Genomic DNA, 57,671 nt, shown 5'->3' with positions numbered 1-57,671 from the left:
GAGACAAACGTTAGCCTCAGTCAAGACATAGGTTCAGATGACCACTCTCGTACGGTTGTTGATGTAAGCGGCGCGTTGAATGAAGAAGAAACGCTACGTGCGCGTACTGTGATATCAAAAGAAAGCTACAGCTCTTGGCGTGAATATGGTGATGGTTCAACCCCCCAAACTGAACGCTTGGTTGCGGGAATAATGGTGGATTACGACCTTAATGATGACGTCACCGTATCTGTTCATTACGATAAAACCAACGACAAGGGTAGTGTTGACTCTGGGGCGTTATACACGCTCGAAGGGCAACGAGTTGGCGATAAGAATCATATTTGGGACGCCCAGTGGTCTGAAATCGAAAATGATGTCGAAAACATAGGGTTTGATATCGATGCGGTTCTTACCGATGTATGGTCAATGCGAGCCGGTTACAACTACCAAGATTTCTCTCGTGTTGATATAGAAAGCTACCCAAGTTTTGCTGCGACAACGCCGGATGGTAATGGACTCGTCAAGCATGGTGGTAATCATCGTAACGATGAGTGGCGCTTTAAAACCGCTTACGTAGACTTTATTGCTGAGACTGAATTAGCCGGTATGGACCATCAGTTGTTGATGGGTGGTAATTGGCTTGGTTATCGTTACCTTCGTGCGCAGGAATCTTTCGTTGCTCAAAATGTCGCACCGGGAGATACAGTAGGGACGCCACAATACAGTGGTGATAGCTTTACGAGTTCTAGCCGATATGACACTTGGGGCTTCTATCTACAAGACATGATCACGATTAATGAACAGTGGCAAGCAATTGCGGGTTTACGTTTTGATCGTAAAGTGGAAGAAGGCGTTGCGGAAGAGAGCGTGTCACCAAAACTCGGCGTTATTTACCATCCAGCCTCAAACGGTAGCATCTATGTCTCTTACTCAGAGAGTTTCGAACCACAAGGCAAAGTACTGTCAGATTCTGATACAACGTTTGTGAATGACGGTGAGATTCTTGACGCGGCTAAGGGGATTTCATATGAAGTGGGTACAAAGTGGGAATTGCTAGATCAGCAACTATTTATTTCAGGTGCGATATTCAATATTACTCAGGAAGACATAAAGCTTGATGTCGATCTTGGCGTAGATCCGAATGATTCGAATAAGTCACTAACAGACAGAACTCAATCAGGTAAAAAAGTACATAACGGTGCTGAAATAAGCCTGCAAGGGTACGTCACGGATCAATTTTCAATATCAGCATCAGCTATGTATTTAGACGCTGAAATTAAAAATCATGAGACACTTTCAGGTAATCGTCCAGCAGATGTGCCAGAGTTTGCTGCAAGCATTTGGTCGACTTATGCCGCAACCCATGAATTGGACCTAAATGTTGGCTTGATTTACGAAGGCTCTCGCTACGGCGACGCTGAGAATACATTCAAGAAAGACGGTTATACTCGTGTCGACACCGGGGTTGCATATACTCATAAATACGATGATAACGTAGATTTTGTCGCTCGTTTTACGATAGAAAATCTATTTGATACTGACTATTTAGCGGGCGGAGGAACGACATCTTCTAAGCATTCTTACGCAGAGGATGTGGTTATTGGAGAAGGTCGTAACTACATGGCGACATTGCAGGTAAAATACTAAGTATTGGCTCGCATTATGAAAGGGGAAGGTAAACCTTCCCCTTTACCCGTTGGCAAATTAAGGAAAAATCGTTATTATGCGAATCTAATTGCTAATGATAATACTTATCAACAAGACTTTCTTGGGACTTATTTGAACGTCATTGCGCTTTGTTTAAGGCATTTGCCTCAATTGCTTGATGTCACTGATTACGATTATGAACCTATTAAAAACCAGTTTAGCCATTTTCATTACGGCAGTGATTGCCCCAGCTTCAGCTTCGAGCTTGGATAGCGCACAGTCGATTCAAAATAAAACTAATGCGGCTTCAGTTGCAAGCCAAAAAAGAATCAACAACAGCGCTGATTCGACGTTGGTTTTGCAAGCAGAGATAGAGCAACTGCAAGAGGAAGTCAAAAACTTGCAGGTCTATCAAACGCACTTGACTGCGTTAGTTGCTAATCAAAGCGAAGAGATGACAAGTATAGACGGGCAGATTAAAGATATTAAGATCACCCGCCAAGGTGTCGTGCCTTTGATGTATCAAATGATCGAAGGTTTGAACACCATCGTTAATAATGATGCACCAATTAAGAAGCAACAGCGAGAAGAACGAATTGCTAAATTAGCATCGCTTATGACAAGAGCTGATGTTAGCGATGCAGAAAAATATCGCCGTATCTTAGAGGCGTATCAAATTGAAATGGATTATGGTACTAAATTAGGTTTATACCAAGGTCAGATCCAAGCTTCAGGAGAGCAACGAGAAGCTGATATTCTTCATTTAGGTCGTGTTTCTTTGGTCGCAAGAAGCCTCAACGGCAGTAAGTTTTGGGCGTGGGACAACAAGAAAGCTACCTGGGTAGACGTTGATAGCTCGATGCAAACAGAACTAGATAAAGCCTATGGAGTGGCGGCAAAGCAGACCGCACCAAGTTTAATAACCTTACCTGTGTCTCTGATCACGGAGGCGAAATAGTATGAAGCTTAAATTAATCGCATCTATTCTTGTTGTTAGTTCATTTTCTCTATCTTGTTTTGCCGCTACTGATTTTGTTGGTAAAGCGAAGCAAGAGAACCAGCAGCAAACAAAACACAACCAACTACGTGAGTCTGGATTTAAGGCGACAGAAAAAGAGTTTAACGTATTAAAGGCACAGTTGATCGCACAGCGTAATAAGCTGCAAGCTGATAATGACAAATTAGCTGCCACGTTTAGCCAAAATGAAGACACTTTAGCTCGCCTTGAAGAACAACTACGTTTAGAAACGGGCAGTCTAGGTGAAGTGTTTGGTGTTGTGCGTCAAAATGCCAAAGAGCTACAAAACGAATTACAATATTCGGTTACTGGCGCTGATGCACAATCATATAATTCTGAAATTAAACAGATCATCGCGGCAACGACATTACCTTCAATGCCTCAACTGACGGCTTTGTGGAAGGCGATGGATCAACAGATCCTCGCAAGCAGTAAAATAGCGCAAACCACGGTGAAATTTATCGATGGTGAAGGGAAGAAAGGTCAAGTGGATGCGCTTCGCCTTGGGTCAATTGGGCTTGTTGGCGAGCAAGGTTATCTCGCATGGGATGGTGTTCGTCAAGAAGCGACTGCTTATGTAAAGCAACCTGAGAATACACCGACGCTTATGTCACTTTCAGCTTTGGGTCAGGGTGAATCGAGCAACATCATTGTTGACCCGTCTCGTGGCGTCATGCTTGAACAACTCGCGCATACTCCGAGTTTAATGGATCGTCTGCAAGCTGGCGGTGTGGTAGGCAAAATCATCCTTGGTCTACTTGCCATAGGTGGTGTGATTGCTTTGGTTCAGGGGTTGAACCTTGCTTTAGCTCGTCAAAAAATTAAAGCGCAGCTGAAAAAACCAACCGAGCCGGGGAACAACCCATTAGGGCGTATTCTTGCAGTTTACAGCAAAGAACAAACTCGCAGCGTTGAAGCATTAGAACTGCGCTTACTTGAAGCGGTTGTTGATGAGCAAGTCAGCTTAGAGCGTGGCTTATCAATGCTGAAATTACTCGCCGCTCTAGCGCCAATGCTTGGCTTACTTGGCACTGTGACTGGGATGATCGAAACATTCCAAGTAATCACTCAGTTTGGTAATGGTGACCCGAAAGTGATGGCTGGTGGTATTTCAATGGCGCTCGTAACGACGGTTCTCGGTTTAGTTTCAGCGATGCCCTTGCTTCTGGCTCACAACATATTAAGTTCTCAAGCGGAAAATATTCGCAATATTCTTGAAAAACAAGGTATCGGTTTGGTTGCTGAGCAAGCAGAAAAAGCAAGCTTAGTTCAACACAAACATACCGAGCCAAAAGCTGTAGGGAATGCTGCGTAATGTCTTCGCTGTTTTCTTTATCATGGTTGCCAGTTAGCCTTCAATCAAGTGATTGGTTGCTGTCATTGCAAAGCTTTATGGAGCAGGGCGGTCAGGTACTTTGGTGGTTGGGCGCAGTGGTTCTCGTCTGCTGGGTGTTGATTATTGAACGAGTTATATTCTTACTTGTTCAATATCCGAAGATGCGTGTTCAGTGGATTAGCCAGTGGCATGCGCGAAAGGAACAACACTCATGGTATGCCTTATCAATACGTGAGAGTTGGATTGCGCAAGCACACATAGCACTATATCAAAATCTCAATTTTATTAAGGTGTTAGTGGCGATTTGTCCAATGTTAGGCTTGCTTGGCACAGTAACAGGTATGATCTCGGTCTTCGATGTGATGGCTAATCAAGGTAGCAGTAATCCTAAATTGATGGCTTCTGGTATATCACTTGCGACATTGCCAACAATGGCGGGTATGGTTGCGGCATTGGCTGGCATGTTTGTTCACGCACGATTAGCGAAAGCATGCCAACTTCGAGAAATTAAATTAGAAAAATCTTTAAGGAGTCAGCGATGAGACTCGGTAGACGCCAACATAAACAAGAAGAGGCGCAGATCGACCTTACTTCGATGCTTGATATTGTATTTATCATGTTGATCTTCTTTATTGTAACCAGTTCATTTGTTCGCGAATCGGGTGTTGAGGTGAACCGTCCACAAGCTTCAAATGTGGTGAGCCAAAAAGATGCGGGCATATTTGTTGCGATTACATCCGCCAATGATATCTACATTGATAAACGAGTGATCGATGTAGAGCGAGTTCAAGCAACGTTAGAGCATTTGTTGCTGGATAAACCAGATGCATCACTCGTGATCCAAGCTGATGAACATGCATACAGTGGTACGGTTGTGAAAGTAATGGATGCAGCTAAAGGGGCGGGTGTTAAAAATATCGCCTTGGCAGCGGAGAAGATGTAGTGATGCGATTTTTACTCTCTTTGCCGATTGCAGGAGCGATAGCATTGGCATTGTTTAGCTTTATGGCATGGATGGTGGATGGTGGCCATCGCCGTGTAGTGGAATCAAGTGAAGCCGTTAGTTTTAATATGGTGATGATTGAGAATGAGCAAGAAGTGCAACGCAGACAGCGTGCAGTTCCTCAGCAGCCTAAACCGCCGGAAGTCCCTGAGCAGATGCCGCTATCTCAAGCAAAAGCTAAAGCTTCAAGTGTTTCACCGCTCTCAATGCAACCTACACTTGGTTTAGACACCGCAATAGATGGATTAGCGATCAATGCGCCCACATTTGGTGATTTTGGTGTTAATCAACAGGCAATGCCATTGTATCGCGTTGAACCGCGCTACCCTGCAAAAGCACTAAGGCGTGGAGCAGAAGGTTTTGTTGTACTGAGGTTTTCCATAGACCCAACAGGAAGACCGACAGACATCGAAGTGCTTGATGCAAATCCAAGGCGTATGTTTGAGAAAGAAGCAATACGAGCACTACGAAAATGGAAATATCAGCCCAAAGTGGAAGATGGTAATGCGCAGTCACAATTGGGGCAAACCGTTCGATTGGAGTTTAAGTTAGCAAAATGATGATTCGACTATTAGTGATTAGTTTAGTTAGCTTCTGCTCTGTATCTTCTATTGCTGCAGAGTTGAGCCAATACACTGCGATCCGAGTGCAGAAAGCCAATCAAATGGCGCAAGACGATCAGTTCAAACAGGCGATTACAGCATTAAATGCCATTGATACGTCAAGAGCATATGATAAAGCGTTTGTGGCGCGTATGTTGGGTGTATTCTACTGGCAAGACGGCAAAGCAAAACAAGCAATTAAACAGCTTAAAACTGCGGTTGAGTCAAAACAATTAGTTGATGAGCAAGCTTGGACAACCGAAAAAATGTTGGCTGATCTGCTGCTAAGTGACCAGCAGTATTCTAAATCACTACCGCATTACTATCAATTAACCAAGCAAGTACCTAAAACTCAGAAAGAAGATGAAATTTGGTTGCGCATAGCGCAAGCACATTATCAAATTAGTCAATGGAAACAGGTGGTTTCGGCGATCGATAAGTACCGCCGTTTTCAACGCCAAGACGAGCTGCAACCATTATCTTTAAAGTTAGGCGCGCAATTGCAATTAAAACGTTGGAAAAGCGCGATACCAACATTAGAAAAGCTGATTGTATTACAGCCTAAAAAGGTTAATTGGTGGCGACAATTGGTTAGCTTGCAAATTCAAGTCGGAAACAACCGAGGTGCATTGAATGCGCTTGCGTTGGCAAAGCAACAACGCATAGAGTTGTCTCAGCAAGATAGAAAGTTATTAGCTCAACTTTACGCGCAAAGTGGTATACCAGAACGTGCAGCAATCGAAGTTCGCGAATTAGACAACGCGAATACAGATATCGATCTAATTGTTGCTCAGGCGAGTTATTGGCAACATGCAAGAGAATGGAATGAAGCGCTCAATCAGTGGCAACTTGCCGCTAGATATGAGGCTAAATATCATTGGAATGTAGCCCAAATAATGGTCCAAGAAGGTCAATATAAAAGCGCGATTGCAACCTTGAACAAAGTGAAAGGACGCAAAGAGCAAGTGGCACTGGCGAAAACACGTGCGTATTACAAGCTAAATAATCTGGAACAAGCGTTGGCTCAAGCGAAGAAAGCCAACAACATTACATCCAGCAAGCAAGCGAGAGGGTGGATAAAGTACCTGACGCAATTACGTAAAGTCAGCCAAGAACAGGCAAGTTAAATTCGCTAGAGTTAGCAATACCAAAGAGAAGGGGAGCATTAAGCTCCCCTTCTCTTTGGTTAAAAATGATGTTGCCAATTTGAACCTACAAGTGTCGGTTTTCTAAATATCGGAAAAAAGTGGATAGCCCAAAGCAGATCAAGAAATAAACCAAGCCAACCAAAAGCCATATTTCAAAGATATATCCCGAAGAGTTAGCGATTTCAGTGCCAACAAAGGTCATTTCTTGGATGGATATCAGCGATACGATAGAGGTGTCTTTTACGAGTGAAATCGTTTGACCAGCAAGAGCGGGCGTTATAGAACGAAGTACTTGTGGGGCGATGACATATCGATACTTCACCCAAGTAGACATACCTAATGAATCCGCCGCTTCCCATTGTCCTTTATCTATACCCTGCAATCCCGCACGTACAATCTCTGCGACATAAGCTGAAGAGAGTAGTCCAACACACAAAACACCGGAAAGCAGGTTTTCCCATAAGTTAGCCGGGCCAAAAAGGACTTCTTGGAACAAGCTTATTTCACTTGAGTATTGACGTAAAATCGTTTCTAAACCAAGCAACGGGATCAATTGGTTAGAAATGAAGAAGTAGAAAATAAACACAAAAACCAGAGGGGGAATGTTTCTTACCAATTGGATGAAGACATTCGCAGGCTTGTTGAACCAAGACGATGAAGAAAACTTTGTTAAACCAAGCAATGTCCCTAGGACCAATGCTAAGCTAATCCCCCAAAGACTTAGCCTTAGTGTAGAAAGCAAGCCTTGAAAAAAATAGGGTAAGCTCCCATCCGCTCTAGGTGTAAATAGTAGTGATAAAGCATCGCGCCAATGCCATGTGTAATTTACCCCCGCAGATGAGCGGGAGTAAAGCCACAGTGCAAACAGCGAGCAGAGTACCAATAGTAGAGCATCTAATTTGTTAAAACGTTTAATCGTTTCAATCAAAGTGGTGTGTTTAATTACACGCTGCGTAGAGGAAGACTCAGCCACTATTCAATCCTAAATTTATGTCATAAGGTACGCGATTTTTAAGCCGAGGCTACTGACCTTGAGCAATTTGACTTTGCCAATCCAAGGTAGCGAACCAGTACTCGTAGCGCTCTTGTAACCAACCATCTTTAGTTCGTTGCTCAATCCATTGGTTAAAAAAGGCTTTTTTGTCTTGCTCATTGAGCCGAACAGCAAACGCTTCGTTACCTTGAGACAGGCGTTGATCAAACGGTAAAAACAGCTTGTCTGAGTGTTTGATTGCCTCATGTTCCGGTTTTGGGCTTGAAGCGATTACTGCATGCGCATTGCCATTGAGTACTTCTTGGAATGCTTGTGATTCATCATCAAACTGAAGAATTTTTGCTTTAGGGAAAGTTTCACGCGCAATTTGTACTGTATATGCACCACGACGTGCAGCAATTTTTATACGACGAGAGTCAAAATCAGAAAATTCTGAGAAGCCTTTTGCTAGCTCTTTACTTGCCGCTACTTGGACTCCAGAATGTGAGTAGGGTGAAGAAAATAGCACGCTTTTTGAACGTTCAGGTGTGATGGACATACCACCGATAATGACGTCGAATTTTTTAGCGAGCAATGCGGGAATAATGCCGTCCCACGCTGTCGGGACAAATTCGACTTTCCAACCAGAATCAGCGGCTAAACGCTTGGCGACATCAATTTCAAAACCAATCAATTCGCCTTGTTTATTGCGCATTGCCCACGGAACAAAGGTCGACATACCAACGCGTAATGTACCGCGCTTATTTATTGTGTCTAAACTTGATGTGGTTGTTTCCGTATTGGCTACGGACGGTAAAGCAAGCATAAGTCCTAATGCAGCAGCGATGGTCGCTTTGAATAACTTCATGTTATCTCCTTATAATTTGCGCCAACTGGCACCGAGTCTATATTCTAGCCATGCTGATAGACCAGAGAGTGATAAGGTTAGTGCTAGATAAATTGCCGCAACTGAAAACCAGATCTCAAATGGCATTGCGGTTTCAGATACGATGTTACGTGCTTCAGTGGTTAAATCAAATATGGCCATCACACTAACAATAGATGAGTTCTTCACCAGTGAAACCACCTCATTGGTTAGTGGAGGTACGGTGCGCTGTAGTACTTGCGGTAAGATGACATCTTTGTAGCTATACCAAGGTGATAATCCTAATGTTTTGGCAGCTTCAAATTGGCCTGTTGCGATGCTTTGCAGACCTCCGCGCAGTATTTCAGCCGTGTAAGCTCCTTGAAACAATGCAAGAGCTAGTACTGCCGTGCTGAATCTATCCAGCCCAATGACGGGACCAAAGACAAAGTAGAGCAAGTAAATTTGCACCAGCAAAGGCGTGTTGCGGATAATTTCAACATAGCTTGTGGCTAAAAACCGCCCAACAGAAGAGTGACTCATTCTTAGTAGTGCAGTTGTTAACCCCAGCATGAGCGTTAGTATTAGGCTCAATGCTGAAATTTTAATGGTAACCCAAAGTCCTTCAAGCAGTTCAGCCGACCACCATTCGCCGTCTTCGTAAAATAATATATAGTCAGCTACGCGATGCCACTGCCATTGATAGTCCATTGCCTTGGCGCCAGAATCAAGTATCCATATTATCGCTATCAGCGTGATGGTGATTTGCAGTGCCGCCTGAATAACAGGCTTAATGATTCGATAAATCATTAATAACTCAATATCTGGTTTAAAAACGCTTGTGTACGTTGGTGTTTTGGCGATTCAAACAAAGCAGCAGGGCTTCCAATTTCAACTATTTTACCTTCATCCATAAACACCACACGATCAGCAACCTTTTTAGCAAAGCCCATTTCATGAGTAACACACACCATAGTCATACCTGATGTCGCCAGTTCAACCATCACATCCAACACTTCATTAATCATCTCGGGATCAAGTGCAGAAGTAGGTTCATCAAACAATAGAATATCGGGTTCCATGCACAGTGAACGAGCAATGGCTACGCGCTGTTGCTGACCACCAGAAAGTTGAACTGGGTATTTGTTAGCTTGTTCTGCAATATTGACGCGTTCGAGGTATTTTATTGCTCGCTGCTGGGCTGCTGATTTGGATAATTTTAATGTCCTAATCGGAGAAAGGGTCAAATTGTCTATCACAGTGAGGTGCGGAAAGAGGTGGAAGTGTTGGAACACCATGCCGACTTTGCCAGGAAGAATGATTTTGCTTCCAACCGAATGGTCAAACACCTTTAACGTGCCTTGCTGAAAGTTCTCTAAATGGTTTATGCACCGAATTAAAGTTGATTTACCGGAGCCAGATGGTCCACATATGACAACAATCTCACCAGTTTTGACCGATAGATTAATGTTTTTCAGTGCGTGGAACTCACCATACCATTTGTTGAGTTCACTAAATTCAATGATGGTTTTTTCTTCTTTCAAGGCAGCAAAATATTGTTATTGTTTTAAATACAATAACAATTAATTTCAATCATTGCACATGATTAGCCATATGTGATTAAACAAGTGAGGGGGTTGTAATATCTTTGCTTATTTTATCCACAGTATCTGAGGCATAGCACCAATATTAGTGGTGACTGAGCTATTTACTGGTGTTGTTCCATGGTGAACAACTAGTGTGGTTCCCGTTGTTCTTTGAAGTGATTTTCATTGTGTTACGACTCGATGGTGGCTGGTTGAATATTTTGACTTTGTTGCTTATACGATTAAGGGTAAGATTACTAGTAACTCATTAAACTTAAGGTGTTTTGTTCGCAATGGAATACGTTGCTATTTTAGTTGTCCTCTTTATTTCATTTTACCTTTTCGTTCATCAGCGCTACCTCAAGCAAGATGAGCTAAGAGAAAGTGATTACAAAAAGAAAGGTCCTTTGCTTAATAGCAAAGAGTCGGCATTTTACAATGCACTTAATAGCGCGGTAGGGCAGCAAGCGGTTGTTATGTCAAAGGTAACCATGACCAATGTATTGACGCCAAAAGCAACCGATAAAAAACGTTGGTTTATGGCTAATAATCGAATTGCGAAAAGCTATTTTGACTTTGTCGTTTGTGATCCTCGCAGTTTGGAAGTGAGAGTGATCATAGAGTTAGATGATGGCTCGCCATTAACCAAAGGTAAAGTCGAACGGCAGAAACTTCTAATGCATACTTGTAAGTCATCAGGCATCCCGTTAATTGGTGCAACCGTTAAACACAGTTATCAAGTGGGTAAGTTACGCCGATTGTTAGCTGCTCACATTGACCTTATCGAAGCTGAAAAAGATGTGCGCTTTTGTAAGCGTTGCGGTAGCCCGATGACTATCAAAACGGCAGCTCATGGGGATCACAAAGGGCGACGTTTTTTCACCTGCAGCCGACAGCCACATTGCACCTATACTGAAAACTATAATGTGGTTTTTGAAGACGAATAAAGGAGTTTAAATGGTGTCAATGATACCTTCATCATAATTTGACACCATTACTTGATTGCGACCGCTTTTCTTCGCTCGGTATAATTCAATATCTGCTTTACCAAGCACACTTTCTAGAGTGTTGAAGTGATGGCATTGGTATACCCCAATACTCGCCGTTAGGGTGATGATTTTGTCATTGGCTTGGAATTCATGGAGCTCTATAGCAAGCCTAATTCGTTCAGCCTTTAACATCGCTTGCTCTATGGGCGTGTTATGGAAAGCGATACAAAACTCCTCACCACCGATTCGATAGACTAAGTGCTCTTCACTTAATGCGTCTAACAAAGCCGCCGTTTGAGCGAGTACCTGATCGCCGACATCATGCCCATGAGCATCGTTTATTCTTTTGAAATAATCGAGATCCAAGATCAAGAGTGAGAGGGGTAATTTCTCACTCTCTTGCCGGTAACGCTCAAAGTTGTGAATTAACGCATGGCGATTATACACTCCTGTAAGCGCATCTCTTGATGCAAGTTTGCCTAATGAAGCTTCAGAACTTGTGCGCTTAATTTCTAAGATGTGTGCAGCAGCCCAGATCCCTAAATAACTTAAAACGAAATTCACCAACAAAGGAATCGGAAGGTCTATTTGGTGTTGTTTAACGATCAGTGCGACGATACAGGTTAAGGCGAATGGGGTGACTGCTTGGGCTAATTTCTTACCCAATATCAAATAGCACATAACAGGGAATAGATTTGCCCATACATGTACGCCATGGTGGATTGGGCTGTGAATAACGCCCCAACTAACTGTGATTATAAATGACCAGACGTAACTTTTACGTAGAAAGCTCGAACCCACATCTCGATATGTTTGTACGCACACGTAGGCAGAAAAAATGCTGAACAACAATTCTATAACTGGAAAATCAGGAGACTGACTTTCTCTTATAATGAGATAAGTGAAAATCAAAGCAGCCGCAGAGAGGAACATACTTAGCCAGATCAGAACGGATCGTCTCAAATGATGGGAAGGATTAAATATGTCGAAATCCATAAACAATGCCCTTAGGTGCCATCAGTGAGTTAAAGAAGAAGTTATCCATAGTATGCTTTTATGAAATAGCGTCAATAGCAACTGTTAACATACTTCACAAATTTGTTAATGAAATGAAGGGTGAGAGAGGTGGGTTATAAGCTTGATGTTAATTTTGGCTCTCTCTCAATAGTGATTGCTCCAGATTACTCGCAAAACCATGAAATTTTTGTAGTAGTGTATTTCGTCGGCAAACCCAGTATGAAGCATTATGTGAGTTAATTTAAGTTGCGGAGCTCCGCATCGTTTTAGATGTTTTGGCAAGCCATAAGCAAGTATGCAAGCCTGTGATCTTGAATACTTCGCGACTCATTAGCACATTGCTTAGAACCAGTGAGACTGATACAGCAATTGCAGCTCCAATTTGTTGATACAACGGCACTAAGAACAACATAAGACCAATATTTATTATTAGTGACAAAAAGAGTGTTCTCATTGTCTTTTGTTCATTGTTAGTCATGTTAAGAACTGGTGCTGCTGAGCCCAGTTGGAGGCTAACGAAGTGACCGATGCAAAGAATGACTAAAGGAATATATGCATGACTGTATTCATTACCAAATAGTAGGTGAATAAGGGACTCTCCACCGAAAACGAGAACAACAAAAATGGCTGACGAAGCCAATACTGTCAACCTTACCGAACGTGTAAGCAAAGCTTGGATACTATCCAAATCATCATTGCGATAGAAACGGGCAATTTTTGGCATGATCACCGCATCAATCGAAGTACGCATAATGGTAATGAGCATCACTGCTTGAGTGGCAACGCGAAAGTAAGCGACCGACTCTAGATCGGTAAACCACCCTAGTAATACAATTGCCAATTCTGCGTTCAAGGTGAATACGAAAGAGATCATCGCAAAGGGGAGTAACGATTTAATCCATGGTTTATTTGAGTAAGTTGGCTTAGCTGGCTGGGAGTTCTTGGAGACGACATATCGAACTAACAAGAAACTCAGTAAACAGGTGAAGATTAACGCAAGCACTGAAATAGACACTAAGGTCATTGACGTTAGCTGCGTATCTGTTGCCACAAAATACAATAGTAGCGACAGAGTTATAATGGGCGCCAATAGCTTTGATGGTAACTGCGCTAGGATCGGTTTGCCAAATCCATTTAATGCAGCATCTTGCTGGGTTGCAACTCCCCGCAGAGGAATGACCCACATGGCTACAAGAATGAGTGACGCGATATGAGGTTTAAAGTACTCTAAATTTACCAAAACCATCATAATGGCTAATATGATCAACGAAAGACCTAGTACGTAAAAGCGAGACCACAAAAGTATCCCTCTTAAATCTGTCCACTTTTTTTCCAAATGGAAGCTAGCTATCTCTCGGACCATTAGATGCGGTAGCCCTGCTAGAACGGGTAACCCGGCAATAGTAACAATGGAAAAAACGTAAGTGTATAGACCGTATTGTTCGGCGCCGAGAAAACGAGCAAATATCACACCGGCGATAACGGAAATACCTTTACTTAAAAGTTGTATTCCAGCCGTGCCAAAGAAGAGCCTAGCAAATGCGTTGGTACTCAAGACTTAACATCCTTGTTTAAAGGCCAAAACGTTCGCGCAATCGCGTAATGTATACTCAAGTGACTTCAAGATGCAGGATTCAGAGCCTTGTCACTGGTTCCAGTTCAAGGAAGACAACGACGTGTAATAGCCATCTATTTCCGAGTTGTTTGACGAAAAAATGTCTTGAGGTTACTTGGGTATATACTTGTCTGGCTTCAATTAATCGCGCAATAGTATATAGAAACAAGGTCTTAAATCTGAGAATATCAGTGAATCAAATTCGCGATATCTCTACTTTTGGGTTATTCGTCATACACCATGATATCGCAAAATTGCCCAATTTCTGTCAGCGGGACAGGTTTAGAATAAAAGTATCCTTGAATAGTGAAGCAACCTAATTGTTGCAGTAAAGCTTGCTGCTCCATCAGTTCTACGCCTTCTGCTACGATTTGTAGATCGTTAGAATGGGCGATCGCGATAATGGTTTTGACTATATTTAGATTTGACTGATTATTTAACATGTCTGTGATAAACGATCGATCAATTTTAATCTCGGTAATAGGCATCACGTTAAGGTAGCTAAGTGAAGAGAAGCCAGTACCAAAATCATCTAAAGAGAGCCCAAAACCGAGATTTCGCAACTTCTCTAAGGTAGGTTGTATCGCATGTAAATCTTCAATGAAAACGTTCTCAGTTAGTTCCAAAGTAATGAGATCATTCGATACGCCATGTTTGGCTGTACTTTGCTCGACCATATCAACAAAATGAGGATGAAGTAGCTGTTTCGGTGAGATGTTTATAGAGACCGAAATGGGGTGGTTAAGTGTCTTGTTCAAGGCTCTAGTATCTTTGCACGCTCGATCAAAAACAAATTGACCCAATTCTAAAATTGAATTGTTTTTTTCAGCGATATCGATGAATACGACCGGAGGTATAATACCTAACGTAGGGCTGTTCCAGCGGCATAACGCTTCAATTCCTCGGATTTTTCCAGTGACACAATCAATTTGAGGTTGATAATGAACATCAAGCTCACCGTCTTTTAACGCGAATTTAAATTCATCTTCAAGTAAGAACTTATGTGCTAGCTCATCACTGATTTTTCGGTCAAAAAAGGTAAATTTCCCCTTACCTTGTTTTTTTGAACGTGACAAAACAATATCAGCCTTTTGCATCAACTCTCGCGGGCTCTTACCATCATTTGGGTATAAAGAAACGCCAATTGAAGAACTTAACTCAATGTTATTGCCGCGCACTTGGAAAGGGCGTAATAAGCAGGATTGAATTTTTGTGACGATTTTTTTTGCTTCGGCTTGGTCATCCAGTTTAGGTAAACAAAACACAAACTCATCACCTCCAAACCGAGCAACAGTCCCTTTGCTGGCGACCAATCGAGAAAAGCGTTTAGATATTTGAATAAGGAGGTCATCACCAATTTCGTGCCCGTATTGATCATTAATTCGCTTAAACTTATCCAAATCGACGAATAGTATCGCAAGTAACGTTTGGTTTTGGCTACTTTCTGAGATGCCTTTGGTTATTCTTTCTTCAAGTAACAGTCGATTAGGTAACTGGGTGAGGGGATCATGTTGCGCCAAATAGCGTAATTGTTCTTTACGTTTTTCTAGCTTAGAAAAATCAGCTTTAATACGTTGTTGAAACCTATTAAATCGGCGACCAAGATAGTTGCTTAACAATATTGATAGAAAAGCGAGAATCAGGGCAAGGGAAATGCATATGATAAGCACCTTAAGTAACTCTTCTTTATGTTGTGCTCGAATTTGTGATATTTGAGGAGCAATACTGTGCTGGATTTCTTCGGGGTATACGCCTGATCCAATTAGCCAACGCCATTCGTGATCGAATTTGATGTAGCTGATTTTTTCCAAGTTACGCAGTCCATCAGGATGATAAGGCGATTGGTAGTTGATATAATCGGCATTGGTATTTTTTTGGTCGAAGGCTTTAGTTGCGCTAATTATTAGCTCTTTGAAATGAGTTCCAATGTATATAGGGTCTTTATGTGCGAGTACTTGACCTTGCTCATCTAAGACGAATAGATAGCCATTTTTGCCAAAATGATAGTTCGATATCCAACGCAATATGTTTTGTTGAATCTGATGTTCAACATTTTCAACGTACCCGCCAGATCCTATCATCCAATCAAAGGGTTCAAAATATCGACCATAGCCAATTTTCTCATGCTCATCGGCGCTTTTTGGCTTTGAGTACCACCAACGGTGATACGCGGCGCCATCTTCTGATTTTCTAAGTGTAACGATATATTCCTTGAGAAATGGAACACCTTTAGAGTCGGTCATCTCCAATACCATCGCACCTTCGTGCTCTGGTTGGGTGGCATGCATAACGTTTTGACCATCCATACTATAAATAAAGAAATAGCCTTGACCGTCGTTGTAACGGATATTCCTGATTGCATCAGCAATCATTCGTTTTACTTCGTGTTCAGGTTTTCCTAGGTTGGCGTTATAAATAGAGGATGCCACTTGATGAGCTATATCGACTTGATGCTTTACTTGAGATTTGAGTATGGAAACGGTTTGGCGCCTTTCATAGCGAATTTGGTTGTATGCACTCTTGACGCGCTGGGCAATTATTTCTTTTTGCTGCGCGAGACTATTTTCAATTAGATTTTTCTCCAATTGATTGGCACGCGTTTGATTGTCATTAACAACGACTACAAGTAGCAAGCTGATAAAAATAACAATTAGGACGAATGGTAGGGTCTTAATTATGTTTAGTAGCTTCCTATCCGTTAGCGCTTTCATACCAAATGTTCACTCCTTTTGAACAGCAAAAGTCTCAGAAATGCGACGGCAATTTATTTTGAGTCGCATAAATGATAAACAGCGCTATAAAATTCCATAATAAAACTACTCTTACTAGCCCTCACTGGTAATAACGTTACTCTTATCACGGGTATTATTGGATTGTTGCGACACTATACTAAATTTCAATACAAGCATACGGTTCCCCATTTATACTCAGTATGTTTACGTGTTGCGTCTTTTTGTGCGTTAGGATGATTGGTGCATAGGTGCTAATCGTATTTCTGTGTCGCATTCGTCATTACCGGACTTGAAACACATGCCAGCATATATCACAGTACAGATTCAATAAAGAGGGGATAGTGATGGCATATTTGGCGCTTGATTTTGGTGGAAGTGCAGTAAAAGGTGCGATAATGACAGCAGACGCGGCCATTATTGAAAAGTTCACTTTGCCGAGTCGGGTCGCCAGCTTAGATGCATGGTTTATGCTGGCAGATCCTGTATTTAACCGATATAAACAGCAATACCCGATAACTGGAATCGCGGTGAGTGTATGTGGAGCGGTTGATGTGGAAAAAGGACGAATCTATGGGCAGAGTTCACTTGCTTATCTTCACGGAGTCAATATTAAACACCTGTTGGAGCAGCGATACCAAGTCACAGTAGAGATTGAAAATGATGCCTGCTGCGCAGCATTAGCTGAAAGTTGGTTAGGCAGTCATTGTGAATCATCAAATATATGCTTAGTCGTCATCGGTTCGGGTATTGGTGGTGGGTTGATCGTTGATGGCAAATTATATAAAGGGCATCAATTGTACAGTGGTGAATTTGGTTGTGCCATCTTAGGGTTTGATAATGGTCAACCACGAGTAGCCTCTGAGCTGGCTTCTACTTGGGGCTTGGTCAAACAAGTGGCGTATGCTCTTAACATTCCTCGTCATAGTTTAAATGGAAAAAAAGTATTCGAGTTGTATAAAAATGGCGATCCTATCGTGATAGAAGCGGTCGAAGCATGGAGCGGCTATTTAGCAACATTGGTGTTTAACTTGCAGTACACCCTGGACCCAGAAGTTATCGTATTGGGTGGCGCTATCAGCCAACAGCCCTTACTTATTCCAATACTAAATAAAGTCTTTGAACGATACATGAAGGCGATGCCTTTTTGCCACATAATGCCAAATGTTGTGGCGTCTAGGTTCGGCAATGATGCTAACTTAGTTGGCGCGGTGGCGCACTTTATTGAGCGTCAACATGAGCACGCTTAAACTTGTTCGAAAACACTGAATGAGTAGATCAAATTTCGCTGAGTCTTTTTGGTTTTTTTACTCTTAAACTGTTCCTAGCGTAAACAATAGGAAGTGCACACATGAGTAAACTAAGAAAGATTCATAAAATCATTGACGCGACACCTACATCCGATGGCGATGGGGTAAAAATACGCCGAGTAGCGGGTTTCAACAATACTGCGTTTTCTCCATTTTTGATGGTTGATGAATTGAACTCGGATCAGCGAGCTGATTATGTTGGCGGTTTTCCTCCTCATCCACACAGAGGTATAGAAACCCTGACCTATATGATACAAGGGCATTTTCAACACGAAGACCATATGGGGAACGTTGGTCAATTACGTAGCGGTGGTGCGCAATGGATGGCTTCGGGCAGAGGGGTTATACATAGTGAAATGCCAATTATGCAAGATGGTGAATTACACGGTTTTCAAATCTGGATAAACCAACCAGCACGCGACAAAATGAAACCAGCGCAATATCATGATTTTCAGCCAGAAACAATTACGGAATTTAGCCAAGATAGTATGGGCTTAGTACGTGTACTTTCCGGGGAAATAATCGCAAACAACTCACCTCTACGTGGACCACTTTTAATCACCGGCGTACCACTCAGCGTAGTGGATTGGCGCTCAGAACAAGGTAGCAGCAGTACAAGACTACAGGTTCCTGAAACGTATAACGTAATGTTATACGTATATAAAGGCGAGGTGATAATTGGAGACCAAGTGGTAAGTCAAGGTCAAATGGCATTGTTAACAAATGGTGAATTGACAGAACTACACACCAAGCAGGAGAGTGGAGTATTGGTATTGAGTGGGCAACCGATAGAAGAGCCAGTGGTACACTACGGACCATTTGTAATGAATAGCTTACAAGAGATTGAACAAGCGATTAAAGACTACAATGAGGGTGTATTCGAGAGCTATTAGTTACTTCACTATTAACGTTAATGCCATGGTGGCGCTTTTTTGACCGTAATGCGAGGGTAGAAGAATTTATGAGAATAGTTGAAGCAAAGTGGTCAGATTTAGAATCTTTCTTCGAGTATATAGGGACGCAGCTTCTTGAAAATGCGGATGATGATTCTCCACTTTTTCAGCCAATACCTAAAGAAAACTGTCTAGTTTCAGAACAATTTAAGACCAAGTTTCGAGATGGTTTTGAGTGCAGTCCTGGTGAACATGATTGGAGAAAGCTCTGGGTAATCAAAGATTCTAATGAACGAGTGGTTGGTCATATTGACTTACGTCATTACAGTGAAGAGTATAAATTTCATCGCGTTCGTTTGGGCATGGGCGTTGATTCAAGTTTAAGAAAACAGGGTTTAGGTGCAAGACTGATTGAATGCGCAACTCAGTTTTGTACTGAAAGTTCAACTATCGATTGGTTAGATCTTAACGTTCTTTCCAATAATCTGCCTGCGAAAAATCTGTATTTGAAATGTGGTTTCGAAGCCGTTGGGGAAATAACAGATTGCTACCGTATAGAAGGAGAGGCCGTATCAGAAACTACGATGACACTATGTACGAGTAATTGCGCATAACAAACGACTATGGCGTCAATAGCTAATTTTTGGCGCTATTTGTTGACTGTGGTGCGGCATGATGAGGTCTGTCAGGTGTCGTAGATTCCTTTTTAGGCCAGTTATCATAGACGGTTGCTTGAATATTGTTGCGACGCAAGAGCCATTTGAGTTGCGACTTAGCATCTTTCAAGTCTTTCATTGCGTTTCTTTGGCTCGACATTAGTCACGAATGGCTTCAGCTTCAGGAACGTGGATAGGTGTGAATTTTTCAGTCTTAAACAACTAGGCGAGTTTCATCAGTGCGGATTTATTGGGTTTTATCCGACCGAGGTGCAAGGGTTGTGCACCGCGTAACTGTTGTAGAATTGCGAACTGAATAAGGGACTTACGCGTACTTAAGCCTAAATATTATGTTATCGTTATTCATGTTAGCCTCCAGTTTAGTCGTTTGAACACATTAATTTATGGCTATGGCTTTTAGTTAACCCACGATATTGCAGGCTGGCACCTCGTGGGAGTTATTTTGTCTAAATGATTTCCAATCAAAGTAGGTCTGCGGTAATGATAGAATTAAAGGAAATAGATCCTCAATTAGCACCGATGAGTTTGTTGCTCGAAGCGGATCCATCTGAGGAGTGTATTAATAATTATCTTCCAGGATCTTGGTGTTTTGCTGCATATAAGCAATCAAAAATTATTGCTGTATGTATTGTAAAGCAAACGGAGCCTGAAATAGCTGAGTTATTTAATATAGCGGTTGATTCTAGTATTCAAGCCAAAGGTACTGGCACAAAGTTACTAAAATTCACGCTTAGATTATTACAAGATAAGTCAATTAAATCAGTTAACTTGGGCACCGGTACATTTGGTCATCAGCTTGCATTCTATCAACGACAGGGTTTTCGGGTCGACTCTGTAATCAAGGATTTCTTCGTTGATAATTATGATGAGCCTATTGTAGAAAACGGTATTCAGCATAAAGATATGCTGCGGTTAGTATGTCATCTAAATTAACAACGCATTTAACAATGCGCTAAATTTGGTCACCAACAGGTGGCGTTTTTGCTTTGCAAAGTATATACCACGGTTTCCGGTAGTTTAACGCAGCGTTTTAGGTTTCTTCGCTGTATTATTTAATCTAGGAATTTATATGAAACATGTTTTTGGCATATTTCTTTCAATATTGCCTCTTATGATAAGCGCAAAAACTGTAGTGGTATCGGACTTAACGCGAGAGCGTTCTATTCCAATCGAAGTTAATCTATCCACAAGTATGAAGGCTTGTACTTCTGAAAAACGTTGTCATGTGGCTTTTATAAGCGCTGGTAATCGTGTCCCGTTTACAAAGTACAAGTTCATCACTGAAAGCTTAAACGACTTAGGTTATATGACGGTTGCAATAGATCATGAGCTTCCTAATGATCCTCCGCTTTCGAAAACGGGTGACTTATATCAGACGCGTATAGAAAATTGGGAGAGAGGGGCGAAGACTATAGATTTTCTTCAGCAAGAATTGGCTTTGCGTTTTCCTGCCTATGATTTTAGCAAGTTAACCTTGATTGGGCATTCTAACGGCGGTGATATTTCAACATGGTTAAGCAATGAAAATAAAAGTAATATTTATCAGTTGATTACGCTGGACCACAAGCGAGTAACGTTACCTAAAAATGACGAAATTAGGATTCTATCGCTAAGATCACCGGAATATCCAACGAAGTCAGGTGTGCTGCCGACAATTGAAGAGCAGAATACATATAGTAGCTGTATCGTTGAAATTTCAGCATCAAAACATATGGACTTTACCGATTATGGCGTTGCAGCGGTTCAACAAAAAACCATCGAAATCATGTCAGGTTTCGTTAATGGAAAAACGTGTTCTTTCTTGAGGTCAAAAACCTAGCACATATAAGCCTTCTGCCTGTCAAACAGTTATCTACTTCGCTTTGGAATTTTGGTCATGTTTCCTAGTGAGTTATTGTCAAATTAATAGATTGTGCAAAGAGTGAATAATGACTACAGTCCAAAGCGATTTCGATTTCTTAGCGAAGTAACCCATAGCTAATCCAAAGGAAAAGATGTAGAGAAAAAGAATTGTGGTGCCTTGGTTATTGAGAATCCAAATTGGAATGTGAATCAAGGTAAAAAGAATCGACTGTAATATATTTGAGCTCCAATAGTTTAGCTTTTCAGAAAGCTTCTTAAAAATAAACCCACGAAAAACTATTTCTTCGGTGATACCAGCTAGTAACACTGCATTTATTAAATGAGACGCATCAAGGTTAAAACTGATTGAACCTTTAAGTAAGCAATTACTGGATAAAATAACTAAAGAGGCAATGATAAATATCCAACCACTTCTATCTATTTTATTAGCTAAGTTTAAGTAAGCTATAGGTTCATTTTTGTCTATTAGTCTAATATATAAAAGAACTGGTAGAATCCAAATCGATATTTTATAAAATGGTCTAACGTGTTCTGAGTCAGGTATTATATATAGCTCCATAACACACCAAGAAAGAAACAGTAGTAGCGTGTAGATTAATAGGTATCTGTTAGAACGGATCCCGTTCATTTTGTCTGTTTGTCTTTTTGTGTTTACTACGGTTGAATTGTGTTTTTGTTTTTTGCGCATAAAATTTTGATAATTGATCGAATATAGATAATTCTGTCTATCAGAATGGTGTGGAGTCATCTACGGATAACTGATTGGATTGCTTGGAGTGCGATGAATATCACGCATGGATATAAATTAACAAAATTACATTTATTGCAGCATAAGAAGGTAATCAAAGTGATCCATTGCGCTTGTAGATTTTGGTGTGAAGTTCAGCGTACCGTGTTAGTTCAGTGCGTGGCACCTTATTGAAGACGTTAGTAGCAAGGAGGCAAATATGACAACAAAGCGCATGCCTTATTTTACGCTAATCCGAAGCCTTCTGTTTATAGTAAATTATGCGATCGTGTTCGGTGAGTGTTTCGGTAAGATCGTTCGCGACAGCCCACGCACGCCATTTCATGTATGTTACTACATTTATCGCTTAACCTAGCTGACTCTATTAACACAGAAGGTTAAACAGTCATTTTCCCGTTGTCTTCAGGCTCAGCCAAGGGATAAGCAACTTTGTTGTTCGTTTGTATGCCAGTCGATTCAGTTTTGCACTTTACTAATCGCGAGTAAGAGGCAAATTGTTAATCCGAGGATAAGTATTTAACAATTACTTCACTCTTTAGATGAGTCATGAATCGGAGTTTATAATGAAATAATTGTAACCGCCTCAGTTCATAGCCAAATTAGTTATTATTCATTTTCATAATTAACAATTGTATTGGTGTTAAAAATTGAAAACGAGGATGCTCAATGAAGTCGAATCTTCCTGGTAAATTAGAACTTCTATTGTTTCCAATTCTGTTGAATTCCTTAGGTTCCTTTTTTGTCAATTTTTTAATACCAATAGTAGCTCATCAGCAATTTTCAGCTAATGGTTGGCAGATGGGCATATTATTTTCATTACAAGCTGTTGGTACCGGGTGTAGCGCTTTATTATTTTCAAAAAAAGTAAATAAGTGGAGTAATAGAGCAAGTCTAATGCGCTTTGGCTCTATTGTTAAGATGTTTGCATACATACTTTTATATATAGCAATAATTATATCAAGTTATGAGATGATGGTTATTGCCACTTTTTGCTTAGGCTTAGGCTCTGGCTTATTTTGGTTGGTCTGGAATACTTGTTTTGCTCAATTAAGTGCATTTAATAATAGAGCCGAGGTCTTAGGTATAGCCTCTAAACAAGTTGGTATTGGTATAATGTGGGGTTCTTGTTTTGCCTTCTCACTGATATCAGTTGCCGATTATCTATCGTTACCTCCAATGATTACTTACATATCCCTTATTGTTTTTTCCATTGCGTCAGCAATTGCGGGTTCGAAAAGCTATAAAGCTTTATCTGTTATAGCAACTCAGGAAATGATGGTGAATGTTGATCGGGTTGATGTAATTAAATTCACAGTGATCACTGTTTTTCTATTTTCTATGATTTTTGTTGGACAACTATCAGGATCTTTAGTCGCGCCGTTTTTAGAAGTCTATTTGTTAGAACATTTGAAAGTAACCAATATTGTCGAGCTATCTATGGCTTATATACCAGGTGGTATTCTCTCGATGTTACTAGCTCCTAAGCTTGGGCATTATGCTGACAAAATTAATTCTGCTCTATATTTAGGAGCTGCTGGAATAACTGGAGCATTCACAACATGGCTTATGTTACAGTCAACATCTTTATGGCAAATCAGCCTACTATTTATCATAGACGCAAGCATAATTACCTCATCAGGGCTTGTTTTGGCAAAACTAATCAGTGAAGTTGCTGGAGAAAGTAAAGGAAGTGCTTTTGGGCTGCAAGGTTTTATAAGTAATTTGGGCGCCATTTCCGGCCCGTTGGTTGGCGGGCTGTTTTGGCAAATTCAAGGCAGTAAAGGACCATTCATGTTTTCTATTTCGACGGAAATAGTCTTAGCATTATGCTGCTTCACTATTTTATTGCCAGCCTTACGCAAAAGTAGCCAGTTCTCAAAAGTTGTGAAACCTAAAACATGACAGTCAATACAATGCTGTTTGTTAGGCGTATCTGTTGCAAGCGTTAGGTTTAATACCACAATTCATCAAAGACAAGGAATGTATCAAGTGATCACCAAGAACAGAGTCATCGAGATTTTCTCGTATTTGGAAACTGGTAAACCAGAACTTTTTTTTGCCAATGTTAGCGATGACGTTAAGTGGGAAGTGACCGGAAGTCATCCTCTTGCTGGCGTTTATTCGTCAAAACAATCGTTTATCGATGGTACGATCGCCAGATTAAACCAAGTCTTAGAATCAAAGTTAAAACTCAAAGTACTTCACTGTTTTACTGACGGTAATGAGGCAGCCGTTGAATTAGTTGCTGACTCATATACTAAAACTCAAGTTCACTTTAACAATCGCTATTGCTGGGTTTGCCAGTTTGAGAATGAGAAAATAGTTAACGTCAGAGCCTATCTAGATTCGGCGTTAGTATCTGCGGTGTTACCGCAAAACACAGAGAAGTAATTAAACTTAACAAATATAATGTTGCGGTGTTATACGAAAACTGGAGAGGTTAGAATGGAGTTCCAATTAGTACAGGAAGTTATCAATGCCGAACATCGATTAAAAGCTTCGATGGTTGCGTCTGATACTGTGGTATTAGACGAGCTGCTTGCCGATAGTTTGGTATTCATAAATCATTTTGGGCATAGGGTTTCGAAACAAGATGATATTGCGCTTCATCAATCAGGCTTGTTATCTATCGCATCAATTGAATTAAGTGATCTACAAGTCGAGCCTCATGGGAATTGTGTCTTGGTTTATGTGAATGCAGAAATTGCAGGGACATACGATGGTGCAGACGCTAATGGACGTTTTGTGTTTTCGAGAGTTTGGCTTAAAAAAGATGGCAAACTTCAAGTTGTGTCGGCTCATTCAACAAGCTGTTTAAGCTGACAGCTAATGCGTGGAATCTTTAGCTGCAAATGGTTGAGTTAATAACATACGTTGCTGAGCTTTCAAGTTTACGTTGGTCTGTAACTTAACAGGACGACATGGATTCCTCCGATCGTCAAACATTCGCTATATTCAAGGAGAATAAATGGAACTTTGGAGTTTACCGTGTACTTTTGAGTATGAAGGTAGGAAAGTGAAATATGGGATTGAAGGAAAAGGAGAACCTCTTGTTTTGGTTCATGGTACGCCTTGGTCATCATTCAATCTTAGACACTTGATTAAAGCGTTTTCGAGCCAGTATACGGTCTACTATTTTGATTTACTGGGTTATGGTGAATCAGATAAAAGTGATGCAGATGTGTCTTTAAAAGTACAAAATCAGTTATTAGACGCTTTGATAGATCATTGGCAGCTGAAATTACCTTTTATTGTGGGTCACGATTTTGGTGGCACAACAGTACTGAGGAATTACTTACTGAATCAACGAAAGTACAAAAAGATAGTAGTAATTGACCCTGTTGCGCTGTCCCCATGGGGCTCTCCATTTTTTAAACATATTGAAAAGAATGAAGCAGCTTTTGCCGGAGTACCTGATTATATCCATTCGGCAATTGTTGAAGCATATATAAGAACAGCGGCATATCAGCCATTAACTCAAGAAACAATTGATGGCATTCTTGCACCGTGGTCGGGAGAGCAGGGAAAGAAAGCATTTTACAGGCAAATAGCCCAAGCAGACTCAAAGTACACGGATGAATTTCAAGATAAATTTTCTGATTTTGATGTGCCAACATTAATTTTGTGGGGAGAAGAAGATCAATGGATTCCTGTTGAACAAGCTCACGTACTTCACAGTAAAATTAAAGGCTCTAAGTTGGTTACAGTTCCTGCATCTGGGCATTTAGTGATTGAAGAAAATCCAGACATATTGGTCAAAGAGATCCGCGCTTTCTTTGAAAATTAAATATAACACAGATGAGCCTTCCGCCTGTTAACAGGCGATAGCAGACAATTCCTTTTTAACAACAAAATTATCTATTTCGCTTTGTCATTTTGGTCATTGAGCATTGCATACGACAACATTGGTTTAGGTTGAAGGAGTCCTATAACCCGTTAGATATAGGAGGCTAGCACCTCATGGTTTCATTGTGTTTAGGCTTTGAGCGTAAAGAGTTAACATTTGGTGAAGGGAGAAAATGTTGCGATTTGTAAATGAGAAGTATGATCCGTTTCAACCTTTTCTCGCTGATCGAGTTCTTGAGAGTTGTGGTGTGATTTTGGAACAGCACCAACCACCAGAATTATTAAGAGGTATTGTTCATTCATACTTGCAAGTCACAACAACTAAACCAACTAGATATTCGGTCGTACCAGATGGTATGGAAGCATTTTTCATTTCTTCTTGTGGTGTGAAAATCAGTGGTTTTCAAGAAAAAGCATTTGATATCAATTTAAATAAATCAGGTCAATTTTTTGGTATTCGTTTTCATCCAGGTGGGTTGCAGTGCTTTTTAGATATAAAGCCGAGTTTAATCTCTTCACAAATTGTTGATGCTGATCTGGTATACAATGAAAAATTAGATCTGCACAATCAGATCTATCAGTATTCTGATTTTACTACTCGTGTGAAAGTTTGTGATAAATGGTTGCTTCAAAAGTTTAAGCCGTATCAGCCATCTAAGTTTGATTCAGCATTATTAGAGATTTACAAGGTGCATGGTAACATCCCTGTTGGCGAACTGGCTGATAAAGTTAGTTTAAGTAGCAGACATCTCAATCGTATTTTCCAGTCATATACCGGATTGAGCACAAAAGATTTCATTCAAATTATTCGAATTCAGAGCGCGTGTAAAATGGCATGGAAATCAGATTTTTGTCCTTCAGAGTTAGCATTTTACCTTGGCTACTATGACCAATCTCACTTATTGAATGACTATAAGAAACGTATTAGAACGAAGCCTAGCGGTCTATTATCTCGTTTGATGTCCGATTTTTACAATAATTCAAATTGATAAATTGCAAAACTGCATCTTCTATTAATATGGAGGTGTGAATGCAGTTTTCAAATGAACAAGTTCTGGCAATGTCTAATGGTTTTTTCTTCGGTGCAGGTAATGCTCAGTTACCTAACTCGTTGATGCTCATGATTGATAAAATTAACTATATCTCGAGTTCTGGAGGGGAGTTTAATAAGGGTATGCTCGACGCTGAATTGGCTATTAAGCCTGATCATTGGTTCTTCAAGTGTCATTTCAAAGGGGATCCCGTTATGCCGGGCTGTTTAGGAATTGATGCACTTTGGCAATTGCTAGGAGTCTATTTGGGTTGGTCTGGCTTGCAAGGGAAAGGGCGTGCATTAGGTGTTGGTAGAGTGAAATTTTCAGGACAAATTTACCCAGATGCAGGCAGTATCCAGTATAAATTGAACATAAAACGTGTATTTACAAAACCAATGCCGCTAGGAATCGCTGACGGTATGGTAATACACAATGGTAAGGTCATTTATGAAGCTAGAGATCTGAAAGTCGGATTAATTTCTAGTTAGATGTCAACTAACGAGCCTAACACAGATGAGCCTTACTCCTCTCAATAGGCAATAGTATATCCTTTGGCTGCGTGTGCAGCCAATTAGCTCGAACAACAAAGTTGTCTACCTTTTTTTGTCAGAACCGCCATCATAATTGGAGGTGCTTATTCCAGCTTATTATTGATATTACCTAGACGTTCTAAAATGCTCTTTACGAAACACGGCGAGCGTGACCCCGACTCGTTTTTTGAATTGCAGCGAAAGGTGCTGTTGCGAGGAAAAACCGCATGAGATCGCAATGTCCGCTAACGTCATGCTATGACAAGAAAGCAACTGCTTCGCCATCTCTATACGTTTAGAGAGAACATATTGGTGGGGTGTACAGCCAAAGCTGACTTTAAACATTCTTGCAAAATGAAAGTCACTTAGATGTGTAAGTGTTGCCAAATCATTTAACGTAAAAGAGTCAGATAGGTTTGCTTGGATATAATCTACGACTCGGCGCTGATTGACGGTCGATAAACCACCTGAACTTATTATACTTTTAGGTGTGTTATGGCAGTATTGCCGAATTAAGTGAAGTAATAGTAATTGCTGGGAATGAGACATCATGAGTTTGTCTGTCGGGCTATCCCAATTGAGCTTTAATACCGTTTCACGAATCAACTGATTTACGAATGCGTCTTCAACGTATGTTTTTTCGGATAGCTCTATATGGCGACCTTCTTTGTCAAACACTTGCTCTGCAAAATTCTGAAGATGGGCCTGCTCAAAATAGAAGTGGAAGAAGCGAAATGGTACTGAAAATGTCCACTCTGAACGGTGGTCTTGTGGCATCAGGCAAAGCTTACTTGTTCCGCCACATAAATTTCCGGAACCTATCACTCGCTGCGTATTTTGCCCCCCTTCTAAATATAAGCTTAGAGTGTGATGGCTGGGTTTATCATAACTTGCACTTCCGTGACTGTTACTCCATACAGCCGAGCCCATGCCGTTGCTCAGCCATAGCTCTTTGTGTAGCTGTGCAGTATTGTCAGTCAACACATTGAATACGCGTTGGTTTTTAGTCCCTGACAGAGTTCTTTTACTCATCAACGCTCCTTAACTTGTGCCCAATAAATATACTGGCATTTCGTTATACGTAAACACCTTCCGCGATAAAAGCGCAAGAATCGATAAAAAAAGCAGGATTATGAACGCCTGTCGCTAACAAAAACGATATCGTTGAGGTTATCAAACTAAACAAAGAACAGCATAATGAACACTATTTTATATGCAACAACCGTATTTATATGGGGATCTACATGGCTTGCGATTGCCTATCAAATAGGGGATACCCCTGTAATCGTATCTGTTGCATGGCGGTTTGCTTTAGCCTCCATAGCTCTGTTTGCGATATTACTCTTTAGAAACGGATTACCGAAACTGACCGCAAAGAATCACAAGGTAGCAGTGTTATTAGCTTTATGTCTCTTCTCCAACAATTTTCTTTGTTTCTATTACGCAACACAGTATCTTCCTAGTGGTTTGAATGCGGTGGTGTTCTCGCTTGCACCAATACTAAATGCGCTTAACCTCTGGATTTTGGAAAAACGTCGACCATCACGTGTGTTTCTACAAGGATCGCTATTGGGATTTTCTGGTGTGGTCCTGCTGTTTGCGTCACAAGTTATGAAAACAGAAATGGATTGGAATATTTTGCATGGGCTAATGCTCAGCTTGTTAGGAACTTATCTGTTTTCTATGGGAAACATGGTCTCTGTAAGAGCGCAAAGTGAGGAAATGCCATTATTACCGACTACTGCATGGGCTATGGGGTATGGATCAATTTATCTGGTTGTAATCGCATTGGTATCAGGTATATCACTTTCTGTGACCGCGTCACCAATGTACCTGTCAGCTTTGATTTATCTTGCCGTTATCGGCTCGGTTGTCGGGTTCAATACTTACCTTGCACTTGTTGGAAGGATCGGTGCTTCAAAGGCAGCTTACTGCACGGTTCTTTTTCCTCTGATCGCTTTAACGCTATCGACTATGTTTGAAGGGTATGAGTGGACATGGTTATCAGTTCTGGGGGTTATTTTTGTAATTACAGGCAATGTGCGGGTATTTGGAGTACCAGAGCGTGTAAGATTTTGGTATCACGCGTTTAGAACTAAACTAGAATTCAACTAAAAATGACATTTTAAGCATGTCTATTAATCGGCAGGAATGAATTACCTGCCGAGCCCAATGGATAAGTTAAAGATCCTCAATAACTCATCATGCTGTCTACATTAACAATCAAGTTAATTCCTTTATCTCTATACGCTCTACCTACGCTGAGGGGTGTGCCTAACGTGCTGGTTAGAGCAAACCTCAGTGTGGCTATTTCCTCGCTGCTATTGCTTATCGTTCAGATCGACGGTAGCTAGAAAATCAGCCGTACCTTCATCGATAATCAGATCCGAAACATAGCCACCCAAAATAGCACCAAGTGTCGCTTCATAGTTACGTTTACCACCGGCGAGGAAAATACGACTCTCAACTTGGCGCAGTTGCGCAAGGCTGATCCCCAAGATGCGCAGATCTATTTCAGCCACAACAGGTTGACCAAACTTATCGTAAAAACGACCACAAATGACGCCAACTGCTCCTAAGTCTCGGTAATTCTGCATTTCTTTTTTAGAAAGCACACCGACACGAATCAGGGGGTTTTCTTCTAGTGCGTTACCGACAACAAACAGCGCTTTGTTGCACCTAGTGAGAGCATCAAAATTCGCACGAATGATAGGCTCTGCTTGTAATTCCATCGCAAGGCGTGAGCTTGAGACCACGGCAGGAACATGCAATGAAACAACGCGACCTGATAGACGGTGAGCAAGCTGAGAAGATGATTCAATCGTAGTAAAATCGGGTTGTGCAGGCATAGAGCCGAGCATTTGCATCACGGTGACGTCTTTACAACTCTTAGGAGTCATTAGGTGGCTCATTTGATGGATAGTTCGTCCCCACGCAACTCCGAGTACATCACTATCTTCTATAACCTGATTGAGATACATGCCGCCTGCACGGGCGAGCCGTTCGCGCATTAATTTCGAATCTTCGCGTTGTGCCGCGTGTTCACCATTTGGAACAATAATGACTCTTTCAAGGGCGAATTTGTCTTTTATCAGTAACGAGGTTTCAATTGAAGAAAAGGTATTCAAATCGAGACTAATCTGAACTAATCCTTTTTCTCGAGCGGTTTGCAAGTATTTTACTACCGTTACCCGCGATATCCCCATCAACTTAGCTACTTCGGTTTGACTCAACCCTTCTTGATAATAGAGCCAAGTCGCATGGAGTATTGGATCATTGTTAAAAGCGCTGACGTTTTTTAGCACAGCATCGGTCATCGATTGCCATCCTTATGATGATTATTTGAATTCTGTAAGTGTTCTCATGTTTTGACAATTATAAGAGTTTTGTTGTCTACCTAACATAAAAAAATGTAATAGACTTTTGTATTAATGTAAATACAAAGGTAAATTAATAATGTTGAAACATATTGATAAATTGCTAAATGCTGAGTTGTTATTTGCGTTACAAAATATGGGGCATGGTGACCGATTAGCGATCGTTGATGCGAACTTTCCGGCGCGTTCTCATGCTAAGTATTGTCATATCTCACTTTCGGGAGTGGATGCATCACAAGTGCTTTCTAGTATTTTGAAACATTTTCCTCTAGACGCTTTTACCGAGACTCCCATGTGGATAATGGCAGAAGATGGAAGTGACCAACCTACTGAAGCTGCAAGGGATTTCTTGAGCGTTAAACAACAATCTGAAGAGTGGCAATACTCAACTGAGTTAATAGATAGACAAGAGTTCTATGTGATGGCTCGCGGTTGTCAGTTGGTCATCAGCACTAGCGATGTGCGCCCATATGCATGCATGGTCTTACAGAAGGGCGTGATATTTGACTGATGTCATAATTTGGAACAAATCGAGAGGGGAAAAGTTGTTCATTTTTTAAACTGGTATCTTAATCACAGAATGCTTAACAATTGATCATCTAGTATTACTTTTGTAAATTCCTTGGATGGTAAATGGAGTGTTCATGTCTGAAGTAGCAAATACTATTGAGATACGATCCATCAAAAAGGCCTTCGGAAGCAACACAGTCTTACATGATGTAAGTCTGAATATCGAAGGAGGGAGTGTTCTGGCGTTGTTAGGCGCTAATGGTGCTGGTAAGTCGACATTAGTGAAGATATTAAGTGGCGTTTATTCTGCAAATGAAGGCGCCATTTTTATCAATGGAAAGGCAGTCGATGTTTCTACTCCTCAATCTGCGCGTGATGCCGGTATTATCACAGTGCATCAAATCATTAATGATGGCGTGGTTCAAGACCTGAACATTGCTGAAAATCTATTGTTAGATAAGCTGTGTGATGGACGTTTTGGTACTTTCATTTCGAAAAAAGAGTTAGAAAAGCAAGCACGACCAATAGCCGATAAAATTGGCTTAACTTTGCCTTTAGATACTCAAGTCTCTGAGTTGTCGCAAGCAGACAAGCAACTTGTCGCCATTGCACGCGCCATCTCTGATAAACCTAAACTACTTATTCTTGATGAACCCACCTCATCACTTTCTGATACCGAATCGGTCAAGTTATTTGAAGCAGTGCAAACCATGCGCAGTGAAGGTGTGGCTGTGGTGTATATATCACACCGTATGTCTGACATTCGGACTCTTGCCGATAAAATTGCTGCTTTGCGTGAAGGTCGAATTGTCGGTTTGTTTGAACCCCCTTTAGATTACGATGCCGCTGTTGATTCAATGCTTGGTCATGCCGTTGGCGCTGTGAGCCACCAATATCGTGAGGGCGAGCAAACTATTCTAGAGATCTTAAATATTCGTCTGAAAGCTCATTCAAAACCATTTGACCTGACCTTTAGAGCAGGGGAGATCGTTGTGCTTACCGGACTTCTATCATCGGGATGTACTTCGGTGGTTGAAGGCATTTTTGGCATGGCTAAGTTTGCATCTGGTCATATCACGCTAGAGGGGCATGATTGGACACCTAGTACGCCAACTCATGCGATTGATAGCGGTATCTTTATGGTGCAAGAAGACCGTGGCAACAATGCGCTCATTCCTGATTTTTCGATTGAACAAAACGTAAGTTTACCTTTTTTAAAACAATTTTCATCGTTTGGTTTTATCAATACAAAGCGTGAGAAAGAGCGGGTTACCGCTGCAATTCAAACCACTAAGGTGAAATATACCGATCAAGAAGATTTGATGTCGACCTTATCGGGAGGCAATCAGCAAAAAGCCATGGTGGCGCGATGGATGATGGAATCATGCCACGTGTTATTGCTCAACGAGCCATTTCAAGGTGTTGATATTTCATCTCGGCGCCAAATTGGTGAGCTTCTACGTAAAACGGCAAGTGACCGTGTCACAATTGCCATCTGTACTGATGTGGAAGAAGCACTAGAGATTGCAGATCGAATCATAGTGTTTAATCACAATAATCTGGTTGGAATACATCGGATCGATCAAATCCACATGCCAACGCTGATAAACCAAATTGCTGCCGCGCCAGACCAATCAAACGACAACAAAACTACAACAGAGGATGTCACTGATGAAAGATATGCGTGAATTCGCCATTAAGTATGGTTTGCTCATTTTACTCGCTTTAATGCTGATCCTGTTTTCAGCCGCTGAACCCGCGTTCTTAAGCACCATTAATATGATGATCATACTTCAGTCGGTATCGATTGTTGCCATTCTGGCGCTTGGTGTAACGGCAACGTTAGCGGTTGACGGTTTTGATTTGTCGATTGGTTCTACCGCTGCGTTTTCGATGATGACAGCCAGTTATGTGATGGTGGTGTTTGATGGCGGCACAGGTATGGCTATCTTCGCGGCGATTACTGTAGGGGTATTAGTCGGCTTGGTGAATGGCTTTATGACGGTACAAATGAAAGTGCCGGATTTGTTAACCACATTAGGGATGATGTTCCTGTTGTTAGGTTTGCAGCTTATCCCAACTCAAGGGCGTTCTATTTCTACTGGTATGAGTTTAGCTGATGGTGAAACAGCAACGGGTACGTTCTCTGAAAGCTTCTTGTTCCTAGGACGTGCGCGTATTTTCGATATCATTCCTGTACCTGTTGTCATCATGCTGATCCTTGCGGTGATCACCTATATCTTCCTTGAACGAACTCGCCATGGTCGCGTTATGTATGCGATTGGTTCAAATGAACAAGCAGCCAAACTGGCTGGTGCTCGCATTAAATTTTATCGCTATGTCGCCTATGTCATGTCTGGTGTCTACGCATCAATTGGCGGCATCTTACTCGCAGCGCGCATCGGTCGTGGAGATGTTAGCTCGGGCAACTCATTATTGATGGATGGTGTCGCCGGTGCATTGATTGGTTTCGCGGTGCTTGGCGCAGCAAGACCAAATGCTCAAGGTTCAGCAATTGGTGCGCTGTTTGTTGGCGTGCTGCTAAACGGGCTCACCATGATGAATACTCCCTATTACACACAAGACTTTATTAAAGGTTTAGTTCTGGTAGCAGCGCTAATGTTTACCTTTGGCTTATCCAATAAACGTGCATAAATATAAGGAAATAATAATGAAGACCTTAAAAAAACTCACTCTTTGCGCTTCCATTGCTGGTGTAATGGTGACAGGTAGTGCGATAGCGGAAACTCAATCTCCTTTTGAAGGAAAAGAGTTAAGAATTGCACACGTCCGCTATTTGTCGCAGGGTGATTTCCCAGAATTGTACCTTAAAGGTGTTAAACGCCAAGCAGAAGCGCTTGGGTTTAAATTAGATGTTTATGATGCAAGGCAAGATGCGTCATTGCAACGTAACCAGCTAGAACAAGCAATAATGAAAGGTTATGACGGTATTGTGTTGCAACATGGCTTCACCGATTCAATCAAAGATTTAGCTGATTTAGCCGTGGAGAACGGCATCAAAATGGTCGCTTTTGATGTAAACGCTGATAACCCAGCAATTCCACAAATCAACCAAGATGATCACTTGATTGCGCGCATGTCGTTAGAACAAGCAGTGAAAGACAATGGCGAAGCATGGAAAGCGGCTTATGTCTATGTGCCGGGCATTCCACCGTTGGATCGTCGTGATGAAGTGTTTGCCGAGTTCAAAGCTACCTATCCAAATATTGAAGAAATCGCGCGTTTTGGCACCATGAATAACCCGATTCCTAACCAAGTAGCGGACCAAGCTGCAGCGGTATTCCGCGCAAACCCAGATATTTCTGTTGCGTTCTCACCTTATGATGAGTTTGCCAAAGGGATCAAAATCGCAGTGGATGAAGCGGGTTTAGCTAGCAAAGTTAAAATCTACAGTGCGGATATTTCAAACTCCGACATTCAAGCTATGCGTGAGCCTAATAGCGCATGGGTGGCAACAGTGGCAACGAACCCATCAATTATGGGCGAGGTGAGTGTGAGAGCACTTGCGATGCTAATGAATGGTGACCAAGTTGAAAAGCAAGTGACAGTACCGCCAGTGCTGATCACTCAAGAGATGCTCAATCAACAAGACATCAAAAATATGGATGATTTGGTGAGTAAGATCCCTTCATTCTCATCTTCAACCGTATTGGTGACTGATTGGATGCCAATGCCAACAGTTAACTAGTCTTCGTCTAAAAACGAGTCACGTATATAAGGGCGAGAAAGCTCGCCCTTAGTTTCGTATTACAATATTAAGGATGGTCGTTATGTCGAATACCGTTCCAGCTGGCTACGCGCCTCTAACCAGTGAATCTTTATCTTCATACCTTAGCAAAAAATTACCAAGTGATTTGGTCTTGGGTGGCGAGCCCAAAGAGTGGACAGTAAAAGAAGTCGGTGATGGCAACTTGAACTTAGTGTTTATCGTTGAAGGATTAGAGAAAACCATAGTCGTTAAACAAGCGTTACCGTATGTGCGAGCAGCTGGCGAGAGCTGGAAGCTTTCTTTAACGCGCGCCTACTTTGAATATAACGTACTCAATATCGAGGCTAGATTTGCCGGCCACCGTTTGGTACCACAAGTGTATTTTTATGATGGTGATATGGCGATCTTCGCGATGGAGTTTTTGTCTCCCCATATCATTTTACGTAAGGAACTTATTGAGGGGAAAACCTTTGCTAGTCTGGCTGAAGATGTCGGCATCTTCTTAGCGAAGACCCTGTTTCACACCTCTGATATTGGTATGAATGCCGAAGAGAAGAAGGCATTAGTGTCCAAATTTTCTGGTAACCATGAGCTTTGTAAGATCACTGAAGACTTGATTTTCTCTGAACCTTATTTTGCTGCAGAACGCAATAATTGGACGTCGCCTCAGTTAGACGAGGATGTACATAAAGTATGGCAAGACGAAGAAATGATCCAAGTTGCGATGCGATATAAGTACAAGTTTATGACCGAGAGTCAGGCATTGCTGCACGGTGATTTGCATTCAGGTTCGATCATGGTGACAGAATCTGAGACTAAAGTGATTGACCCTGAGTTTGGTTTTATGGGACCGATGGCGTTCGATATTGGTAACTATATTGGCAATTTACTCATGGCATATTTTTCACGTCCTGGCTGGGAAGAAGATCAGACATCATGTGCCGACTATCAAAACTATTTGCTCAATCAAATTACCTCAACTTGGCAAGTGTTTGTCACTCACTTTACCCAGCTTTGGAATGACAAGCAGCAAGGTGACGCTTATCCCGTTGAGATTTATCAGCAAGGTTTAGGCGAGAAGGTACTGCAACAAGCTCAAAGTGAATTCTTTGAAACCTTGTTAGAGGAAACCCTAGTCAACGCTGGCTTGGAAATGAACCGCCGCATTATAGGCTTTGCCGGTGTGGCTGATTTTAAACAAATTGAAAATGTTGAGCTCAGAGCAAGTTGCGAGCGACGAGCACTGAAACTAGCTCGTGAGCTCATCGTTAATGCGAAAAAATATAAAGATATCGCCACTATTGGTCAGTTTGCGCAGAGTTGCTAAGAGGTCGCTATGAAAATTAATGGAAAACACCAACGCACAGTATGGGTGGCAAAAGATGGTTGGACGGTAGAGATCTTAGATCAGACTCGATTACCGTTTGAGATTGAAGTGATACAACTTAACTCAATGAAGTTAGCGGCCACCGCGATACGTGAAATGTGGGTAAGGGGAGCGCCTTTGATTGGTGCTGTTGCTGCCTATGGCATGGCGCTAGGCATGACGGAAGATACCAGTGATGAGCACCTGCAAACCTGCTATGACGTATTAATAGAAACTCGCCCTACGGCGATTAATTTGAAATGGGCACTGGATCGTACCTTCGCTCAACTCAAAAAAGTGCCAAATGATCAGCGCAAAGTAGCAGCGTACAAACTCGCGGCGGAAATTGCCGATGAAGACGTGCAATTATGCGAAAGTATCGGTGAACATGGGCTTGAGATTATCAAGAAAATCGCGGAGCAGAAACCAGCAGGTAGTGTGGTAAATGTATTAACTCACTGTAACGCAGGTTGGCTCGCGACTGTGGATTGGGGCACCGCTATTTCTCCTATCTATAAAGCGCATGAAGCAGGAATTAAAGTTCATGTTTGGGTGGATGAAACACGCCCACGCAACCAAGGCTTATTGACCGCTTTTGAATTGGGTTCTCATGGTGTTCCCCATACCTTAATTGCTGATAATGCTGGTGGTCACTTAATGCAGCATGGCGAAGTTGATCTGTGCATTGTCGGTACAGACAGAACCACGGCTAAAGGCGATGTATGCAATAAGATTGGTACCTACTTGAAAGCACTTGCTGCCTATGACAATAAAGTACCTTTCTACGTCGCATTGCCGTCACCAACGATTGATTGGACTGTTTATGATGGCGTTAAAGAGATCCCAATTGAGCAGCGTTCAGGTGATGAGCAATCCCATGTGTACGGTATTGACCCAACTGGGAAACTTAGTTGGGTGAACACAGCACCAGCAGGAACAGAGTGCGGCAATTATGCCTTTGACGTGACACCCGCTAAGTATGTTACTGGCTTGATTACTGAGCGCGGAGTTTGTGCTGCCACAGAACAAGCGCTTGAAAAGATGTTTGCCGATCTGAAGCGACCTGAATTGGTTTAGTGTTTTAAGAATAAAGGTGGAGCCATTTGGCTCCACTAAATAGGATTAAATTATGAATCGAGAACAACTTGCCCAAGAGATCATCGATACTTGTCTAGAAATGAACGCGTTGGGACTTAATCAAGGTACATCAGGAAACGTTAGCGCCCGTTATAAAGAGGGTATGCTGATAACGCCTAGTGGTATTCCCTACAAAAAGCTGACACCCGAAATGATAGTTTACGTTGATAGAGAGGGTAATTACGAAACGGATAAAGTCCCTTCAAGCGAGTGGCACTTTCACCTGTCTTGCTTTGAAGCCAGACCTGAATTAAACGCTGTGGTTCATAATCATGCGGTGCATTCTACTGCGGTTTCTATCTTGAACCGTAATATTCCAGCATTGCACTATATGGTGGCGGTGACAGGAACAGACCACGTACCGTGCATTCCATATGCGACATTTGGTAGCCAAGCATTGGCTGATAGTGTGATAAACGGTATTCGGGAGAGTAAAGCAATTTTGATGCAACACCATGGCATGATTGCCATGGAAGTTAGTTTAGAAAAAGCATTATGGTTGGCAAACGAAGTCGAAGTGTTGGCAAATCTCTATTTGAAGATTGCCGCAGTGCAAAATGAAATACCAACATTGTCAGCGCCAGAGATGGCTGTTGTGCTTGAAAAGTTTAAAACCTATGGTTTGAAATCGGAGTAACTTATACCCAAGTAGCTCGCCCTTCGGTAGCCTGTATCTTGAAGTCTCTTGGGTATAATGACAAAAACCACAAAGTTCTTCTTATGAAGGCTTTGTGGTTTATTCCAAAAATACGTTAGCTTCTTATTGTATTAGAGGTTGGATTTTTTGGAGCTTAATCTGAATTGTTGTGGTGTTATACCGTGTTTCTTTTTAAAAATAGTGCAAAAATAAGCGGAGCTATTAAATCCACTTAATTCTGCTACCTTTTGGATGCCAAAATTTGTAAATGTCAAATAGTTTATCGCGATACCAAGTCTGACGTCATTAAGTATATTGGAAAAAGACGTATTTTCTCTAGCTAAATTACGTCTTAATGTAGAATTACTGGTGAAAATACGCTGAGCTGTGTTTTCCAATGTCCACTTTAATTTTGGTTCTGCCATGAATAGCTTAGTTAGTCTATCTGATAGAGAAAGATGGAAATCTTGTTGGAATAATATTCCAATATCTTGACCTTGCATATATAACGTTAATAGTAAGTGGAAGATACTTTGTTTGATAGCAATATTTCTTACTAATCCTCTTGTATCGGACTGAGCAAAAGAGTTGTATAGTTCAAATATATCACAAAGATCATTGTTTTTAGTTACTATGTAACTGTTACTGTTTTTTCTGTCTAATATAAAGCTATTAACAGAAATAAGTTGAGCCTTAATATTGATGATATCTCTTTTATTTATGGTGAAAAGTTCGAGTTTTCCATCAGAGTTATCTTTTTTTATATTACACTGAACGAGCGAACCCTCAGGTATTACTAGTAAGTGCTGATCGTAATCAGTCACATTTGTTCCATTAATGATGACTTCACCGCTGTACCCATCTGCTCGTATCAAAAGACTTTGTTTGGTTCTAAATGGTTGAAGGCTAACGCTGCTTGTGACTATTTGATGAAAAAACATGTTTTTGTCCATTAGCTATCTAGTAGGTCGTTAAACACAAAGCAATATTGAATACTGCGAAAATCACTAATCGTTGTTATGTGTCTCTCTTTGGGCTACTCCACGTCTTACCAACGAGAGCAAAACGCCAAATAATGAGTACTAAAGCAATATAGCTCAAACCAATTCCAACTGCTTGCCAGTGCATGCCATTATACATGGCAATCGGCATTAGCGAGATGATGAAAATATCAGTAATTGAACCAGGTACATAAGCAATAGCGTAGTCATCTAAAACTTTGCTACGCATATTAGGATCTACGATACGTAACAATGCAATACCCATTGCTACTGTTCCTGTTAGCCAGCCCCAAGAGAATAATCCTTTTTCAAACCAATCTTCACCAAGTAGGCGTGGTGCAACCCAAAGAACTAACCACAAAGTAAAGGTGATGCCTCCAGTGGCTAAAACAACCATCGGGAGTAAATATTGAGCGAGTACAGTAATTTTTATCGCTGAAATACCAAAAATGATCAGATAGTCTGTACTAATGCCTGCGGCATGATTGAATGCTCCATCGCATAAGTATTGGTTTGCGCGCGTCCGCTTGGCAATGATGCGTACAAACATACCGCCGAGAAACCCTGTAACAAATGTAGGTATTTGTACTTTGTCGTAGAATGAAGATAAGTAATTAGCTGAAACGAATGAAAACGCCGTTACTAACACAACTAATGCCATATGGATTGCAAATGAATCCACAGAAAGAGACGACATCGTATCTTTCATTACTGATTGTTGTTCAGATGGTTTGATTAGTCCCTTGCGTTGGTATTTATCCATGCTAGAAAAGGTAGTAAATGAGCTAATCCAGCCCATCTTCAAAGCGAATTGCAGGATTAGCATCCCGATAGATATGGATAAAAATATCCCAACTGTGGCAAAGGTTAGCCCTAACGTGAAACCATCTTCCCATCCTAGGTTCGTGAGAATGTCACCCACTACCGTGGCAGAACCATGTCCACCCATAAAGCCAGCGGAAAGAGTAACACCAATTGCTGGGCTTAGATCTGGCCAGAACCACGTTGTTAAGAATAATCCAAACATAGCCGCAAATAGCCATTGTGATACGGAAGCAATTTGATTAAATGCCCATAGTGAGCCAGCACGTTGGGCAACTGTTTTTGGTGATGGTAATTCTGTAGCAAGCCCTAATGAGGAAAACAGAGCGGCAGTAAGGATGCCTGCATTTGCTGTAAACGTATCAGTCCATGGAAGAATGTTCGCTACCGCTGGGCCGAGTAAAAGACCGATTAAACCAGCCAAAACAGCTGAAGGGAGATACATACGTTGAAGCAGAGATAAGTGAACACGAAGAATTTTTGCAAGTAATAATAGACAGCCTGCAATAGCTAAGTCGGTAAGCATTAAACCTTGTGGCATTGATACTCCAATAAGACAATTAATATAGACGTAACTAGGTTACGAGTGATGGGTATAAATCAGTAATGTACCGAGCAATATGACTTGCTGGTTGATATATTGATATGCGGCAAACGCCGAATTGAGCGGATGATCTTTAGTGAGTGACCTTGCTCCAAAGCGAGGCTATGGTAGTTTATATTGGTTGGATTATGCAAATGCACCCATTGAACAATATGCTCACTTTCTATCATAATTAATCCAAATTGTAGATTGTTGTCATATATTTGTCTGTTTTGAGATTTTTAGTATTAATCGTTAAAAATGAAAATCACTAGCTGTTGTTCTATGGGACTGCATCAAAATGAACAAAAATTAAAACCAAATGAACATATAATAAGTGGTAATTATTGATGAGATTGCTTAGAATTGATTTGTAATTTAGAGTGGAAACCACTTGTCTGAATTACATTAGCTTTTCTACTAACAAAGCTTAGATGTCCTTTATTTTTGTTAATGTTTGTTATAAAGAATAAATTGTCTTTATAATATTTTGCCCACCTATATTATAGGTGGGCATTTTTTTATATATAGTTGGTCGATTTCATAACGACATTTACTCAGATTTGGATTGTTAGTTGTAGGCTTGATTTCGTAAATAGCAGAAAATAGAATTTATTGGGCGCATAGTAGATTGATGTTAATTGGAGGTGAGGTTAAGCTGTTTATATAGTTTGGCTACGGTGACATAAAGCTCTGTTCTAAATTATTCAGTCATAATCGTCTTCCTCCTAGTATAAAGGTGATATTTGCCTCTATATTTATAATAATAAAGCTATTGGGTGATTTTTGCCCTATAATCCTTGCCCACTTTTTCGGAAGTGGGCTTTTTTTCTTCTCTACGGATCTAGGCCATTTGACCTTCAAATCGATGCCTTGCTTGCATACCTAACAACTCTCGCTCAACTAAGCATTTTGAAGTCACTTGGGTATAATAGTTCATTGACCTCTGCCGTTAAACATCACCAACACCGTCATTAAAATGATGTTTGTATCCATCATTAACCAAGATTTGGTAGATCGTAGCGAAAGGGCATAACTATGATCAAATCCTACCTTGCTGCGTACATCATCTATACAGGTATCATAGCCTTGGTTGATCTGTGCTAGACCGGTTATACCTGGCATTACACCATAAGTTCGGTCGGCAAAATACGGTATTTCCGCTTCCAATTTATGGTAGAAAGTTGGTCGCTCTGGACGCGGACCAATTAGCGACATTTCACCTTTTAGAACATTAATCAGTTGAGGAAGTTCATCAAGGCGTGTTTTCCTTAGGAATAAACCTACGGGAGTGATTCGTGGGTCATTTTTTGTTGCCCAAATGGCTCCTGAGCGATATTCGGCGTCTTGGTACATAGTACGGAACTTGATGATGTCAAAAAACTCCATCTGACGCGGGGTCGATTTACCGACGCGTTGTTGTTTGTAAAATATAGGACCTTTTGAGCTTATCTTTATTGCAACGGCGATCAATGGAAGCGCGGGTAGAAATATCAATAGCGCAAAACATGCCCCCAATAGATCAAAAACACGTTTAGCGAGCCAGATCGGATAGTTAGCGATGACGTGTGGCATAGTATTCTCCTTAAATTCGTCCCCAATGACCGTTTTCACGACCAAAAAGATAGCGTAATCCACCATAAAAATTAGCCGTATGTCCAGTAACGAAATAGCTTAAAAACTGTACATAGCGATGGCAGAACAGGGTGGGTAAAAGTAAACCGAGTGTGGCGACTGTGTAGGCTGCGAGTTGAACCAACATCATGATAGAAAACAGAGGATGCTCAATTAGTAATAGTGAAGAAATTAAGCAAGTTAGCATTAGGTATGGCGTTAGTAGGCGTAATGTTTTACCGGAAGCAAATGCAAAGGCAACCGCGCGATATCTCGGCAGTAGTAGCTCGGCTAGTAATATCGTTTGCTGCATGTTACCGGCTGAAATACGTAAACGTCTTTTAAAGTCATTCGCTTGGCTACTGGCTTCGAGTTCAAGTGCGACTACATTTGGCTCATATACGGCTTTATAGCCAGCACGAACTATCGACATTGGGATAATGAAATCATCATTGATGGTGTTGTTCGATAGAGTCTCAAACAGGTGAGTGCGGAAGAAATAAAGTGCACCGTGAGCCCCAATATTAGCGCCTAGGCTTGCTTCTCCTTGTTGCACCATTGCTTGATAATGCCAATACTTTACTTCCCCTTGGTTGATGCTGTCGAGTAATTGATAGTGGCTGTTAACCACGCCTACTTGAGGTTGGCGAAAACACTGTTCAGCTAACAGCAAAGCATCAACAGAAATAAGCGCCGAGACATCACTCAACGCGGTAATATCGCTATCGATTAATGTCATCATATGATTAATTAGCGCCACTTTGCCGCGATTTTTGGTAAAATTGATCACTTCAAAATAGGTTTCACTGCAGATGGCTTCTTGAATGGTGGCTTCAGCTATCTCTACGGTGTCATCGGTGCAACCATCACAAGCGATAATGACTTTATAGCCATTTCGCGGGTAGTCTAAGCAAGATAGGTTGCGAATTTTCTCTGCTATCCATACTTGTTCATTATACGCGGGTACCAGAATCGTGATGCTTGGTCGCGTTCTATCAGCTTTGCATTCTTGGTAGTGGCGTGCAGTTTGGCGACAAACGCTGACAGGTTTTGTTCGCGATACCCATTTTAGCAAGATTGGGTATCCAACATGATGGTATATGACCAAACTCGCAGAGATAAAAAACAACACAGCAAGGGTTATGTCAAACATGTTAGCGCGCCTCCATTGCAAGGTTGTGATAGGTTTGAATCATTTGTTTTAAGTCATTATGATTTAGAACGAATTGTCGAGGGGAGAACGCCTCCTGCCGAGATAACGTATTGATTACAGCTTCTGCGATTGCATTTGGATTCTCAGGGCAAACACTGACCCCGCTTTCTGGACAGAGTGTTTCCTTGGCTGCCCCAACATTAGTGGCGATAGAGACGATGTCGCAAGCTTGGGCTTCTAGAGTCGATAATGGAAAGCCTTCATGACGAGAAGGTAAACAGAAAAGGTCGAGTGCCTGATAAAAACGCGGCATATCGTCAGTTAACCCAAGCCAAAAAACCCGTCGCTCAATACCTAAAGACATTGCCAGTTCTTGCAATACTTTGAGTTGGCTACCATGCCCAGCTAACACCAGCGAGATATTGTCAGGCATCATCGTCAGTGCTTTTAGTAATACATCTTGCCCTTTGACGTGCTCAAGTCGCCCTGCGCAACCGATAAGAGTTTTACTTAGCGGTAACCCCATCTTTTGTCGAGCTAGCTTTTGAGAAGCAGGCTTAAAACGTTGACAATCTATGCCATTTTTTATTATCGAGAGGTCGTGATAACCAAATTTTTGGCTTAGTTGGTCTGCAACCAGATCAGCATCCGCTACTAAGCGAGGTTTGCATATCGTCAGTGCTAAGCCTTGCATGCGAGCATGTTTTGGGTTGTCTAAGTGCCAACAATCATGTTCGGTGTGGATTAGGCATTTTACTTTCGCAATTCGTGAGGCGCATCCGGCGTAAATAAGTGGGCCAATATGATGGGTATGCACCACATCGGGTTGCAAAACACCGAATAAACGGCTGAGTTTGGATACTGTGGAAAAGCTCACACCGTTCGGTTTATTGAGGAAGAGTAATTGTTTATTGAATTCCGCCAATTTAGACCAAGACGATATAGCGTCTGAACGATTACCTTCTAGGCTGATGACTAAAGCTCTATTATTCTCATCGGAATAGCGCAATATTTCCAGCACCAAAGATTCGATCCCTCCGGGGGAGAGGTGTTGCACCACATGCACCGTGAGCCGTGTACGAACCTTGGTTTGCTTGTGTTTTTCAAAGATGGAGTTGTGGGCTGGTTGCATAAATTTTCTCCTGTATCTCGAACAGGATTTGCATCTATCGTGCCAAAATTTATTTTTAATAAAATCAATGCATTAGGATTTAAGTTGTTGCTCTGAAGTGATGTTTTCTATTTTGAGACTCGGATTGAGATTCTTGGGATTGTGGTGAGAACGTGTTGTTTCGTGATAGTAGTAATTTGCTCCGGGCTGCGGATCGCTGAGTTAAATAGCTCAAAAATTATCGCCAAACCAACACCTAAGGCAATACCACCGAATAACCCAGCGACGATATAGATCAATGTCGGTAAGTTGGACGGTGTGCTGGGCGTGAAGGGGAGGTCGATAATTTTAACTCGCTTGTTTTGTTCGAAAATACTTAGAGACCCGGTTAGTTGTGCCATTTCGAAACGCTGTAGCAACTCGTCGTAGAGCTGGCGTTTTAACGTTGCATTTCGCTCCAATTGGCGCATGGTTTTGGCTGTATTACCAAAGCTTTGTGCTTGCTGTGTAATTTCTTGGATCATTGAACGCAAGCTTTTAGTCTCTTCAGTTAAAGACTCGTATCGACCACGTACTAGCTGCAAGCTATGCAGTTGAGTGATAAGTAAAGGCTGAATTTCATTTATATCAGTGAAGGTGGCATTGCTGGCGATCCCCCACAATTGGTCATTACTCATATTCGGCTGTTCAACAGCCAAAAGTTGGTTGCGTTCATTTTCTAAGCGAGTGAGCTCGCGCTTTTTAGCCTGCACGGAACTGTGATTGTCGGTATATTTGGCTTGTAGTAACGTGAGCCGAGAGCGAATGTCTATTATTTGGTCTTCAATCTTACCAATAACCGGATTCGTTTTTGATAACTGTTGATCGAGTGAACCTAAGCTCTTTGTGACGCCTGCTAATTCAGCTTCTTTTTCTGCTAGTGTTTGTTTGAGCATGGCAAGTTGTGTCAGGCTTTGTTGTTGCATTTCAGGTGTTACCGCTAAGTGCTGATTACGAAATACTGCGAGTGCATTTTCTGCTTCTTCTAGTTCTTGGTGTCTTTTGTCTATGTGGATATTCAAAAATTCACTGGAGTCACGAATAGAAGAACGTTCTGGCGCAAGTAGCTGCTCGATAAAATGTTCGCTTATTGAGGTCAGCAACGCTTCTAACCCATCCGCCTTAGGGGCTTTAAGCTCAATCTTTAAAAAGTCTTTGCCCTGTTGGCTAACAGAAAGATTTGCAGATAGTTGACGGATAACCCATTCGTGTTCTTTCGCCGACATATTGTCAGTGATCATCCCTCGTTCCTTGGCGACCGAGTGCAAAATATGACGGCTTTTTAGCAAAGTGCTCAAATCATTCAAGCGTTCTTTGAGCATGGTAGAGACCGCTATATCTTCAAGGAACGGGTTCATCTTGGCGGTTTCTTGTACCAACATACTGGTATGAGATACATACACAGTCGGTGCTAATTTGGCGACCAAAAATCCGACAAAAGGGAATAGTAACGCAGGCAAGACAATGATATAGCGTTGGCGCCATGCCGCATTCAAAATTTGAATTATTCGTAAAGACAAGTTGCTCATATAAGCTCCATGATCTGACGAACCCATTGACTGCGAGACTGCCAGCTTTCACCATCAACGATCCCGCTTGGCAAGCGTTGCTCGTTGGCTGACAACTTTAACGCTTCACACATTTCATTGCCGTTTTCAACAATATTGATATATCGACAGTATGGTGAAAGTGCAGGGAATGGTGTTGCAACAATCGGCGCGCCCGCGGCCAAATACTCACGCAATTTTAGCGGATTGCACGCTTGGATCTGCTGGTTAAACTTAAAAGGCAGTAGGCTGGCTTGCCAATGTTGACTATAGCTAGCAAGTGTAAAATGGGGTTTGGCACCTAAATAGTGAATATTGTCTAATCTTGGTAGCGGGTAATAGGGAAGCTCATTGGGACCGATAAAGACAAAGTCCCAACAAGGTAAATTGGTCGCCACGTGGTTGATTAACTCATAATCAAGCCAGCTTGATAAGCTGCCATAAAAACCAGCGACAGGCTTGCCATTTTGGGGCAGGTCATTAGCGCGCGGAGTTGGGGTGGTAAATAGCGCGGTGTCGACACCATGCGGTAGATACATGGTTTTACAGCGAGGAAATCTATTGGCAATGGTTTCGCTGGCAGCAAATACTATATTGGCTCGTTTGACTAATCTGGCTTCATGCCGTGCGACAATATTGTGATCAACACCAGCGAGCGCTGAGAAATCATCACCACAATAATAGATAACCCCAGACTCATTGAGATGCCCGCAAAGATCTGCCGCAGTTGGCAGCGAACACCACAAAATTGGTGACTCAATCTGATGTTTACTTAGTATTGGCTGTAGCTGTCTTAACATAATTGAACGCGCGAGAGAGCGGCTTAATTGGCTGCTAGGTGCTGGTATTGTGCGTAAGTTAACCACATGGATATGGCTAGGTGTTGATTCGAGAGTGTTTAACTTTCGATTTGTTCCTCCGAGTAACTTATACATTGCACGTGAGCAGTCATGCTTAGTTAAGCGGGGTTGCCGCAGACCAATGGAGTTGATCCAAATGATTTTGCGCATATTCGGTAAGTGTTTGATTAGGTGCTGGGTACTTGACGGAAGCCCACCAAAGTCTTCGCCAAAAACGATCATATCACGCATCCTATTTCTCCTTTAAGTGGCGAACCACCCGGGCAGGGTTACCGACGGCAACGACAAAATCAGGCAGGTTATGAGTGACAACGCTGCCAGAGCCAACTACCGTTCCTTCACCGATAGTGACATTAGGGCAGACCGTCACGTTTGTGCCTAACCATGCGTCTCGTTTGATCATAATGTCACCCACATCTTCATCGGCATCAGGGGCATTATTTGCTCGTAGTTCGGCATCAAGTGAGTGACCTGAGTAGCCAAAAATAAACGCGCCTCCGGCGATTTTAACATTGTCTTGCAAGGTGACTTTATTACCAATGGCGAACGTATTCTGCCAGCCAATATCGACATTATTGCCAATTTCCAAACATGGTGATGCTGACTGAGTGCGACCTGTAAATGTGGTTTGTCCTGACATTCGACAATCGTTACCGACCACGATTGTGAGTGGTCCGGCAACATAGGGTACTCCACCATAAAGATATAAACGCTTACCACATTGGGCTAACTTCCCTTTAAATACAGGAGTATGGATAAACAAGCGTAACGATGTTTGCCAAACTGCAGCACAGGCGTGGTATCCATGACTAAACCCGATATTGAACCATTGGGGAGTGGGAAGACCTTGAGCTCGTGCGCATTTCAACCAGTTAAACAAGCTGCGAAAGCGTGGGTTAGGATGGTTTTTTAACCAGACCTTCAAAGTGATAACTGACATAAATAGCCCTCGATAATCTCGTGATTAGCTTAGGTGTATCATTTTATATGCCACTTATATTTTTATTTAAAAACAATTGGTTAGATTTGGTTTTGAATCATGTTTAACTTTGAGTTTTATTTTGAGAATCAATTTGGATGAGCTGATGACAGGCTATGGCGAGAGAAGCTAGGATATAAATTGGCCAATTAAATCCTTGAGTTAGGAAAGTACCAGAGACGATAGTACCAACTAGCCCTGCAAATACGGCATAGGTGGTGGCGTGAATATAAGGCGAAAAGTGTGAAGGTGCCGAATTAAGCATTTGTATACTTGCGCGGCAAGTTTTTAGTACGCTGATAATAAAGCAGACAAAAACAGCTAAGCCAACAAAGCCTGTTTCTGCAAGCACCCCAAACCAGGTGCTGTGGACAGCATGATTCAACCCATCCCAGTGAGGGCTATAATAGAAATAATTTGCATAAAAATTGTCAAGCCCAACACCGGTGAAAGGACGGTCGAGTGCCATTTTGAAAGCCGCTTCCCACGCATAGAGTCGCCCCATAGCTGAGGAATCAAGTCCTTCTTCAGCTGCGCCACCTGATTGTCTGTCAGATACACCAGCAACAGCGAATAAAACTACCGCGGCAATGACGCCAATGGTGATTAACAGTGTTTTTGAGCGGATATGTTTTAGACCCAGCACGCCCAAAACTGCAACACAGCCTAATAAACCACCTCGACTTTGTGTCGCTATGACTGCTATGAACGCCGCTATGGTACAAATTAGCCCAAGAAGCCGTGCGATACCCAGCGACTTAGTCATCATCAAGCTGAGCGAAAAGGCTAACGGAAACATCAATACCAAGGAGAGATCGTTGGGGTCACCAAGCATAGAACCGAGATCTCGACCGATAGTCACTCGTGTTCCTTCTACTAGCCCAACACCATTTATCGAATTACTGATGGCCACCAGCGCAACTAATAAACCCGAGAACACAATCAAAACGGAAATACGCTTTATGCTGGATGGGTTGTTGACGAGCCAAGTGATGGCCAATGACATCAACATAATCTTCCAATAAATTGACTTGAAATATTCAATAGCGATCCCTCTATTGGCAGCAAATACGATCCCTATGATAGCCAGCAACCAAAAGGCACTCATCCATGAAAGCACAGGATGCCAATAAGGCTTGAGCTGTTTGGTGATGACCACATGCCATAACAATGCGCTCAAAGAGCCTAGAGATAGCAGTAGTGGGATACGTAAGTTATATAAAACGGGCAGCGCTTCATGAATGCGGAAAAAAGAGAACATAACGAATAAACTGACTAACCAAAATGTTTGATTGATGACAAATAGTGCGCCTAGAGGTAAAGCGCCAAGCACGACAATCAAACGAGGGTCAGGTAGCAACAGCCACCCGAAAGCGATAAGTACACTGGCGGAAACGACAATAAATAAATGTAGAGTTGGTGTCGCTTGCCTCATATGTTTAGCCTCTGCATTGCTTTGCGCACATGCTGGTAAGGGAAGCTAATAAGATGGTACATCTGAGCAAATATCAGCAATACGCAAATTTGGCTTGTAGCAAAAATGACGCCTGTCATTAAAGAGTCAGTCAACCACGTTGTAGCGGCAAACAATACAGTAAGTGATAAAAATACAGTCATTGCTGTGAATTGATAAGGTAGGTAATCAAGACGCTGACTAAATATAAAGATTACGCAGCAGCGAATCATTTGCGCAAATGCCACACTGTAGCAGATTAACCAAATCGAGTATTGTGGGTACAGTTGTACAGCCAGTACAACGAGGAAAAGTGTGGTCACGGCAATGACGACATTGATCGTTAGTAGAGTTTTAGTTTGTTGTGCTTTGAGTAAGCCAATATTGGTGAGCTCTGCTAGTTCTTTAAACAACATGGCAATTGTAGCAACCCCAACTAGACTGGCGGCTAATTGATATTGAGTTGGTAAATATAGGGTGATAAATAGTTTACCGACCCATGCGACGAGTATGGTTAACAGACCCGCGTAAATCATACCACTTTGGCTAATTTTGGCGGTTATCTGTGGACCTTGATTTTGCCAATATTCAAAACGCTTCGGCATCCACCACATATGAAATGGCTGCAATAATATGCCAACGGCTAACGCAAATTTTAGCGCAATGGCGTATTGCGCGAGTAGTTCAATATTTCCAGCTTGCATTAATACCCAGCGTTCACCGCCATTTAAGCCAAAAGCGACCACGGCTGACCACATAATCGGTAAACAATACTTTAGGAATTGCTTTAGTTGACTCAAGCTCAGTAGCTGAAAAACAAACTGATTATAGTGATGTAGGATCATCAGTTGAATAAACGCACAGAATACGCCAACGGCAAATACCGCGGTGACACTTGGGATTATGTTGACAACTATTAGTATTAAACTGACTTGCAAGCAGGTGCAAAACAAACTGAGTTTGAAAAATACCGCAGCTTTATTTTGTAAACGAAGCCACGCAAGGCTAATTTCCAATGCACCTTGAATCGTTAACGCACATACCATCAGAAGGATCTGACTTTGAGTAAAGAAATTAAATATTGGAGAAACGTTAAAAACCGTTTCGATGATCCCGTAAATGATGCCAATTAATATTAGTAAGCTTGCGGATAGAAAAATTGCACTACAGTAGAGTTGGCTCGTCATCAATTTTTGCTGAAGTTTCCCTTTCGCGACGGCAATAAAGCGGTACAAGTTTTCATGCATAGACAATGAGATAAGCAGTGCAAAAAAAACCTGAGTAACAGCGATCAGTTCAAGTTGTCCCACTTGTTCTACGCTTAAAAAATGTGTCATGACTGGTAGGGTAATCAGTGAAGCGCCTTTCAGTAATAATAACGCCACGCCATATAACACCATTTCTTGTAGTGCATTGCTTTTCTTTTCACTCATAAGTCCCTCTCAACGGTATCCAATTTTTCGGAGGCGAGAGTGATTGCAACATCGTTTGTGTTTATCGCTTTCACTATGTTTTGATAAGTTAATTCAGCTCGGTATTGCTGAGAAAAAGCATAAGCTTGGTGTTGAACATTGGCTAAGAGATCAGGGTCGTGATGGAGTCGAAGAATGACTCGACTCAATGCTGCTTCATCTCCTGCTGGATATTTAAGGCAGTTCATAGCATCGGTTAGAGTTGTATCCCAGTAGCTGCCATCTTGAGGGATGATGACGCACAAACCTGCAGCCAGTGATTCAAGAATCGATAGCCCAAAGGGTTCATTTTCACTGGTAGAAACAAAAATACTGCATTGGCGACGGATCTGATCAAAATTGTCTGGGTCATGGTGCCAATTGGTATGGGGTATTGGTACTGGAGCTAGAGAGACACTTAAATTGATTTGTTGAGGCTTGATGTAGCATATTTCGCTAGAGACAGCTTCAGTTCGATGTGCAAGACGCAACGCATGGATAAACCGCTCTAATCCTTTCCATTTTAAAAGTGAAGCAGCCCAAAGACAGCGAGGTGATGTAACTTTACTGCGGCTTGGCCAGTTGGCTTTGGAGATACCGTTAATAAAGCTCGAAAAATGTGCCTGTTGAAAATAATCTTCTGCCACGGGATTGCAGTCAATGAGTCGATAACGACGTTCAAAATAGCGTTGCAGGGCTGCAATTAGGCTTTGCTTTGTCGATGGCAGATAAAACACTTGCTTGGCTCCCGCTAAACACCAGCCGATGGAACCAGAACTCGCGACATCGCCATGTATGAACTGCATGACAGGTGTTTTGAGTAGGCGACCGGTCAGATAGATTGGCATATCAACCCCGGGTCCAGAGGCGCCAATTAAGCGATGAGCCTTAGCTGTTAGACACAAACAAAGTAGTAATGTGAGTGTGAAATAAATTTGGTTAAGCCAGAAGAAAATACCATGGACTTGGCGACTCAACCATGGAACCGATTTGATCGTGACAATCCTGATGTTGTGTTGTTGAGCCAATTTACTGTTTGACCAGAATGCTTTGTCAACAGTGACGACCGTAAAGTGAGCCAATTTCGGGTCGCACAAGCTTAAGGCCTCACTCGTAGCGATTTTAGACCCACCTTTGAAAGGAATAGGGTCAAATATGATGTTGTGCTGGTGCGTCATAGCTGCCTCCATTTCTGCGGTGGTTTGCGATTGCCGTTTTCATTGGTTTGAAATTGGCAATTAAAGGGGGGAAATCAGGGAAAGGTTCGTTAATTAACCGCGAATAGAGTTGCTCGATTTGTTTTACATAACGCTTAACATCAAAGTGCTCGGTTACGTGCTCATGTGCACGAAGTGCAATCTCATGGCACTCTTTAGGGTGATTATGGATACATCGCATCATGTTCAGAAGCGGTGCATAACCGTGATTAGCGTAGAGAAGTGCGGTATCTCCATGTTGGACGATTTCTGGAATCCCGCCTTCAAATGGCGCGATGATAGGCAAGTTGGCGAGCGCAGCCTCTGTGACCACTAGCCCAAATGCTTCTTCACGAGCAGCGCTAACAAACGCGTGACAGCCTTTAAGCCAACCGACAACGTTGGTCTGCTCGCCAATAAAGTGAACATGCTTATTAAGATGAAGTGAATGAGTTAGCGCTGTTAATTCTTGCTTTTTTTCACCCGTGCCAATCACAACTAAGTGGCTGTTTGGGTATTCCAGTATTAGGTGACGCAGGGCGATTAGAATCCGGTCAACGCCTTTACGGTGGATCAACGAACCCACGGTGGCATAAACAACGGCATTGCTATCCAAATTAAGTTGTTGTGGTACATCAACTGGTGGCTGTTCCCTCAAGCGTTCGACATCAATGCCATTGTGTACAACAGTAAGCCTATCTTCGGGGTAACCGTCACGACGCAGATTTTCAGTGATGGCTCTACTAGCAGCAATAATGCTTGGCGACATATGAAGCGCTAATGTTGTTCTATCACGGCTAAGATAATCACTGTGTAGATGTGTCATCAGTGGGCAACGACAAAGCCGCGCTGCAAATGTCATCCATTGGCAAGGGGCGGCGCTATTAACATGGACAAGGTCAATCTGCTTGCTGTTGATTATCTGCCGTGCTTTAACAATGAGCTTTATCCAGCTTTTGATATCAAATTGCGGCTTTTGCCAACCAAACAAAATCGGGAAATCATCAAGACAGCATTCTACGTGCTGATTTTTTAGCTGCTGAGCTAACATCGAATTGTTAGTCCAGACGATAGGCTCAAACAGCGTGCTGTCTAAATGAGAGATAAGGTCTAAGAGACAACGTTCGCTTCCTCTGATCCAACTATCACCATAATGGACAAAGAGAATTTTTTTAACCGATTTCATTTGCTAGCCTTCTGATAAAATTATTGGATATCAGAGGTAACTGCAAGGCAAGTGCCAATTGCGAGTGTTGGCTAATTGGTTGATTTTTAGTGATTAATAATGTGTTGTGAATAAGTCGTTGGCTTAAATCGCAATATGAGAATCAATTTAGCCATCGTTAGGTAAGTAGAGTTTTAGTAATTTAGGAATAATTACTTGCTGTGAGTAGCATTGGCGTATGGTGTGAGCTGCGTTGTGACGTAAAACCGCTTGTTCGCTCGATGAGAGAGAAAGCCACAATTGCAGGTAGTCACTTAGCTGCTGTTCGTTTTGGGCAATGAAACCATTTTGTGTGTGGTCAATCAATTGTGGCATTTCCCCGACTGCAGTAGAAATGACCACAATACCTCGCGCCATTGCCTCTAATGCGACCATCGGTAACCCTTCATAGTATGAACAGATCACTAGTAGTGATATTTTTGGCCACACCGCCGACATGTCAGATTGGTGTCCATGAAAGAGGACATTGTGCGTGGAGCTATGTTGCAGTGTTTGAGCTAATGGTCCCGCGCCATAAAGATGGAATAGTTGTTGAGGAAATATTTCAGCGAGTTTAATAAAGCGTTCGGGAGCTTTTTCCGCACTAAGCCTGCCGACAAAAGCAATATTATTACCTTGAGAGATCTCTAAGTTGTCCACATTGATAAAGTTTTCTAAGTAGCTTGTTCTTGAGAGTATCTTTTGACCAATCGCGTGACTTACCACCAATGCATGATCCGCGATGGCTGCGCTGATTCTATCTAACCAGTCATATAGCCGCACCCTACCTTTGGAAGTTTCGCCAGCATGATAGGTGGAAACGAGTACAGGATTAGTGAACAGCTTGGCTATCTTAGCAATGAGGTTAGCTTTATAACCATGAGCATGAAGTGCAATAGGTGAATTGGCGCGGATCAGTCGACAAAGACGATATAGTGCTTGATAAGAAGAAGCCCCCAAGTATTGGTAAGGTACTCCAAGCGTGTCTAGTTTAGCGCAAAGAGGTGAGGGGGCGGGGTACTGTTGGATCATCCATACCTTGACGGGTTGATTGTACGCTAGCAACCCTGCAGAAAGCTGAGTGACGTATGTTTCTATTCCGCCAAATTGGCGGCTATCAATGAGTAGCCAAATCTCGTTACCGTTATTGTTGCTCATTAATACCCTCACTACTCATACCGAGTTATTTTTGCTCATTATCTCTTGTTGCGACATGTTATGAGTACGCTAGGCGATATTAGCCAGCCACTCGTTATTGAGAATAACGCGGCTCCATTTGTCTCGTAATCTTTTAGGTATAAATTTAAAGCGATTAATCTCGCGCACGATTTCTTGCCCTAACGTGGCTTGCAGCATGTTATTCAATATCACGCCAATTATGTTTGCGTTGCTGCGTAGTAGTAATTCGTTTGCTTTGTCTAACTGTGTTTCTGTGGTGTGCCCACCTAGTACAACAATCAATGTGTGGTCACAAGCACTAGCAACGCTTTGCGCGGGTATATTGCCGCGATTAATTTGCAGCAACGGTGAAGTGTCGATGACTACACGGTCAAAATGTTGCAACCATGATTGGATTTTTGTTGCTAGAAATTGCGGGTTTCGGTAATTCACAATTGCGGAAGTTTGCTGTGGTTTGGCAATACCAGTAAAGAGGCGTTCGCTGTTTACGGGGTGCAACCACTGTACTTCAGAATCGATTGGAGTATCAATCAATGAGTAGGGCTCAAACCCAGATTTAAATAAGTTAAAGTCTACCAACAATGTGGAGTAGCCGGCCAATAGCAAGCGCTCGGTGAGTGCACTAGCAATCGATGTTACACCGTCACCAGAATGACAGGCTGTTACGCAGATTGAACGCGAATGGTTGCTTTCGGCTGCGAGGTAGATTTGTTCAATTTCATTATGTGTTGCCGGGATCATCACAATGCTCCAATTAATACGATGGTGGTCGTCAAGCGCAAGATATCTTCTAAGCCGACACGCGCTTTCTCAAGAAAACTATCGCGGCGATCTGGAATAAAAATGGTGTCGCCAGCACGTAGTACAGGTAACTGATAAATGTTGGCGGTTTTGCTGAATCCAATTAAATCGAATGTGCGCGCTTGACCTTGGCAGCATGATAGATTGACCACGGAGATTTTTTCCAAATAGGCATTGTCGCTTGGACCACCGGCCTCGGCGATGATATCAAGAATGGTCATATTGTCATTGAATACGTAGCGACCGGGTTTATTTACGGCACCAAGAATTCGGACCGTTGACTCTTTGGAGCGATCTAACCAAATTTTGTCTTTTTCCGGTATGTAAATGGTATCGCCCATAGTGACATTGGGAAGTAGTGACTCGTCACCTGTTTCAAAGTACATTGATAAATTCAACTTACTCACTTTTGAATAATTTTTGTCTCGGTGAGTAATGCGAATATTGTGAATATCGGCGTCTTTGGTTGGTCCATCGGCTGCTGATAAAATGTCGAGAAAATGCATCTGTTCAGTGAATCGATAACGACCAGGTGCGTTAACCTGACCAAATACATAGATCGATGCATCTGAACTTTGCCTCACCCACTGTGATTTATTATCTGAAGGGTCTTGTGGGAGGTCATGGATACGTACAATAGATCCCGCACTAATAGAAGGAAGTTCGTGGCTAGGTGCTCCTTTAATAATAAATTTATCGAGGTTAAAGGTGTGCAGCTTACCGTTACTTGTGACCACCTCAATTTTGGTTGTATCCGCACGTAAGGTAGGGCCGCCAACGTGCGCGAGTAAATCCATTAAATCCATTTCGTCCGACCACTCAATACGTCCAGGACGTACAACCTCACCGATAACACTAACAGCGCGATCTGGTGAAATTTTTAACCATGATTTTTCATTCATGTCGGTTTTTTCGGGAACAAAGATAGCATCACCGGGTGAAATATTAGGGGGAATTTGTCCATTTAATCCTTCCGTGTAGGCGGTAAGATCAAATTTAATTACCGAACCATCCGCTTTTATTAGGCGTATCTGACGCGATTCAGCAAAGCGAGTTGGTCCACCTGCGTTGGCAAGAATGTCCATAAATGAAGCGCCTTGTTTGCCTTCGTAGGCTCCTGGGCTGGCTACTTCGCCCATGATATAGACGACGTTTGCACCAGATTTTATCTCTTCTTCTTGTTTGGGGACAAAAATAGTCGTTCCTTCAGAAAGCTGAGGCAGAATAGAATCATCACCGCTGTCTAAATAGCGTTTCAAGTTGACTAATTTAGGCGTGTTGTTACTAATAACGCGAATTTGCTCAACGGAAGCGTAACGAGTAACGCCGCCTGCGCGCATTAGGATATCGACCAAGTTAGAACCAGCTTTGTAAGAGAATGAGCCGGGTGCGTTGACTTCACCAAAGACTTTGATCGCTGTGCGACTGTCGGCACTGTCGCCTGCATTGGCTTGTTTCGCCGCATCAAACTGTTGTTCGATATTTCCCACTAGAGGAGAGGCGGGAACAAATAAACTGTCCATCGATTGTAATGAGGGTAATAGAGACTCATCACCACTGTCCAAAAAAGCTTTGTAGTTAAAAGGAATTTTTTCTTTGCCACGCTTAACCATCATATTATCAAGTTGCGCGCCCGAACGAAGCCCTCCAGCGGCATGCAGCGCGGTTTGAACATCTGCATTTTGCGCGAGTGTATATTCTCCGGGCGACTCGACATACCCTTGAACGGAAATGAGCAGCTGTTGCTCAGCGATATAAACGCTGGCTGATGAGAGATCACGATGTACCGCATTGAGAGCGGTGAGTACTGCCTCAGAGAGCTTATCTTCGGTGTATCCAGCCACGTAAACGGTACCAACTTCGGGTAGATCAATCCGTCCTCGTTTGTCGACTTGAAAACCTCGGTTTAGCGTTTCCTCTCCGGGCAAGTTTACCTGAATCAAATCCCCGATATGCACTCGTGTCACATCACTTTCGGCGAAGGCGAATGGAGTCAGCAACAATACTATTAAAAACCACCGATTAATTATCCGCATGATAGCCTCCTTGGCGATTGTGTTCTGCTAACTCCTGAGTTGCGATAACTTCAATACTAACGCGGCGATTGGTGAGTCTGATTCCTTCACTCACACCTTCATATAATGGTAGAGAGTCTCCCAGCGATTGGGTGGTAATACGCTCAGGTTCGAGTCCGAAAATGATCAGGTAGCGTTTGACTTGTTTGGCTCGGTCCATGGCCAATTTCTGATTATATCGTTCATCACCTTTCGCATCTGCGTGACCCGTGATGGATAAGTTAAGGCTTGGGTCCTCGCGTAGGATATTGGCTGCTTGGGCAAGATGTCCCATGTATTTGGGGTTCACTTCAGTTGAATTAAACGCAAATTGATTGTCTATATTCAGTAAATCGAATAGTTGATCAATGACAGCAAGTTGCTGACGGAACGAGTTCTGATTGAGAGGGGGAACGCAGTTGGCTTGGGAAGTGACATAATCTAGTTGACGTTCTA

54 protein-coding genes and 1 pseudogene (2 of these 55 only partly in view) are annotated in these 57,671 nt (G+C 42.0%); 28 read left to right on the top strand and 27 right to left on the bottom strand.

What is annotated here, in order from left to right:
• The 7 genes from L4C38_RS10155 to L4C38_RS10125 form a co-directional block, all read left to right on the top strand.
• On the top strand, window positions 1-1,629 hold the 3' portion of the coding sequence (locus tag L4C38_RS10155) for a TonB-dependent siderophore receptor (protein ID WP_428797435.1). Its footprint begins 486 nt before the window's first position; 1,629 of the gene's 2,115 nt are visible here — the last part of the coding sequence; its start codon lies off the left edge, out of view; the stop codon is at window positions 1,627-1,629.
• Between the two features lie 196 nt (window positions 1,630-1,825).
• A complete protein-coding gene (locus tag L4C38_RS10150; RefSeq protein WP_428797434.1) occupies window positions 1,826-2,587 on the top strand; it encodes a DUF3450 domain-containing protein in 762 nt (253 codons plus the stop codon).
• 1 nt (window position 2,588) lies between these two features.
• Window positions 2,589-3,962 carry a MotA/TolQ/ExbB proton channel family protein gene (locus L4C38_RS10145; RefSeq protein ID WP_428797433.1) on the top strand — a complete coding sequence of 458 codons (1,374 nt, stop codon included), beginning with the start codon at window positions 2,589-2,591 and terminating at the stop codon, window positions 3,960-3,962.
• Window positions 3,962-4,525: a MotA/TolQ/ExbB proton channel family protein gene (locus tag L4C38_RS10140; protein WP_428797432.1), complete on the top strand. Its 564-nt coding sequence runs from the start codon at window positions 3,962-3,964 to the stop codon at window positions 4,523-4,525. Before L4C38_RS10145 ends, L4C38_RS10140 begins: the two co-directional genes overlap by 1 nt.
• Entirely contained in the window at window positions 4,522-4,926 is a 405-nt protein-coding gene (locus tag L4C38_RS10135) for an ExbD/TolR family protein (protein ID WP_428797431.1), read from the top strand. Before L4C38_RS10140 ends, L4C38_RS10135 begins: the two co-directional genes overlap by 4 nt.
• A complete protein-coding gene (locus tag L4C38_RS10130) occupies window positions 4,926-5,546 on the top strand; it encodes an energy transducer TonB (protein WP_428797430.1) in 621 nt (206 codons plus the stop codon). Before L4C38_RS10135 ends, L4C38_RS10130 begins: the two co-directional genes overlap by 1 nt.
• Window positions 5,543-6,715, top strand: coding sequence for a hypothetical protein (locus L4C38_RS10125; RefSeq protein ID WP_428797429.1), 1,173 nt, complete (start codon window positions 5,543-5,545; stop codon window positions 6,713-6,715). The genes L4C38_RS10130 and L4C38_RS10125 overlap by 4 nt, the downstream gene beginning before the upstream one ends.
• 85 nt (window positions 6,716-6,800) lie before the next feature.
• Here L4C38_RS10125 and L4C38_RS10120 read toward each other — a convergent pair whose 3' ends face one another.
• The 4 genes from L4C38_RS10120 to L4C38_RS10105 all read right to left on the bottom strand — a co-directional run bounded on the left by L4C38_RS10120 (window position 6,801) and on the right by L4C38_RS10105 (window position 10,118).
• Entirely contained in the window at window positions 6,801-7,679 is an 879-nt protein-coding gene (locus L4C38_RS10120; protein WP_428797539.1) for an amino acid ABC transporter permease, read from the bottom strand.
• Window positions 7,680-7,758: 79 nt separating this feature from the next.
• Window positions 7,759-8,577 (bottom strand): transporter substrate-binding domain-containing protein, encoded by an 819-nt coding sequence (locus L4C38_RS10115; protein WP_428797428.1) that lies wholly within the window; start codon window positions 8,575-8,577, stop codon window positions 7,759-7,761.
• Window positions 8,578-8,586: 9 nt separating this feature from the next.
• Window positions 8,587-9,384 carry an amino acid ABC transporter permease gene (locus L4C38_RS10110; protein ID WP_428797427.1) on the bottom strand — a complete coding sequence of 266 codons (798 nt, stop codon included), beginning with the start codon at window positions 9,382-9,384 and terminating at the stop codon, window positions 8,587-8,589.
• A complete protein-coding gene (locus L4C38_RS10105) occupies window positions 9,384-10,118 on the bottom strand; it encodes an amino acid ABC transporter ATP-binding protein (RefSeq protein ID WP_428797426.1) in 735 nt (244 codons plus the stop codon). Before L4C38_RS10105 ends, L4C38_RS10110 begins: the two co-directional genes overlap by 1 nt.
• A gap of 335 nt (window positions 10,119-10,453) precedes the next feature.
• Between L4C38_RS10105 and L4C38_RS10100 the strand changes: the two genes are divergently transcribed.
• Complete coding sequence (locus L4C38_RS10100; RefSeq protein WP_428797425.1) at window positions 10,454-11,107, top strand: DUF2726 domain-containing protein; 654 nt, start codon at window positions 10,454-10,456, stop codon at window positions 11,105-11,107.
• Window positions 11,108-11,113: 6 nt separating this feature from the next.
• Here the strand turns inward: L4C38_RS10100 and L4C38_RS10095 are convergent, their stop codons facing one another.
• The 3 genes from L4C38_RS10095 to L4C38_RS10085 form a co-directional block, all read right to left on the bottom strand.
• On the bottom strand, window positions 11,114-12,145 hold the full coding sequence (locus L4C38_RS10095; protein ID WP_428797424.1) for a GGDEF domain-containing protein: 1,032 nt from the start codon (window positions 12,143-12,145) through the stop codon (window positions 11,114-11,116).
• Between the two features lie 262 nt (window positions 12,146-12,407).
• Complete coding sequence (locus tag L4C38_RS10090; protein ID WP_428797423.1) at window positions 12,408-13,721, bottom strand: flippase; 1,314 nt, start codon at window positions 13,719-13,721, stop codon at window positions 12,408-12,410.
• A 284-nt stretch (window positions 13,722-14,005) separates the two neighbouring features.
• Complete coding sequence (locus tag L4C38_RS10085) at window positions 14,006-16,492, bottom strand: bifunctional diguanylate cyclase/phosphodiesterase (protein ID WP_428797422.1); 2,487 nt, start codon at window positions 16,490-16,492, stop codon at window positions 14,006-14,008.
• A gap of 365 nt (window positions 16,493-16,857) precedes the next feature.
• Here L4C38_RS10085 and L4C38_RS10080 point away from each other — a divergent pair, with 365 nt between their 5' ends.
• From L4C38_RS10080 to L4C38_RS10070, 3 genes are all read left to right on the top strand, one after another.
• Complete coding sequence (locus tag L4C38_RS10080; protein ID WP_428797538.1) at window positions 16,858-17,760, top strand: ROK family protein; 903 nt, start codon at window positions 16,858-16,860, stop codon at window positions 17,758-17,760.
• Window positions 17,761-17,861: 101 nt separating this feature from the next.
• Entirely contained in the window at window positions 17,862-18,713 is an 852-nt protein-coding gene (locus L4C38_RS10075; RefSeq protein WP_428797421.1) for a pirin family protein, read from the top strand.
• Window positions 18,714-18,781: 68 nt separating this feature from the next.
• Entirely contained in the window at window positions 18,782-19,327 is a 546-nt protein-coding gene (locus L4C38_RS10070; protein ID WP_428797420.1) for a GNAT family N-acetyltransferase, read from the top strand.
• A gap of 36 nt (window positions 19,328-19,363) precedes the next feature.
• On the opposite strand, the pseudogene L4C38_RS10065 reads toward L4C38_RS10070, so the two are convergent.
• Window positions 19,364-19,736 (bottom strand): annotated as a pseudogene (locus L4C38_RS10065) (IS110 family transposase); the annotation flags it as partial.
• Between the two features lie 134 nt (window positions 19,737-19,870).
• On the opposite strand from L4C38_RS10065, the gene L4C38_RS10060 reads away from it, so the two are divergent.
• On the top strand, window positions 19,871-20,323 hold the full coding sequence (locus tag L4C38_RS10060; RefSeq protein WP_428797419.1) for a GNAT family N-acetyltransferase: 453 nt from the start codon (window positions 19,871-19,873) through the stop codon (window positions 20,321-20,323).
• 136 nt (window positions 20,324-20,459) lie between these two features.
• Complete coding sequence (locus L4C38_RS10055) at window positions 20,460-21,209, top strand: alpha/beta hydrolase (RefSeq protein ID WP_428797418.1); 750 nt, start codon at window positions 20,460-20,462, stop codon at window positions 21,207-21,209.
• A 78-nt stretch (window positions 21,210-21,287) separates the two neighbouring features.
• On the opposite strand, the gene L4C38_RS10050 is transcribed toward L4C38_RS10055, so the two are convergent.
• Entirely contained in the window at window positions 21,288-21,812 is a 525-nt protein-coding gene (locus L4C38_RS10050) for a CPBP family intramembrane glutamic endopeptidase (protein WP_428797417.1), read from the bottom strand.
• 388 nt (window positions 21,813-22,200) lie between these two features.
• Between L4C38_RS10050 and L4C38_RS10045 the strand changes: the two genes are divergently transcribed.
• The 7 genes from L4C38_RS10045 to fabA all read left to right on the top strand — a co-directional run bounded on the left by L4C38_RS10045 (window position 22,201) and on the right by fabA (window position 27,369).
• Window positions 22,201-22,356 carry a hypothetical protein gene (locus L4C38_RS10045; protein WP_428797416.1) on the top strand — a complete coding sequence of 52 codons (156 nt, stop codon included), beginning with the start codon at window positions 22,201-22,203 and terminating at the stop codon, window positions 22,354-22,356.
• Window positions 22,357-22,667: 311 nt separating this feature from the next.
• Entirely contained in the window at window positions 22,668-23,903 is a 1,236-nt protein-coding gene (locus tag L4C38_RS10040; protein ID WP_428797415.1) for an MFS transporter, read from the top strand.
• Between the two features lie 87 nt (window positions 23,904-23,990).
• Window positions 23,991-24,392, top strand: coding sequence for a nuclear transport factor 2 family protein (locus tag L4C38_RS10035; protein WP_428797414.1), 402 nt, complete (start codon window positions 23,991-23,993; stop codon window positions 24,390-24,392).
• A gap of 54 nt (window positions 24,393-24,446) precedes the next feature.
• A complete protein-coding gene (locus L4C38_RS10030) occupies window positions 24,447-24,824 on the top strand; it encodes a nuclear transport factor 2 family protein (RefSeq protein WP_428797413.1) in 378 nt (125 codons plus the stop codon).
• A gap of 145 nt (window positions 24,825-24,969) precedes the next feature.
• Complete coding sequence (locus L4C38_RS10025; protein WP_428797412.1) at window positions 24,970-25,788, top strand: alpha/beta fold hydrolase; 819 nt, start codon at window positions 24,970-24,972, stop codon at window positions 25,786-25,788.
• A gap of 232 nt (window positions 25,789-26,020) precedes the next feature.
• The gene (locus L4C38_RS10020; RefSeq protein ID WP_428797411.1) at window positions 26,021-26,836 is read left to right on the top strand and encodes a helix-turn-helix domain-containing protein; all 816 of its coding nucleotides are present in this window, start codon (window positions 26,021-26,023) and stop codon (window positions 26,834-26,836) included.
• A gap of 41 nt (window positions 26,837-26,877) precedes the next feature.
• Window positions 26,878-27,369 (top strand): bifunctional 3-hydroxydecanoyl-ACP dehydratase/trans-2-decenoyl-ACP isomerase, encoded by a 492-nt coding sequence (fabA, locus tag L4C38_RS10015; protein WP_428797410.1) that lies wholly within the window; start codon window positions 26,878-26,880, stop codon window positions 27,367-27,369.
• A gap of 168 nt (window positions 27,370-27,537) precedes the next feature.
• Here the strand turns inward: fabA and L4C38_RS10010 are convergent, their stop codons facing one another.
• Window positions 27,538-28,443, bottom strand: a complete 906-nt coding sequence (locus L4C38_RS10010; RefSeq protein WP_428797409.1) for a helix-turn-helix domain-containing protein — start codon at window positions 28,441-28,443, stop codon at window positions 27,538-27,540.
• A 165-nt stretch (window positions 28,444-28,608) separates the two neighbouring features.
• Here L4C38_RS10010 and L4C38_RS10005 point away from each other — a divergent pair, with 165 nt between their 5' ends.
• Window positions 28,609-29,526, top strand: a complete 918-nt coding sequence (locus tag L4C38_RS10005; RefSeq protein WP_428797408.1) for a DMT family transporter — start codon at window positions 28,609-28,611, stop codon at window positions 29,524-29,526.
• A 206-nt stretch (window positions 29,527-29,732) separates the two neighbouring features.
• On the opposite strand, the gene L4C38_RS10000 is transcribed toward L4C38_RS10005, so the two are convergent.
• Window positions 29,733-30,728, bottom strand: a complete 996-nt coding sequence (locus L4C38_RS10000) for a sugar-binding transcriptional regulator (protein ID WP_428797407.1) — start codon at window positions 30,726-30,728, stop codon at window positions 29,733-29,735.
• Window positions 30,729-30,867: 139 nt separating this feature from the next.
• On the opposite strand from L4C38_RS10000, the gene L4C38_RS09995 reads away from it, so the two are divergent.
• The 7 genes from L4C38_RS09995 (at window position 30,868) to L4C38_RS09965 (ending at window position 38,168) form a co-directional block, all read left to right on the top strand.
• Window positions 30,868-31,299 (top strand): RbsD/FucU family protein, encoded by a 432-nt coding sequence (locus tag L4C38_RS09995; protein WP_428797406.1) that lies wholly within the window; start codon window positions 30,868-30,870, stop codon window positions 31,297-31,299.
• Between the two features lie 133 nt (window positions 31,300-31,432).
• Window positions 31,433-32,986, top strand: a complete 1,554-nt coding sequence (locus L4C38_RS09990) for a sugar ABC transporter ATP-binding protein (RefSeq protein ID WP_428797405.1) — start codon at window positions 31,433-31,435, stop codon at window positions 32,984-32,986.
• The gene (locus L4C38_RS09985; RefSeq protein ID WP_428797404.1) at window positions 32,970-33,953 is read left to right on the top strand and encodes an ABC transporter permease; all 984 of its coding nucleotides are present in this window, start codon (window positions 32,970-32,972) and stop codon (window positions 33,951-33,953) included. The genes L4C38_RS09990 and L4C38_RS09985 overlap by 17 nt, the downstream gene beginning before the upstream one ends.
• A 16-nt stretch (window positions 33,954-33,969) precedes the next feature.
• Complete coding sequence (locus tag L4C38_RS09980) at window positions 33,970-35,007, top strand: substrate-binding domain-containing protein (RefSeq protein ID WP_428797403.1); 1,038 nt, start codon at window positions 33,970-33,972, stop codon at window positions 35,005-35,007.
• An 82-nt stretch (window positions 35,008-35,089) separates the two neighbouring features.
• Window positions 35,090-36,355 (top strand): S-methyl-5-thioribose kinase, encoded by a 1,266-nt coding sequence (mtnK, locus tag L4C38_RS09975; protein ID WP_428797402.1) that lies wholly within the window; start codon window positions 35,090-35,092, stop codon window positions 36,353-36,355.
• 9 nt (window positions 36,356-36,364) lie between these two features.
• Entirely contained in the window at window positions 36,365-37,471 is a 1,107-nt protein-coding gene (mtnA, locus tag L4C38_RS09970) for an S-methyl-5-thioribose-1-phosphate isomerase (RefSeq protein WP_428797401.1), read from the top strand.
• 52 nt (window positions 37,472-37,523) lie between these two features.
• Window positions 37,524-38,168, top strand: coding sequence for an L-fuculose-phosphate aldolase (locus tag L4C38_RS09965; RefSeq protein WP_428797400.1), 645 nt, complete (start codon window positions 37,524-37,526; stop codon window positions 38,166-38,168).
• Window positions 38,169-38,299: 131 nt separating this feature from the next.
• Here the strand turns inward: L4C38_RS09965 and L4C38_RS09960 are convergent, their stop codons facing one another.
• From L4C38_RS09960 to L4C38_RS09885, 16 genes are all read right to left on the bottom strand, one after another.
• Window positions 38,300-39,109 (bottom strand): helix-turn-helix domain-containing protein, encoded by an 810-nt coding sequence (locus L4C38_RS09960; RefSeq protein WP_428797399.1) that lies wholly within the window; start codon window positions 39,107-39,109, stop codon window positions 38,300-38,302.
• A 76-nt stretch (window positions 39,110-39,185) separates the two neighbouring features.
• Window positions 39,186-40,532 carry a sodium/glutamate symporter gene (locus tag L4C38_RS09955; RefSeq protein WP_428797398.1) on the bottom strand — a complete coding sequence of 449 codons (1,347 nt, stop codon included), beginning with the start codon at window positions 40,530-40,532 and terminating at the stop codon, window positions 39,186-39,188.
• Window positions 40,533-41,510: 978 nt separating this feature from the next.
• Window positions 41,511-42,149: a sugar transferase gene (locus L4C38_RS09950; RefSeq protein WP_428797397.1), complete on the bottom strand. Its 639-nt coding sequence runs from the start codon at window positions 42,147-42,149 to the stop codon at window positions 41,511-41,513.
• A gap of 10 nt (window positions 42,150-42,159) precedes the next feature.
• Window positions 42,160-43,341 carry a glycosyltransferase family 2 protein gene (locus L4C38_RS09945; RefSeq protein WP_428797396.1) on the bottom strand — a complete coding sequence of 394 codons (1,182 nt, stop codon included), beginning with the start codon at window positions 43,339-43,341 and terminating at the stop codon, window positions 42,160-42,162.
• Between the two features lies 1 nt (window position 43,342).
• Entirely contained in the window at window positions 43,343-44,473 is a 1,131-nt protein-coding gene (locus L4C38_RS09940) for a glycosyltransferase (protein WP_428797395.1), read from the bottom strand.
• A gap of 107 nt (window positions 44,474-44,580) precedes the next feature.
• Window positions 44,581-46,020: a GumC family protein gene (locus L4C38_RS09935; protein ID WP_428797394.1), complete on the bottom strand. Its 1,440-nt coding sequence runs from the start codon at window positions 46,018-46,020 to the stop codon at window positions 44,581-44,583.
• Entirely contained in the window at window positions 46,017-47,129 is a 1,113-nt protein-coding gene (locus tag L4C38_RS09930; RefSeq protein WP_428797393.1) for a glycosyltransferase family protein, read from the bottom strand. The genes L4C38_RS09935 and L4C38_RS09930 overlap by 4 nt, the downstream gene beginning before the upstream one ends.
• A gap of 1 nt (window position 47,130) precedes the next feature.
• Window positions 47,131-47,838: an acyltransferase gene (locus L4C38_RS09925; protein WP_428797392.1), complete on the bottom strand. Its 708-nt coding sequence runs from the start codon at window positions 47,836-47,838 to the stop codon at window positions 47,131-47,133.
• 103 nt (window positions 47,839-47,941) lie between these two features.
• Window positions 47,942-49,312: an O-antigen ligase family protein gene (locus L4C38_RS09920; protein ID WP_428797391.1), complete on the bottom strand. Its 1,371-nt coding sequence runs from the start codon at window positions 49,310-49,312 to the stop codon at window positions 47,942-47,944.
• Complete coding sequence (locus tag L4C38_RS09915) at window positions 49,309-50,763, bottom strand: lipopolysaccharide biosynthesis protein (protein ID WP_428797390.1); 1,455 nt, start codon at window positions 50,761-50,763, stop codon at window positions 49,309-49,311. Before L4C38_RS09915 ends, L4C38_RS09920 begins: the two co-directional genes overlap by 4 nt.
• The gene (locus L4C38_RS09910; protein ID WP_428797389.1) at window positions 50,760-51,959 is read right to left on the bottom strand and encodes a glycosyltransferase family 4 protein; all 1,200 of its coding nucleotides are present in this window, start codon (window positions 51,957-51,959) and stop codon (window positions 50,760-50,762) included. Before L4C38_RS09910 ends, L4C38_RS09915 begins: the two co-directional genes overlap by 4 nt.
• On the bottom strand, window positions 51,931-53,163 hold the full coding sequence (locus tag L4C38_RS09905) for a glycosyltransferase (protein WP_428797388.1): 1,233 nt from the start codon (window positions 53,161-53,163) through the stop codon (window positions 51,931-51,933). Before L4C38_RS09905 ends, L4C38_RS09910 begins: the two co-directional genes overlap by 29 nt.
• A gap of 147 nt (window positions 53,164-53,310) precedes the next feature.
• Complete coding sequence (locus L4C38_RS09900; RefSeq protein ID WP_428797387.1) at window positions 53,311-54,339, bottom strand: glycosyltransferase family 4 protein; 1,029 nt, start codon at window positions 54,337-54,339, stop codon at window positions 53,311-53,313.
• Between the two features lie 69 nt (window positions 54,340-54,408).
• Window positions 54,409-55,101 (bottom strand): P-loop NTPase family protein, encoded by a 693-nt coding sequence (locus L4C38_RS09895; protein WP_428797386.1) that lies wholly within the window; start codon window positions 55,099-55,101, stop codon window positions 54,409-54,411.
• The gene (locus tag L4C38_RS09890; protein WP_428797385.1) at window positions 55,101-57,197 is read right to left on the bottom strand and encodes an SLBB domain-containing protein; all 2,097 of its coding nucleotides are present in this window, start codon (window positions 57,195-57,197) and stop codon (window positions 55,101-55,103) included. Before L4C38_RS09890 ends, L4C38_RS09895 begins: the two co-directional genes overlap by 1 nt.
• A protein-coding gene (locus L4C38_RS09885; protein ID WP_428797537.1) for an OmpA family protein crosses the window boundary here: on the bottom strand, window positions 57,184-57,671 show its 3' portion. The gene runs 379 nt beyond the window's last position; the window shows 488 of its 867 coding nt (coding positions 380-867); its start codon lies off the right edge, out of view; it ends in the stop codon at window positions 57,184-57,186. Before L4C38_RS09885 ends, L4C38_RS09890 begins: the two co-directional genes overlap by 14 nt.

The organism is Vibrio kasasachensis (genome assembly GCF_050337565.1).
GTDB classification, from domain to species: domain Bacteria; phylum Pseudomonadota; class Gammaproteobacteria; order Enterobacterales; family Vibrionaceae; genus Vibrio; species Vibrio kasasachensis.
The sequence above is the reverse complement of the archived record's forward strand: the minus strand, read 5'-3'. Positions and strand labels throughout refer to the sequence as shown.

What these genes read in the sequence shown, in the direction of transcription:
- L4C38_RS10150 (WP_428797434.1), top strand. Translation starts at nt 1,826, where the DNA reads ATGAACCTATTAAAAACCAGTTTAGCCATTTTCATTACGGCAGTGATT.
- L4C38_RS10145 (WP_428797433.1), top strand. Translation starts at nt 2,589, where the DNA reads ATGAAGCTTAAATTAATCGCATCTATTCTTGTTGTTAGTTCATTTTCT.
- L4C38_RS10140 (WP_428797432.1), top strand. Translation starts at nt 3,962, where the DNA reads ATGTCTTCGCTGTTTTCTTTATCATGGTTGCCAGTTAGCCTTCAATCA.
- L4C38_RS10135 (WP_428797431.1), top strand. Translation starts at nt 4,522, where the DNA reads ATGAGACTCGGTAGACGCCAACATAAACAAGAAGAGGCGCAGATCGAC.
- L4C38_RS10125 (WP_428797429.1), top strand. Translation starts at nt 5,543, where the DNA reads ATGATGATTCGACTATTAGTGATTAGTTTAGTTAGCTTCTGCTCTGTA.
- L4C38_RS10115 (WP_428797428.1), bottom strand. Translation starts at nt 8,577, where the DNA reads ATGAAGTTATTCAAAGCGACCATCGCTGCTGCATTAGGACTTATGCTT.
- L4C38_RS10110 (WP_428797427.1), bottom strand. Translation starts at nt 9,384, where the DNA reads ATGATTTATCGAATCATTAAGCCTGTTATTCAGGCGGCACTGCAAATC.
- L4C38_RS10100 (WP_428797425.1), top strand. Translation starts at nt 10,454, where the DNA reads ATGGAATACGTTGCTATTTTAGTTGTCCTCTTTATTTCATTTTACCTT.
- L4C38_RS10095 (WP_428797424.1), bottom strand. Translation starts at nt 12,145, where the DNA reads ATGGATTTCGACATATTTAATCCTTCCCATCATTTGAGACGATCCGTT.
- L4C38_RS10085 (WP_428797422.1), bottom strand. Translation starts at nt 16,492, where the DNA reads ATGAAAGCGCTAACGGATAGGAAGCTACTAAACATAATTAAGACCCTA.
- L4C38_RS10080 (WP_428797538.1), top strand. Translation starts at nt 16,858, where the DNA reads ATGGCATATTTGGCGCTTGATTTTGGTGGAAGTGCAGTAAAAGGTGCG.
- L4C38_RS10075 (WP_428797421.1), top strand. Translation starts at nt 17,862, where the DNA reads ATGAGTAAACTAAGAAAGATTCATAAAATCATTGACGCGACACCTACA.
- L4C38_RS10070 (WP_428797420.1), top strand. Translation starts at nt 18,782, where the DNA reads ATGAGAATAGTTGAAGCAAAGTGGTCAGATTTAGAATCTTTCTTCGAG.
- L4C38_RS10060 (WP_428797419.1), top strand. Translation starts at nt 19,871, where the DNA reads ATGATAGAATTAAAGGAAATAGATCCTCAATTAGCACCGATGAGTTTG.
- L4C38_RS10055 (WP_428797418.1), top strand. Translation starts at nt 20,460, where the DNA reads ATGAAACATGTTTTTGGCATATTTCTTTCAATATTGCCTCTTATGATA.
- L4C38_RS10050 (WP_428797417.1), bottom strand. Translation starts at nt 21,812, where the DNA reads ATGGAGCTATATATAATACCTGACTCAGAACACGTTAGACCATTTTAT.
- L4C38_RS10045 (WP_428797416.1), top strand. Translation starts at nt 22,201, where the DNA reads ATGACAACAAAGCGCATGCCTTATTTTACGCTAATCCGAAGCCTTCTG.
- L4C38_RS10040 (WP_428797415.1), top strand. Translation starts at nt 22,668, where the DNA reads ATGAAGTCGAATCTTCCTGGTAAATTAGAACTTCTATTGTTTCCAATT.
- L4C38_RS10030 (WP_428797413.1), top strand. Translation starts at nt 24,447, where the DNA reads ATGGAGTTCCAATTAGTACAGGAAGTTATCAATGCCGAACATCGATTA.
- L4C38_RS10025 (WP_428797412.1), top strand. Translation starts at nt 24,970, where the DNA reads ATGGAACTTTGGAGTTTACCGTGTACTTTTGAGTATGAAGGTAGGAAA.
- L4C38_RS10020 (WP_428797411.1), top strand. Translation starts at nt 26,021, where the DNA reads ATGTTGCGATTTGTAAATGAGAAGTATGATCCGTTTCAACCTTTTCTC.
- fabA (WP_428797410.1), top strand. Translation starts at nt 26,878, where the DNA reads ATGCAGTTTTCAAATGAACAAGTTCTGGCAATGTCTAATGGTTTTTTC.
- L4C38_RS10010 (WP_428797409.1), bottom strand. Translation starts at nt 28,443, where the DNA reads ATGAGTAAAAGAACTCTGTCAGGGACTAAAAACCAACGCGTATTCAAT.
- L4C38_RS10005 (WP_428797408.1), top strand. Translation starts at nt 28,609, where the DNA reads ATGAACACTATTTTATATGCAACAACCGTATTTATATGGGGATCTACA.
- L4C38_RS10000 (WP_428797407.1), bottom strand. Translation starts at nt 30,728, where the DNA reads ATGACCGATGCTGTGCTAAAAAACGTCAGCGCTTTTAACAATGATCCA.
- L4C38_RS09995 (WP_428797406.1), top strand. Translation starts at nt 30,868, where the DNA reads ATGTTGAAACATATTGATAAATTGCTAAATGCTGAGTTGTTATTTGCG.
- L4C38_RS09990 (WP_428797405.1), top strand. Translation starts at nt 31,433, where the DNA reads ATGTCTGAAGTAGCAAATACTATTGAGATACGATCCATCAAAAAGGCC.
- L4C38_RS09985 (WP_428797404.1), top strand. Translation starts at nt 32,970, where the DNA reads ATGAAAGATATGCGTGAATTCGCCATTAAGTATGGTTTGCTCATTTTA.
- L4C38_RS09980 (WP_428797403.1), top strand. Translation starts at nt 33,970, where the DNA reads ATGAAGACCTTAAAAAAACTCACTCTTTGCGCTTCCATTGCTGGTGTA.
- mtnK (WP_428797402.1), top strand. Translation starts at nt 35,090, where the DNA reads ATGTCGAATACCGTTCCAGCTGGCTACGCGCCTCTAACCAGTGAATCT.
- mtnA (WP_428797401.1), top strand. Translation starts at nt 36,365, where the DNA reads ATGAAAATTAATGGAAAACACCAACGCACAGTATGGGTGGCAAAAGAT.
- L4C38_RS09965 (WP_428797400.1), top strand. Translation starts at nt 37,524, where the DNA reads ATGAATCGAGAACAACTTGCCCAAGAGATCATCGATACTTGTCTAGAA.
- L4C38_RS09960 (WP_428797399.1), bottom strand. Translation starts at nt 39,109, where the DNA reads ATGTTTTTTCATCAAATAGTCACAAGCAGCGTTAGCCTTCAACCATTT.
- L4C38_RS09955 (WP_428797398.1), bottom strand. Translation starts at nt 40,532, where the DNA reads ATGCCACAAGGTTTAATGCTTACCGACTTAGCTATTGCAGGCTGTCTA.
- L4C38_RS09950 (WP_428797397.1), bottom strand. Translation starts at nt 42,149, where the DNA reads ATGCCACACGTCATCGCTAACTATCCGATCTGGCTCGCTAAACGTGTT.
- L4C38_RS09945 (WP_428797396.1), bottom strand. Translation starts at nt 43,341, where the DNA reads ATGTTTGACATAACCCTTGCTGTGTTGTTTTTTATCTCTGCGAGTTTG.
- L4C38_RS09940 (WP_428797395.1), bottom strand. Translation starts at nt 44,473, where the DNA reads ATGCAACCAGCCCACAACTCCATCTTTGAAAAACACAAGCAAACCAAG.
- L4C38_RS09935 (WP_428797394.1), bottom strand. Translation starts at nt 46,020, where the DNA reads ATGAGCAACTTGTCTTTACGAATAATTCAAATTTTGAATGCGGCATGG.
- L4C38_RS09930 (WP_428797393.1), bottom strand. Translation starts at nt 47,129, where the DNA reads ATGCGTGATATGATCGTTTTTGGCGAAGACTTTGGTGGGCTTCCGTCA.
- L4C38_RS09925 (WP_428797392.1), bottom strand. Translation starts at nt 47,838, where the DNA reads ATGTCAGTTATCACTTTGAAGGTCTGGTTAAAAAACCATCCTAACCCA.
- L4C38_RS09920 (WP_428797391.1), bottom strand. Translation starts at nt 49,312, where the DNA reads ATGAGGCAAGCGACACCAACTCTACATTTATTTATTGTCGTTTCCGCC.
- L4C38_RS09915 (WP_428797390.1), bottom strand. Translation starts at nt 50,763, where the DNA reads ATGAGTGAAAAGAAAAGCAATGCACTACAAGAAATGGTGTTATATGGC.
- L4C38_RS09910 (WP_428797389.1), bottom strand. Translation starts at nt 51,959, where the DNA reads ATGACGCACCAGCACAACATCATATTTGACCCTATTCCTTTCAAAGGT.
- L4C38_RS09905 (WP_428797388.1), bottom strand. Translation starts at nt 53,163, where the DNA reads ATGAAATCGGTTAAAAAAATTCTCTTTGTCCATTATGGTGATAGTTGG.
- L4C38_RS09900 (WP_428797387.1), bottom strand. Translation starts at nt 54,339, where the DNA reads ATGAGCAACAATAACGGTAACGAGATTTGGCTACTCATTGATAGCCGC.
- L4C38_RS09895 (WP_428797386.1), bottom strand. Translation starts at nt 55,101, where the DNA reads ATGATCCCGGCAACACATAATGAAATTGAACAAATCTACCTCGCAGCC.
- L4C38_RS09890 (WP_428797385.1), bottom strand. Translation starts at nt 57,197, where the DNA reads ATGCGGATAATTAATCGGTGGTTTTTAATAGTATTGTTGCTGACTCCA.